General features: G+C 72.6%; 51 protein-coding genes (2 of these 51 only partly in view). 23 read left to right on the top strand and 28 right to left on the bottom strand.

The genetic code is table 11. From position 1 onward, the window contains the following. Both ACWDXC_RS04655 and ACWDXC_RS04650 read left to right on the top strand, forming a co-directional pair. Positions 1-962, top strand: the 3' portion of a protein-coding gene (locus tag ACWDXC_RS04655; protein WP_364173717.1) for a carotenoid oxygenase family protein. Its footprint begins 301 nt before the window's first position; the window shows 962 of its 1,263 coding nt (coding positions 302-1,263); its start codon lies off the left edge, out of view; its stop codon occupies positions 960-962. A 12-nt stretch (positions 963-974) separates the two neighbouring features. Beyond that, positions 975-1,847: a GntR family transcriptional regulator gene (locus tag ACWDXC_RS04650; RefSeq protein ID WP_449978044.1), complete on the top strand. Its 873-nt coding sequence runs from the start codon at positions 975-977 to the stop codon at positions 1,845-1,847. A 9-nt stretch (positions 1,848-1,856) separates the two neighbouring features. Here ACWDXC_RS04650 and ACWDXC_RS04645 read toward each other — a convergent pair whose 3' ends face one another. From ACWDXC_RS04645 to ACWDXC_RS04635, 3 genes are all read right to left on the bottom strand, one after another. Then, positions 1,857-3,509: a hypothetical protein gene (locus ACWDXC_RS04645; RefSeq protein ID WP_449978041.1), complete on the bottom strand. Its 1,653-nt coding sequence runs from the start codon at positions 3,507-3,509 to the stop codon at positions 1,857-1,859. A gap of 195 nt (positions 3,510-3,704) precedes the next feature. Then, complete coding sequence (locus ACWDXC_RS04640; protein WP_449978039.1) at positions 3,705-4,877, bottom strand: THUMP-like domain-containing protein; 1,173 nt, start codon at positions 4,875-4,877, stop codon at positions 3,705-3,707. Positions 4,878-4,910: 33 nt separating this feature from the next. Beyond that, a complete protein-coding gene (locus ACWDXC_RS04635; protein WP_357591372.1) occupies positions 4,911-5,408 on the bottom strand; it encodes a MarR family winged helix-turn-helix transcriptional regulator in 498 nt (165 codons plus the stop codon). Positions 5,409-5,511: 103 nt separating this feature from the next. On the opposite strand from ACWDXC_RS04635, the gene ACWDXC_RS04630 reads away from it, so the two are divergent. From ACWDXC_RS04630 to ACWDXC_RS04610, 5 genes are all read left to right on the top strand, one after another. Continuing rightward, complete coding sequence (locus ACWDXC_RS04630) at positions 5,512-6,363, top strand: NAD-dependent epimerase/dehydratase family protein (protein WP_449978036.1); 852 nt, start codon at positions 5,512-5,514, stop codon at positions 6,361-6,363. A 174-nt stretch (positions 6,364-6,537) separates the two neighbouring features. Beyond that, on the top strand, positions 6,538-6,849 hold the full coding sequence (groES, locus tag ACWDXC_RS04625; protein WP_043623565.1) for a co-chaperone GroES: 312 nt from the start codon (positions 6,538-6,540) through the stop codon (positions 6,847-6,849). A gap of 72 nt (positions 6,850-6,921) precedes the next feature. Further along, positions 6,922-8,541 (top strand): chaperonin GroEL, encoded by a 1,620-nt coding sequence (groL, locus tag ACWDXC_RS04620; protein ID WP_449978033.1) that lies wholly within the window; start codon positions 6,922-6,924, stop codon positions 8,539-8,541. Between the two features lie 291 nt (positions 8,542-8,832). Next, positions 8,833-9,468 (top strand): sigma-70 family RNA polymerase sigma factor, encoded by a 636-nt coding sequence (locus ACWDXC_RS04615; protein ID WP_156325505.1) that lies wholly within the window; start codon positions 8,833-8,835, stop codon positions 9,466-9,468. After that, positions 9,465-9,620: a hypothetical protein gene (locus tag ACWDXC_RS04610; RefSeq protein WP_156325503.1), complete on the top strand. Its 156-nt coding sequence runs from the start codon at positions 9,465-9,467 to the stop codon at positions 9,618-9,620. Before ACWDXC_RS04615 ends, ACWDXC_RS04610 begins: the two co-directional genes overlap by 4 nt. Here ACWDXC_RS04610 and ACWDXC_RS04605 read toward each other — a convergent pair. Both ACWDXC_RS04605 and ACWDXC_RS04600 read right to left on the bottom strand, forming a co-directional pair. Further along, entirely contained in the window at positions 9,581-9,958 is a 378-nt protein-coding gene (locus ACWDXC_RS04605; protein WP_449978029.1) for a DUF5319 domain-containing protein, read from the bottom strand. The two genes, ACWDXC_RS04610 and ACWDXC_RS04605, sit on opposite strands and share 40 nt — an antisense overlap. A gap of 168 nt (positions 9,959-10,126) precedes the next feature. Next, positions 10,127-11,053 (bottom strand): response regulator transcription factor, encoded by a 927-nt coding sequence (locus tag ACWDXC_RS04600; protein WP_308125611.1) that lies wholly within the window; start codon positions 11,051-11,053, stop codon positions 10,127-10,129. A 502-nt stretch (positions 11,054-11,555) separates the two neighbouring features. On the opposite strand from ACWDXC_RS04600, the gene guaB reads away from it, so the two are divergent. Further along, positions 11,556-13,037 (top strand): IMP dehydrogenase, encoded by a 1,482-nt coding sequence (guaB, locus tag ACWDXC_RS04595; RefSeq protein WP_449978025.1) that lies wholly within the window; start codon positions 11,556-11,558, stop codon positions 13,035-13,037. A 6-nt stretch (positions 13,038-13,043) separates the two neighbouring features. After that, the gene (locus ACWDXC_RS04590) at positions 13,044-14,165 is read left to right on the top strand and encodes a GuaB3 family IMP dehydrogenase-related protein (RefSeq protein ID WP_219500509.1); all 1,122 of its coding nucleotides are present in this window, start codon (positions 13,044-13,046) and stop codon (positions 14,163-14,165) included. A 147-nt stretch (positions 14,166-14,312) separates the two neighbouring features. Here ACWDXC_RS04590 and ACWDXC_RS04585 read toward each other — a convergent pair whose 3' ends face one another. The 3 genes from ACWDXC_RS04585 to ACWDXC_RS04575 form a co-directional block, all read right to left on the bottom strand. Next, positions 14,313-15,377 carry a methyltransferase domain-containing protein gene (locus ACWDXC_RS04585; protein WP_449978022.1) on the bottom strand — a complete coding sequence of 355 codons (1,065 nt, stop codon included), beginning with the start codon at positions 15,375-15,377 and terminating at the stop codon, positions 14,313-14,315. A gap of 172 nt (positions 15,378-15,549) precedes the next feature. Further along, a complete protein-coding gene (locus tag ACWDXC_RS04580) occupies positions 15,550-16,197 on the bottom strand; it encodes a class I SAM-dependent methyltransferase (RefSeq protein WP_449978020.1) in 648 nt (215 codons plus the stop codon). 222 nt (positions 16,198-16,419) lie between these two features. Beyond that, a complete protein-coding gene (locus tag ACWDXC_RS04575) occupies positions 16,420-16,968 on the bottom strand; it encodes a TetR/AcrR family transcriptional regulator (RefSeq protein ID WP_364173692.1) in 549 nt (182 codons plus the stop codon). Positions 16,969-17,026: 58 nt separating this feature from the next. Here ACWDXC_RS04575 and ACWDXC_RS04570 point away from each other — a divergent pair, with 58 nt between their 5' ends. Continuing rightward, positions 17,027-17,986, top strand: coding sequence for a DsbA family protein (locus tag ACWDXC_RS04570; protein ID WP_449978017.1), 960 nt, complete (start codon positions 17,027-17,029; stop codon positions 17,984-17,986). 17 nt (positions 17,987-18,003) lie between these two features. Continuing rightward, the gene (locus ACWDXC_RS04565; protein ID WP_449978015.1) at positions 18,004-18,774 is read left to right on the top strand and encodes a phosphotransferase; all 771 of its coding nucleotides are present in this window, start codon (positions 18,004-18,006) and stop codon (positions 18,772-18,774) included. Between the two features lie 6 nt (positions 18,775-18,780). Here the strand turns inward: ACWDXC_RS04565 and ACWDXC_RS04560 are convergent, their stop codons facing one another. The 4 genes from ACWDXC_RS04560 to ACWDXC_RS04545 are packed head-to-tail and all read right to left on the bottom strand — an operon-like array spanning position 18,781 to position 22,522. After that, entirely contained in the window at positions 18,781-19,605 is an 825-nt protein-coding gene (locus tag ACWDXC_RS04560) for a class II fructose-bisphosphate aldolase (protein ID WP_364173684.1), read from the bottom strand. A gap of 12 nt (positions 19,606-19,617) precedes the next feature. Beyond that, positions 19,618-20,520 (bottom strand): 1-phosphofructokinase family hexose kinase, encoded by a 903-nt coding sequence (locus tag ACWDXC_RS04555; RefSeq protein ID WP_449978013.1) that lies wholly within the window; start codon positions 20,518-20,520, stop codon positions 19,618-19,620. Continuing rightward, on the bottom strand, positions 20,517-21,653 hold the full coding sequence (nagA, locus tag ACWDXC_RS04550) for an N-acetylglucosamine-6-phosphate deacetylase (protein ID WP_449978011.1): 1,137 nt from the start codon (positions 21,651-21,653) through the stop codon (positions 20,517-20,519). The genes ACWDXC_RS04555 and nagA overlap by 4 nt, the downstream gene beginning before the upstream one ends. Beyond that, positions 21,650-22,522: an SIS domain-containing protein gene (locus ACWDXC_RS04545; RefSeq protein ID WP_449978009.1), complete on the bottom strand. Its 873-nt coding sequence runs from the start codon at positions 22,520-22,522 to the stop codon at positions 21,650-21,652. Before ACWDXC_RS04545 ends, nagA begins: the two co-directional genes overlap by 4 nt. A 129-nt stretch (positions 22,523-22,651) precedes the next feature. Between ACWDXC_RS04545 and ACWDXC_RS04540 the strand changes: the two genes are divergently transcribed. Further along, positions 22,652-23,422 carry a DeoR/GlpR family DNA-binding transcription regulator gene (locus ACWDXC_RS04540; protein WP_219500531.1) on the top strand — a complete coding sequence of 257 codons (771 nt, stop codon included), beginning with the start codon at positions 22,652-22,654 and terminating at the stop codon, positions 23,420-23,422. Positions 23,423-23,503: 81 nt separating this feature from the next. After that, positions 23,504-25,240 (top strand): glycerol-3-phosphate dehydrogenase/oxidase, encoded by a 1,737-nt coding sequence (locus ACWDXC_RS04535; protein WP_449978006.1) that lies wholly within the window; start codon positions 23,504-23,506, stop codon positions 25,238-25,240. Here ACWDXC_RS04535 and ACWDXC_RS04530 read toward each other — a convergent pair. Beyond that, positions 25,235-27,157 (bottom strand): beta-propeller domain-containing protein, encoded by a 1,923-nt coding sequence (locus ACWDXC_RS04530; RefSeq protein WP_449978004.1) that lies wholly within the window; start codon positions 27,155-27,157, stop codon positions 25,235-25,237. The two genes, ACWDXC_RS04535 and ACWDXC_RS04530, sit on opposite strands and share 6 nt — an antisense overlap. A 39-nt stretch (positions 27,158-27,196) precedes the next feature. Continuing rightward, entirely contained in the window at positions 27,197-29,263 is a 2,067-nt protein-coding gene (locus tag ACWDXC_RS04525; protein WP_449978002.1) for a protein kinase domain-containing protein, read from the bottom strand. Positions 29,264-29,335: 72 nt separating this feature from the next. Between ACWDXC_RS04525 and ACWDXC_RS04520 the strand changes: the two genes are divergently transcribed. After that, positions 29,336-30,841 carry a succinic semialdehyde dehydrogenase gene (locus ACWDXC_RS04520; protein ID WP_449977999.1) on the top strand — a complete coding sequence of 502 codons (1,506 nt, stop codon included), beginning with the start codon at positions 29,336-29,338 and terminating at the stop codon, positions 30,839-30,841. Positions 30,842-30,851: 10 nt separating this feature from the next. Here ACWDXC_RS04520 and ACWDXC_RS04515 read toward each other — a convergent pair whose 3' ends face one another. Then, positions 30,852-32,201, bottom strand: coding sequence for a pyridoxal phosphate-dependent decarboxylase family protein (locus ACWDXC_RS04515; RefSeq protein ID WP_449977996.1), 1,350 nt, complete (start codon positions 32,199-32,201; stop codon positions 30,852-30,854). A 64-nt stretch (positions 32,202-32,265) separates the two neighbouring features. Between ACWDXC_RS04515 and ACWDXC_RS04510 the strand changes: the two genes are divergently transcribed. Further along, entirely contained in the window at positions 32,266-32,739 is a 474-nt protein-coding gene (locus ACWDXC_RS04510; protein ID WP_219500543.1) for an Lrp/AsnC family transcriptional regulator, read from the top strand. 11 nt (positions 32,740-32,750) lie between these two features. Continuing rightward, a complete protein-coding gene (locus ACWDXC_RS04505; RefSeq protein ID WP_449977993.1) occupies positions 32,751-33,497 on the top strand; it encodes an N-acetyltransferase in 747 nt (248 codons plus the stop codon). Here the strand turns inward: ACWDXC_RS04505 and ACWDXC_RS04500 are convergent. Continuing rightward, the gene (locus ACWDXC_RS04500; RefSeq protein ID WP_449977991.1) at positions 33,478-34,494 is read right to left on the bottom strand and encodes a PLP-dependent cysteine synthase family protein; all 1,017 of its coding nucleotides are present in this window, start codon (positions 34,492-34,494) and stop codon (positions 33,478-33,480) included. The genes ACWDXC_RS04505 and ACWDXC_RS04500 overlap by 20 nt on opposite strands. 44 nt (positions 34,495-34,538) lie before the next feature. Between ACWDXC_RS04500 and ACWDXC_RS04495 the strand changes: the two genes are divergently transcribed. After that, positions 34,539-36,032, top strand: a complete 1,494-nt coding sequence (locus tag ACWDXC_RS04495; protein WP_449977988.1) for a DUF885 family protein — start codon at positions 34,539-34,541, stop codon at positions 36,030-36,032. A 54-nt stretch (positions 36,033-36,086) separates the two neighbouring features. Beyond that, on the top strand, positions 36,087-37,634 hold the full coding sequence (gene guaA, locus ACWDXC_RS04490) for a glutamine-hydrolyzing GMP synthase (protein WP_449977986.1): 1,548 nt from the start codon (positions 36,087-36,089) through the stop codon (positions 37,632-37,634). A 72-nt stretch (positions 37,635-37,706) separates the two neighbouring features. On the opposite strand, the gene ACWDXC_RS04485 is transcribed toward guaA, so the two are convergent. Beyond that, positions 37,707-37,982 carry a DUF1905 domain-containing protein gene (locus ACWDXC_RS04485; RefSeq protein WP_219500551.1) on the bottom strand — a complete coding sequence of 92 codons (276 nt, stop codon included), beginning with the start codon at positions 37,980-37,982 and terminating at the stop codon, positions 37,707-37,709. Next, a complete protein-coding gene (locus ACWDXC_RS04480; RefSeq protein WP_357591341.1) occupies positions 37,979-38,350 on the bottom strand; it encodes a VOC family protein in 372 nt (123 codons plus the stop codon). The genes ACWDXC_RS04485 and ACWDXC_RS04480 overlap by 4 nt, the downstream gene beginning before the upstream one ends. Positions 38,351-38,541: 191 nt before the next feature. Here ACWDXC_RS04480 and ACWDXC_RS04475 point away from each other — a divergent pair, with 191 nt between their 5' ends. Further along, a complete protein-coding gene (locus ACWDXC_RS04475) occupies positions 38,542-39,672 on the top strand; it encodes a hypothetical protein (RefSeq protein WP_449977981.1) in 1,131 nt (376 codons plus the stop codon). Then, on the top strand, positions 39,669-40,394 hold the full coding sequence (locus ACWDXC_RS04470; RefSeq protein WP_449977979.1) for a PIG-L deacetylase family protein: 726 nt from the start codon (positions 39,669-39,671) through the stop codon (positions 40,392-40,394). Before ACWDXC_RS04475 ends, ACWDXC_RS04470 begins: the two co-directional genes overlap by 4 nt. A gap of 50 nt (positions 40,395-40,444) precedes the next feature. Here ACWDXC_RS04470 and ACWDXC_RS04465 read toward each other — a convergent pair whose 3' ends face one another. Beyond that, positions 40,445-42,877, bottom strand: coding sequence for a collagenase (locus ACWDXC_RS04465; RefSeq protein WP_449977976.1), 2,433 nt, complete (start codon positions 42,875-42,877; stop codon positions 40,445-40,447). Between the two features lie 115 nt (positions 42,878-42,992). Between ACWDXC_RS04465 and ACWDXC_RS04460 the strand changes: the two genes are divergently transcribed. Further along, on the top strand, positions 42,993-43,949 hold the full coding sequence (locus ACWDXC_RS04460; protein WP_364173639.1) for a LysR family transcriptional regulator: 957 nt from the start codon (positions 42,993-42,995) through the stop codon (positions 43,947-43,949). A 107-nt stretch (positions 43,950-44,056) separates the two neighbouring features. On the opposite strand, the gene ACWDXC_RS04455 is transcribed toward ACWDXC_RS04460, so the two are convergent. The 9 genes from ACWDXC_RS04455 to ACWDXC_RS04415 form a co-directional block, all read right to left on the bottom strand. Continuing rightward, positions 44,057-44,737, bottom strand: coding sequence for a polysaccharide deacetylase family protein (locus ACWDXC_RS04455; protein WP_449977973.1), 681 nt, complete (start codon positions 44,735-44,737; stop codon positions 44,057-44,059). A 22-nt stretch (positions 44,738-44,759) separates the two neighbouring features. Beyond that, positions 44,760-45,467, bottom strand: a complete 708-nt coding sequence (locus tag ACWDXC_RS04450; protein WP_449977970.1) for a class I SAM-dependent methyltransferase — start codon at positions 45,465-45,467, stop codon at positions 44,760-44,762. 6 nt (positions 45,468-45,473) lie between these two features. Continuing rightward, entirely contained in the window at positions 45,474-46,682 is a 1,209-nt protein-coding gene (locus ACWDXC_RS04445) for a glycosyltransferase (RefSeq protein ID WP_449977968.1), read from the bottom strand. Positions 46,683-46,780: 98 nt separating this feature from the next. Then, positions 46,781-49,003, bottom strand: coding sequence for a hypothetical protein (locus ACWDXC_RS04440; protein ID WP_449977965.1), 2,223 nt, complete (start codon positions 49,001-49,003; stop codon positions 46,781-46,783). Positions 49,004-49,048: 45 nt separating this feature from the next. Then, on the bottom strand, positions 49,049-50,260 hold the full coding sequence (locus tag ACWDXC_RS04435; RefSeq protein WP_449977963.1) for an acyl-CoA reductase: 1,212 nt from the start codon (positions 50,258-50,260) through the stop codon (positions 49,049-49,051). Further along, positions 50,260-51,291 (bottom strand): LuxE/PaaK family acyltransferase, encoded by a 1,032-nt coding sequence (locus ACWDXC_RS04430; RefSeq protein WP_364173621.1) that lies wholly within the window; start codon positions 51,289-51,291, stop codon positions 50,260-50,262. Before ACWDXC_RS04430 ends, ACWDXC_RS04435 begins: the two co-directional genes overlap by 1 nt. Beyond that, the gene (locus ACWDXC_RS04425; RefSeq protein ID WP_449977961.1) at positions 51,288-52,598 is read right to left on the bottom strand and encodes an AMP-binding protein; all 1,311 of its coding nucleotides are present in this window, start codon (positions 52,596-52,598) and stop codon (positions 51,288-51,290) included. The genes ACWDXC_RS04430 and ACWDXC_RS04425 overlap by 4 nt, the downstream gene beginning before the upstream one ends. Positions 52,599-52,601: 3 nt before the next feature. Continuing rightward, positions 52,602-53,360: an SDR family NAD(P)-dependent oxidoreductase gene (locus ACWDXC_RS04420; RefSeq protein ID WP_364173618.1), complete on the bottom strand. Its 759-nt coding sequence runs from the start codon at positions 53,358-53,360 to the stop codon at positions 52,602-52,604. After that, positions 53,335-53,583 carry an acyl carrier protein gene (locus ACWDXC_RS04415; protein ID WP_219500578.1) on the bottom strand — a complete coding sequence of 83 codons (249 nt, stop codon included), beginning with the start codon at positions 53,581-53,583 and terminating at the stop codon, positions 53,335-53,337. The genes ACWDXC_RS04420 and ACWDXC_RS04415 overlap by 26 nt, the downstream gene beginning before the upstream one ends. A 345-nt stretch (positions 53,584-53,928) precedes the next feature. Here ACWDXC_RS04415 and ACWDXC_RS04410 point away from each other — a divergent pair, with 345 nt between their 5' ends. Together ACWDXC_RS04410 and ACWDXC_RS04405 are read left to right on the top strand one after the other, a co-directional pair. Continuing rightward, entirely contained in the window at positions 53,929-54,582 is a 654-nt protein-coding gene (locus tag ACWDXC_RS04410; protein ID WP_449977958.1) for a hypothetical protein, read from the top strand. Further along, a protein-coding gene (locus ACWDXC_RS04405; RefSeq protein WP_449977956.1) for a hypothetical protein crosses the window boundary here: on the top strand, positions 54,579-55,821 show its 5' portion. Its footprint extends 365 nt past the window's final position; the window shows 1,243 of its 1,608 coding nt (coding positions 1-1,243); it begins with the start codon at positions 54,579-54,581; its stop codon lies off the right edge, out of view. Before ACWDXC_RS04410 ends, ACWDXC_RS04405 begins: the two co-directional genes overlap by 4 nt.

Below are 55,821 nucleotides of genomic sequence, written 5' to 3'. Positions count from 1 at the left end.
GCGGGCTGCCGCCGGCCGAGCTGGACGCCGAGCTCGGCACGGTGGGCGTGTGCGCGCTCGGCGGCACCCCCGAGGGCTTCACGGCCGGCGCCCACTCCAAGCACGACCCGCTCACCGGCGCGCTGCACTCGCTGTCGTACCAGGTGGGCCAGAGCTTCGTGCAGTACATCGTGACCGGCCCCGACGCCGCCGTGGTGGCGAGCACGTCGATCCCGCTCACGCGGACGCCGTTCATGCACGACTTCGCGCTCACCGAGAACCACGTCGTCCTGTGGGACACGCCGCTCGGGTTCGACGGGTTCGAGTGCCGCTGGCTGCCCGGGCACCCCACCCGGGTGGGCGTCATGCCGCGCGCCGGGGGCGAGGTGCGCTGGCTGGAGATCGACCCGGTGCACGTCAGCCACACGCTCAACGCCTACGAGGACGGCGGCGCGATCGTCGTGGACCTGGTCACCGCCGACGGGCCGTTCGACCCGGCCGACCCCGGCGGCATCCGCCCCGCCCTGGACCGGTGGACGATCGAGACGGACCGGGTCGTCCAGCGGCGCCTCGACGACCGGCCGCAGGACTTCCCGCGCCTGAACGAGTCACGCACCTCCCGCCGCCACCGCTACGGCTACGCGGCGGCCACGGACCTGTACGGCATCCCGTTCACGCCCGCGGGCGCGCCTCCCGACGACGCCTTCACCAACGCCCTGGTCAAGCACGACCTGGACCGCGGCACCACCGAGGTGCACGGCTTCGGCCGGGGCGAGTCGGTAGGGGAGGCCGTGTTCGCCGCCACGGGGACCGGCGAGGACGACGGCTACCTGCTCACGTACGTGTCCGACCCGGAGCGCGGCGCGAGCGACCTGGTGATCCTGTCGGCGCAGGACTTCACCGGCGCCCCCGTCGCCAGGATCCACCTTCCCGTACGGGTGCCGCTCGGGCTGCACGGCAGCTGGCTGCCCGAGCCCGTGTGACACTGTTGGATCGTGACCGACCCCCGTCCGCCCTACCTGCGGATCGTCGCCGACATCGAGCGGCGCGTCGCCGAGGGCGAGCTGCGACCCGGTGACCCGGTCCCCACGACCAGGGCGATCATGCGGGAGTGGGGCGTGGCGATGGCGACCGCCACCAAGGCGCTGACCGCGCTCAAGCAGGCGGGCGTCATCGAGTCGGCGCCCCGGGTGGGCTCCGTGGTCGCCGCCCAGGCCGCCCCCAGGCGCTCCGCCGAGACGCTCGAACGCGACCGGATCGTCCGCGCCGCCATCGAGATCGCCGACGTCGACGGGCTGGCCTCGCTGTCCATGCGCTCGGTCGGCTCCCGGCTCGGCGTGGCGACGATGTCGCTCTACCGCCACGTCGAGTCCAAGGGCGAGCTGGCCCGGCTGATGGCCGACGCGGCGTTCGCCGAGATCGACTATCCCGAGCCGCCGCCGGGCTGGCGCTCCCACCTGCGGGTGGCCGCCCGGCTGCAGTGGGCGGCCTACCAGCGTCACCCGTGGCTGCCCCGGGTGGTGTCGGTCACCCGGCCGATCGTGCTGCCCGGCATGGTGGCCTACGCCCAGTGGTCGCTGCGGGCGCTGGACGACCTCGGCCTGCCCGCCGACACGCGGCTGCTCGTCTACGCCACCCTGGTCAACTACGTGCGCGGCACGGCGGTCAACATCGAGAGCGAGACCGATGCCGAGCGCGACACCGGGCTGACCAGCACGCAGTGGATGTCGCGGCGCCTGACGGTCGAGGGACGGCTCATCAAGCAGGTGACCGACCCGAGGGTGGCGATCGACCTGGAGACGATCTTCGCGTTCGGTCTCGAACGGGTGCTGGACGGGCTGTCGATCGTCATCACGCCGCGGCGCTGAGCGGCCGCGTCAGTCCTTGGCGCGGGTCGGCCGCAGCAGGGCCTCGGCCAGGGCCAGCATGGTCTCCTCCAGGGCTCCCAGGCGCTTGTTGAGGTCGGCTGTGGCGGGCTCGACGATGCCGGAGACCGTCTCGGCCAGCGCGTCGCGGTCGGGGCGGGAGCGGACGACCTCGGTGAGCGACGTCGCGGCCTCGGTCAGCCGCTGCAGGTGCTCGTCGCGGTGGGTGTCGAGCAGCTCGCCGATGCGCTCGTCGATGGCCAGCGCGGCGGGGAGCCTGCCGATGGTCTCGCCGACGCTCTCCAGGGCCTCGCTGGCCTGCTCGGAGCGGGTGGTGAGGCCGCTGAGGTGGGCGTCGAGGCCGTCGACCCGGGTGACCAGGTGCTCCTCGGCCGCGGCCAGGCGCTCGGCCAGCGCGTCGAACCGCTCGCCCTGGCCGCCGAGGCGCTCGGCGAGCGCGTCGAAGTGCTCGTCGTGCTCGCCGAGCCGGCTGTCGAGGCGGTCGAAGCGCTCGTCGTGGCCGCCGAGCTGCTTGGCGAGGGTGTCGAAGTGGCCGTCGTGGCCGTGGAGGCGGTCGGTGAGGGCGTCGAGGCGCTTGTCGTGGCCGGTGAGGCTCTGCGCGAGGGCGTCGAAGCGGGCGGCGTGGCCGGTGAGCTCGCCGTTCATCGAGCTGAGGCGGCCGTCGACGGAGGCCAGGCGGGTGCCGAAGCCGTCGAGGCGCGTGTCGGTGGCGGCGGCGCGGCCGTCGAGGCTCTGCAGGCGGCCCTCGATCCCGGCCAGCGTCTCGTCGGTGCTCTCGAAGCGCACGTCGACGCTCTCCAGGCGCGAGTCGATCGCGACGAGCCGCCCGTCGACCCGGTCGATCCGGCCGTCGACGCCGTCGAAGCGTCCGCCGAGCCGCTGCTCGGCGTCGTCGAGGCGGCCGAGCAGCCGCTCCTCCAGCGCGTCGACCTTGGCCGTGACCTGCTCGGTCGTGGCGGTGAGCTGCTGGGCGGCGAGGGCCAGGCGCTCGTCGAGGCTGTCGGACAGGTCGAGCATCACGCCCTCGACCCGCTCGGTGCGCGAGTGGAGCTCGGCCAGCGACTTGTCGATGCGGGTGAAGCGCCCGGCGGCGACCTCCATGCCGGCGCTGACCTGCGCCAGCTTGCTGGTGACCTCGCCCATCCGCTGGGTCACCCCGTCGGTGACCTCCAGCACCGACTGCAGCCGGCTCAGCGCCTCCTCGACGCTCTCGGACACGGTGCCGAGGTCGGCGCGCAGCTTGGGCAGCTCCAGGATCGGGTGGACCCGCTGGCTGACCGCGTCCACCCGGGTGTCGACGCCGCCGACCTGCTCGCCGACGGCGTCGACGTGGTCGCGCACCGCCTCGACGTGCTGGGCCAGCCCTTCGGCCCACATGGGCGGTTTGGCGGCGATGTCGTCGAGCCGTCCGGAGACGGTCTCCAGGGTGCCGCTCAGCCCGCCGAGCTCACGCTCGCGCACCTCGCGGAGGAGCCATTCCATGCCCTCCAGCCGCTGCCGGATCTCGTCGAGGACGGCTCCCTGCGTGCGCTGTTCGTACACGTGATCCTGGGCGGCACGCGCCAGCAGCTCCCGCATCCTGTCGGAGATGGCGGTCTGGCCGCCTGCCTGCAGAAGGGTGGTGGTGTGGTTGGAATGGTCCACCGAAAGGCTCCTTCGCTGTCGACGGTCTGCCGCGTGGCGGTGGGGTTGGGTCCGATGTGCAAGTGAAAGAAGGAGAACGCGGCTCACCGCAATAGGGGGGAGAACTCCCGCCCGGCTACCTTAGCCTTTCGATCAAGGTCCGTCATCGGCGAAGGAGAAGATCGCTCTTATGATGGAATCGTCCGGATTTGTCATTCACGCAGGTCGTGACGGGTGGCAGATCAGAACGGATGGTTTATCCATAATCCTCGTCAGAATGACGACGGCGGATTCTTCACCGGAAAGCCGGAGGTCGCCGCGCAGCCGCTCGATATCCACAGCCGATCCGCGCTTTTTAATGGTGACATTTCCGACGCGGCGTGCCCGCAGCGCCGCTCTGAGTCGTTTGAGCGAGAACGGCAGCGTCTCGACCACCTCGTACCGCGCGGCCCACGGCGTGTCGACCGGCTCGTCCCCCGAGATGTAGGCGATCATCGGGTCGGCCAGCCACCCGCCCACCAGCTCGGCCACCTCGCCCACCAGATGCGCCCGCACCGCGGCCCCGTCCGGCTCGTACACGTAGCGCCCCACCGGCCCGGTGCCGGCCTCGGCCCCGGTGGCGGTCAGCGTATGGCCGCCCGGCAGGAGCGTCGCCCGCCGCCCGGGCTCGCCGGCGCCCGTCCAGAGCGCGGCCTCCTTCACCTCGCCCTTGTACGAGACCCACTCGGCCTGCGCCTGCGCGGGGATGAACTCGTACGGGATGCCGGGGGCGACCTTGAGGCAGGCCAGGCGCGCCCGGGAGACCAGGTCGAGGACGACCGGCCAGGGCGGCGAGTAGGACATCGGGTCGAACGTGCGGCCCCGCGAGCCGCGCCTGGCCGGGTCGGCGAACAGCACGTCGTGGTCCTCGGGCCGCACGGTCGCGGCGTCGGCCACCCGCACGGTGACGCGCTCGCCCAGGCCGAGCGCGTCGGCGTTGGCGCGGGCGACGGCGGCGGTCAGCGGGTCGGCGTCGACGGCCTCGACCGTGCGGCCGGCGCGGGCCAGCGCCAGGAAGTCGCCGCCGATGCCGCAGCAGGCGTCGGCGACGCGCGGCCCGGCGCCGCACTCGGCCAGGCGGCGGGCCCGGTGCTCGGCGACCTCGGCGCGGGTGGACTGTTCGAGGCCGTGCGGGGTGAAGAACATGCGCGCCGCGTCGGCGCCGAACTTGGCGGCGGCCCGCTCGCGCAGCCCCGCCTGGGTGAGCGCCGCCGAGGTGAGGGCGGCGTCGTAGGTGCGGCGCAGCCGGGTGGCCGCCGCGACCGGGTCGGCGCCGGCGAGCTCCTCCGCCTCGGCCAGCGCCCGCAGGCCGCGCGGTGTCAGCAGCTCGGTGAAGGCGTCCAGGTCCACGACGTACGACGGTAGTGCACGCGGCGGGCCGGCTCAGAGATCGGTGTCGCGCAGGGAGACGAGCAGCTTGCGCAGCAGCCCGGCCAGGGCGGCGCGCTCGTCCTCGTCGAGCCCGGCCAGCAGGTCGCGCTCGTTGTCGAGATGCCCCTCCAGCACGTCGTCGACCAGGCGCAGCCCCTCGGGGGTGAGCGAGACCAGGATCATGCGGCGGTTTCCCGGCGCCGGCCGGCGGTCGACCAGGCCGCGCTCGACCAGGCGGTCCATGCGGTTGGTGAGCGCGCCGGGGCTGACCATGGCGGAGGAGGACAGGTCCTTCATGCACATGGTGTGGCTCTCGCCGCTGCGCAGCAGCGTGGCCAGCATGTCGAACTCCCAGGGCTCCAGGCCGCGCCCGGCCAGGAACTCCTTGACGCCGCGTTCGAGCAGGCGCGACAGGCGGGAGACCCGGCCGACGACGCCCATGGGCGAGGCGTCCAGGCCGGGGCGGGCCCGCGCCCACTGTCCGAGGATCACGTCGACGGCGTCTTCCATGCGTCCGACGATATCAAAAACTTCGACGTTGAAATTTCGGGGGAGCCGCGCTAGTTTCCTGAGTGTCGAAGTGTTCAACGTCGAAGTGTTCGAGGTGGAAGACATGAAGGTGCTGGTGCTTGGCGCGACGGGCTACATCGGCGGGGTGCTGGTCGAGCGGCTGATCGAGCGCGGCCACGAGGTCGCGGCGCTGGTGCGGCCGTCAGTCGACGGGAGCAGGCGGGTGTCCGGGGTGGCCGACGAGCGCCACGGCGACCTGGCGGACCCGGCGTCGGTCGCCGCCGCGCTGACCGCCGACGTCGACGCCGTGGTGCACGCCGCCGAGCTGACCGGTAACCGGGAGGCCGACCTGGCCTCCGTCGGCGCGCTCGCCGCCTCCGGGAAGCGGGTGACGTACGTGAGCGGGGTCTGGGTGCTCGGCGAGGTGGACGGCGGGGACGAGGAGAGCCCGGCCGACCCCGTCCCGCTGGTCGCCTACCGCGACCAGGTCGAGCGGCTGGTGCTCGACGGCGGCGGGTCGGTGGTCCGGCCGGGCGTCGTCCACGGCCGGGGCGGTGGCATCCCCGCGCTGCTGCGCGAGCAGGCGGCCCGGCGCGGCACGGGCGTGTACGTGACCGCCGGGGGAGTGCCCGCCTGGACGGCCGTGCACGTGGACGACCTGGCGGACCTGCTCGTCGCGGTCGTGGAGAAGGGGGAGGCGCGGATCTACCACGCCATCGCGGAGGAGGGCGTGCCCGTGGACGCCGTCGCCGAGGCGGCCGGTGTGGCGGCCGGCGTGGGCGCCGCCGCGGAGCCGTGGCCGCTCGCGGAGGCCGCCGGGGCGCTGGGGGAGGGATTCGCCCAGGCCCTCGCGCTCAGCCAGCGCATCGGCGCGTCGCGCACCCGGGCGGCCCTGGGCTGGAACCCCGGCCGGGCCGGGATCGTGGCCGACCTGGCGGAAGGCTCCTACGCCTGATCGCCCAGAGCTGACGCGTTCGTGTTGACTGTCAAGCCCCTCTTGCATATGTTTCCTGTTGGCACTCTCCCCTTGAGAGTGCCAACTGTGCGACGAGGCAGGTCTGGCACCCGCGACGGCAGGCCCCGCTGGTCGCCTCTTCTGATCATTCAAATCTGAAGGGGAGGTCCGATCGTGACGACCGCCACCAAGGTTCCCGTTAAGCCGCTCGGCGACCGCATCGTGGTTCAGCCGCTTGAGGCAGAGCAGACCACCGCTTCCGGCCTGGTCATCCCTGACACCGCCAAGGAGAAGCCGCAGGAGGGCAAGGTCCTCGCGGTGGGCCCGGGCAACTGGGACGAGGACGGCGACAAGCGGATTCCGCTCGACGTCTCCGAGGGCGACATCGTCCTCTACAGCAAGTACGGCGGCACCGAGGTCAAGTACGGCGGCGAGGAGTACCTCGTGCTCTCCGCCCGCGACGTTCTCGCGATCATCGAGAAGTAAGCCGGTCGTGTCGGGCCCCGGGCGCTCCCAAGGCGGCCGGGGCTTTCGACGCTAGGAGAGGACTTTCAGCAAATGGCGAAGATTCTGGAGTTCGACGAGGACGCCCGCCGCGCGCTTGAGCGCGGAGTCAACGCCCTCGCGGACGCCGTGAAGGTTACCCTCGGCCCGCGTGGCCGCAACGTCGTCATCGACAAGAAGTTCGGTGCTCCGACGATCACCAACGACGGTGTCACCATCGCTCGCGAGGTCGAGCTGGAGGACCGTTACGAGAACCTCGGCGCCCAGCTCGCCAAGGAAGTTGCCACCAAGACCAACGACATCGCGGGTGACGGCACCACCACCGCGACCGTCCTGGCCCAGGCCATGGTCCGCGAGGGCCTGCGCAACGTGGCGGCCGGCGCCTCGCCGCTGTCGCTCAAGCGCGGCATCGACAAGGCCGCCAAGGACGTCAGCGACAGGCTGCTCGCCTCGGCCATCCCGGTCGAGGACAAGAAGGCCATCGCCGACGTGGCGACGATCTCCGCCCAGGACGCCAAGATCGGCGACCTGATCGCCGAGGCGTTCGACAAGGTCGGCAAGGACGGCGTGCTGACCGTCGAAGAGTCCAACGCCATGGGCATGGAGCTCGAGTTCACCGAGGGCCTGCAGTTCGACAAGGGTTACCTGTCGGCCTACATGGTGACCGACTCCGAGCGGATGGAGTCCGTCCTGGAGGACGCCTACATCCTGCTCACCCAGGGCAAGGTCTCCTCCATCGCGGACTTCCTGCCGCTGCTGGAGCAGATCGCCCAGACGAAGAAGCCGCTGCTCGTGGTCGCCGAGGATGTCGAGGGCGAGGCCCTGGCCGTCCTGGTCACCAACAAGATCCGCGGCACCTTCACCTCCGTCGCCGTCAAGGCTCCCGGCTTCGGCGACCGCCGCAAGGCGATGCTGCAGGACATGGCCATCCTCACCGGCGGCCAGGTCGTCAGCGAGGAGGTCGGCCTCAAGCTGGAGAACGTCGGCCTGGAGGTGCTCGGCACCGCCCGCCGCATCGTCGTCACCAAGGACGCCACGACCATCGTCGACGGCGCCGGCGACCCTGCCGCGATCGAGGACCGGGTCAAGGAGATCAAGCTCGCCATCGAGCAGTCCGACTCCGACTGGGACCGCGAGAAGCTCCAGGAGCGCCTGGCCAAGCTCGCGGGCGGCGTGTGCGTGCTGCGCGTCGGCGCGGCCACCGAGGTGGAGCTCAAGGAGAAGAAGCACCGCCTCGAGGACGCGATCTCCGCGACGCGCGCCGCGATCGAGGAGGGCATCGTCTCCGGCGGCGGCTCCGCGCTGATCCACGTCTCCAAGGACCTCGACGACCTCGGCCTGACGGGCGACGAGGCGACCGGTGTCTCCATCGTGCGCCGCGCGCTGGTCGAGCCGGCCCGCTGGATCGCCGAGAACGCCGGCCTGGAGGGCTACGTCGTCACCCACAAGGTGGCGGAGCTGCCCGCGGGCCACGGCCTCAACGCGGCCACCGGCGAGTACGGCGACCTGCTCGCGCAGGGCGTCAACGACCCGGTCAAGGTCACCCGCTCGGCGGTGCAGAACGCGGCGTCGATCGCGGGCATGCTGCTGACCACCGAGGCCCTCGTGGTGGACAAGCCCGAGGAGGAGGCCCCGGCCGCCGGCCAGGGTCACGGCCACGGGCACGGCCACTAGGGTTCGCTGTAACGCGCTTCGGCCCGCACCGGGATTCCGGTGCGGGCCGTTTCGTTGTTTGTAGCGCTATGTCACATTTTTCTGTGAAATATTGTTTATCTGAGTGAACCTGGAGTGCGGGTTAAGCGTCCGTGGTCTGACGAATGTCGTGCCATTTGGCTTATAACGTGAAACAATCTGCCAGGCATAAAGGCTTAGTGTTGTCACTCGATTACTATCGGTTATCGTCGCTTCAATGTGACCAATCCGTAGCCGTTCGCCATGACGACAGGCCGGAGCGGGCCGGGCATCATGCCTAACGTGAGCGAGGGAAGCGTCGCCGACGCCAAAATTGGGGTAAGGCTCGCGTCGAGACTTCCGGCACGGACGGATGACTCCGACCTAAGAGAACTGACGAGCCTCGCGGTGCAGGGAGATCGCAGTGCGATCGAATCCTTGCTCGGCGAGTTGCGTCCGATGGTGGTGCGCTATTGCCGCGCCAGGCTGGGCCGCGTTTCGGGGCAATATCACATTGCCGATGACGTGGCCCAGGAGGTGTGCATCGCGGTCCTGTCCGCGCTGCCGCGATACCGCGACATGGGGCGGCCGTTCGCGTCGTTCGTCTTCGGGATCGCCTCGCACAAGGTGGCCGACGCGCTGCGCAGCTCCGTGCGCTCGGCCGTGCCGACCCAGGATCTCCCCGACGGGCCCGACGACGGGCCGGGGCCGGAGGAGACCGTCGTCCGCTACATCGAGGTCGAGCACGCCCGCAGGCTGCTCGCCCGGCTGCCGCCCAACCAGCGCGAGCTGCTGCTGTTGCGGGTGGTGTCGGGGCTGTCGGCCGAGGAGACCGGTAATGTACTCGGCATGTCACCAGGTGCCGTACGCGTCGCCCAGCACCGGGCGCTGGCCAGGCTGAGGCAGATGGCCGAGCTGGAGTCGGCTTGACCCCTGAGGAAGAGAGCGACGCGCTGCTCGACGCGCTCGCGGCCGGTGAGCTGCCCGACAGCGGCGACCCGGCCGCCCGGGTGCTCGCGGCCCTGGTCGGCGACGTGCTCGATCAGCGGCGTTCCTCCGTGTCGATGACGCCGTCGACGTAGCCTCGCGCGTACTCCCAGGTGACGTAGGCGGCCGGATCGGGCTGGAAGGCCGGCTCGTGCATCTGGGGCTGGCCCAGCTCGATCATCTGGCGCAGGTTGCCGCGCAGCAGGTCCCAGTCGAAGAAGTGCTGCTCGCCGCACTCCGGGCAGTCGAGCACCAGGCCCAGCACCCCCTGCCGCTCCAGCAGGGAGCGGAAGACCTCGACGTCGGCCAGGTCGGTGATGGCCTCGTCGCGCTCGGCGGCGGTCAGCGGCTCGGCCTCGCCGAGCTCGCCCATCGCAGCGGAAGGGTCGTTGGGGTCGTCCGCGAACGGGTCGCGGGGGACGTCTTCCAGCACCTTCCCACCATATGACCGATGCGGCGCGAGCGGTGGGCATTGACCGACCCGGCCGCGCCGCACACCCTCAGCCCCGCCCTCACGCCCGCCCCGGGCCCGCCCTCACACCCGCCCTTACGTCCGCCCCCTCACGCCCGCCCGCAGGCTCGCCCTGGGCCGGCCTGGGGGTCAGGTCAGCCAGCCGCGGCGGGCGGCCTCCACGCCGGCGTGGAAGCGGGACTGGGCGCCGAGCTCGGCCATCGCGTCGGCGAACCTGGCCCGTACGGTGCGGACCGACAGGCCGAGCTGCCGGGCGATGGACTCGTCGCACAGGCCCTGCGCGGCCAGCCGCAGCACCTGCGCCATGCCGCCGCCGCGCTCCCACGGCAGCGGCACGGCCCGCCCCCACCACTCCTCGAACAGCGAGCGGAGCATGCCCGCCACGATGGGGGTGCGCATCAGGTAGAAGTTGTAGGCGTGGTCGGGCAGGTTGCCGCCCCAGGTGGCGGGCAGCCCGGCGGTGTCGCTGCCGGCCGTCATGAACCAGCTCGGCACCCGGTCCAGCGTGCGCACCTGGCCGCCGGTCGCGAGCAGCCGGGTGAGCTGGTCGCGCACCCCGGGCAGGGTGAGGGTGGCGACGGGCAGCACGGCGCGCACCACGAGCAGGCCGCGGCGCTGGGCGTCGATCCACGGCTCGACGAACTTGGCGGCGAAGTCGGCCATCGTCCGCTCGTCGGGGATCGCGGTCAGCAGCGTCATCGGGGGAGCCTGCACGGCCATGCCCATGACGCTCTCGTACAGCACGTCCGCGCCGCTGGCGGACTCGACGGGGAACGGGCCGCTGCGGTGGTCGCGGCCGGCGTCGTAGTCGCGGATGAGGCCGCGGATCGAGCCGAGCACGGTGTCGATGCGGCGGCTCTCCTCGGCCAGCCGGTCGAGCCGTTCGGCCACGAGCCGGCCGAGCGCGGCCGCCGGGTGGCGGGCCAGGTACTCGCCGGACTGCTCGTCGACGACGCCGAGCCTGACGAGGTCGTCGAGCTGGTCGGCGACCTGGTCGACGGGCCCGTCGGTGGCCTCGGCCAGCTCGGTGCGGGTGGCGCGGTGCAGGCGCAGCACTGCCGTGTAAAGGGCCGTTTGCGTGGGATCGAGGCCTAGCGTTTCGAGCGAATCTGGCACAGTTTGGTGCTCGTTGCGCATGTGTCGGGCTCCGTAGGGGGGAACGCGCGGCGTGCCGCGAGGATAACCCGGCATTCCTTACTTGTCCGCTGGTTGCGCCGACTGCCCCGGCCGGGGGTGCAACTTCGTGCAATTGCACGTTTTCACATTGCGCTGTGCCGTTCCGTAACCCACGCTTAACTCAGCGTCGGCATTCCGTTACAGGGCCCGGCGCCGCCGGCCATCAGGACGCGGAGGGGGGTTCGGTGGCGTGCGCGGCGTCAGGCCCGGATGCCGGTGGCCGGGGGACGGCGCGGCTCACCGACCGCTCCGTCCCCCGGCACTTCTGCTGGATGCCGGGAGTACGACGGACCGTGGGGGTCATCGTCCTCCCGGCATCCATGCGTTTTGGAGGCAGGCCCTAGACTTGCTGCATCAGCGCAACGGCAGGAGGGGCCGCAGCATGTCCAAGTTCACACAGACGGGTCTGACGTTCGACGACGTGCTGTTGGTGCCGGCCTATTCCGACCTGCAGCCGGGCGAGGCCGAAACCGCCACCAGGCTGTCACGCCGCATCACGCTGTCGATCCCGCTCGTCTCGGCGGCGATGGACACCGTCACCGAGGCGCGCATGGCGGTCGCGATGGCCCGGCAGGGCGGCATCGGCATCCTGCACCGCAACCTGTCGGTCGAGGAGCAGGCCCAGCAGGTCGACCTGGTGAAACGGTCCGAGGCCGGCATGGTGACCAACCCGGTGACCTGCAGCCCCGACGACACCCTGGCCGACGTCGAGCGCCTGTGCGCCACCTACCGGATCTCCGGGGTGCCCGTCACCGACGCCTCCGGCATCCTCGTCGGCATCGTCACCAACCGTGACATGCGCTTCGAGACCGACCAGGCCCGGCCGGTGCGCGAGGTCATGACCAAGATGCCGCTCGTCACCGCCCCCGTGGGGGTCTCGCGTGACGACGCCTACGCGCTGCTGCGCAAGAACAAGATCGAGAAGCTGCCGCTGGTCGACCCCGACGGCAGGCTGCGCGGCCTGATCACGGTCAAGGACTTCACCAAGAGCGAGCAGTATCCGCTCGCCACCAAGGACGCCGACGGCCGCCTGGTGGTGGGCGCGGCCGTGGGCGTCGGCGGCGACGCCGAGGTGCGGGCCAAGGCGCTCATCGAGGCGGGCGTCGACGCCATCGTGGTCGACGTCGCGCACGGCCACTCCAAGGGCCTGGCCGACATGATCGCCAAGGTCAAGGCCAACAGCAAGGTCGACGTCATCGGCGGCAACATCGCCACCAGGGCCGGCGCCCAGATGCTCGTCGACGCGGGCGCCGACGCGGTCAAGGTCGGCGTCGGGCCGGGCTCGATCTGCACCACCCGGGTCGTCGCCGGTGTCGGCGCGCCGCAGGTCACCGCCATCTACGAGGCGTCGCTGGCGTGCGCCCCGGCCGGCGTCCCGGTGATCGGCGACGGCGGCCTGCAGTATTCGGGCGACATCGTCAAGGCCATCGCGGCCGGCGCCGACAGCGTCATGCTCGGCTCCCTGCTGGCCGGCTGCGAGGAGTCGCCCGGCGAGCTGATCTTCATCAACGGCAAGCAGTTCAAGTCCTACCGGGGCATGGGCTCGCTCGGCGCGGTGCGCAACCGCGAGCGGGGCGGCACCTCGTTCAGCAAGGACCGCTACGCCCAGGCCGAGGTCGGCGGCGAGGACAAGTACATCCCCGAGGGCATCGAGGGCCAGGTGCCCTACCGAGGCCCGGTCGCGGCGGTCGCCCACCAGCTCGTCGGCGGTCTGCGCCAGGGCATGTGGTATTCCGGCTGCCGCACGATCCCCCAGATGCACACCGACTGCGAGCTCATGCCGATCACGGCAGCGGGCCTCAAGGAGAGCCATCCCCACGACATCCAGATGACCGTGGAAGCTCCTAACTATCACAGAAGGTAAAACCGCATGACTCAGCAGGTGGAGATCGGCCGGGGCAAGGCAGGCCGCCGGGCTTACTCGCTCGACGAGATCGGCCTCGTCCCGTCGCGGCGCACCCGCGATCCGGAAGAGGTCTCGATCGCCTGGCAGATCGACGCGTACCGGTTCGAACTGCCCGTCGTCGTCGCGCCCATGGACAGCGTCGTCTCGCCCGCCACCGCGATCGAGATCGGCCGGCTCGGCGGGCTCGCGCCGCTCGACCTCGAAGGGCTGTGGACGCGCTACGAGGACCCGTCCCCGCTGCTGGAGGAGTGCGCCTCGCTCGACGCCGAGGCGGCCACCCGCAGGCTCCAGGAGATCTACGCGGCGCCGATCAAGGAAGAGCTGATCGGCCGCCGCATCGAGGAGATCCGCGCCTCCGGCGTGACCACGGCCGTCCGGCTGTCGCCGCAGCGCACGGTGCAGTATCACAAGGCGGTCATCGACGCCGGGGTCGACATGTTCGTCATCCGGGGCACCACGGTCTCCGCCGAGCACGTCTCGGGGCGGGCCGAGCCGCTCAACCTCAAGCAGTTCATCTACGAGCTCGACGTCCCGGTGATCGTGGGCGGCTGCGCCACCTACACGGCGGCGCTCCACCTGATGCGCACCGGCGCGGCCGGCGTGCTGGTCGGCTTCGGCGGCGGCGCCTCCCACACCACCCGCAACGTGCTGGGCGTGGCGGTGCCGATGGCGACCGCGATCTCCGACGTGGCCGCGGCCCGCCGCGACTACATGGACGAGTCCGGCGGCCGCTACGTGCACGTGATCGCCGACGGCGGCATGGGCACCTCCGGCGACATCGCCAAGGCCATCGCGTGCGGCGCCGACGCCGTCATGGTGGGCTCGCCGCTGGCCCGCGCCTCCGAGGCGCCCGGCCACGGCTTCCACTGGGGCTCCGAGGCGCACCACCCCGACCTGCCGCGCGGGCGGCGGGTCGAGTTCGGCACGGTGGGCACGCTGGAGCAGATCCTGCACGGCCCGTCCAGCGTGGCCGACGGCTCGATGAACCTGATGGGCGCGCTCAAGCGCACGATGGCGTCGACCGGCTATTCGGACATCAAGGAGTTCCAGCGCGTCGAGGTCGTCGTCGCGCCGATCCAGCGCTGATCTCAGGATGAGGATTTCTCCACCGCGTAGAAAGAATTTTGCACGCGGTGGAGAATCCTCCACCCGGTCGCCGGTCCCGCCCGCGCATGATCGTCAAGATTTTCCCTGGGCGGTCCCTGCCTGGTGGGAGCAGGCGAGGGCCGCCTCTCAGCCGATCACCCGCGTCGCCTCGTCCAGCCACACCCGCTGCTCCTCCGGGGTGACGGTCATGCCGAACCGCTCGTGGCCGGGCTCTCCCCAGCTCACCCAGGTGAAGTAGGCGTTGACCGCCTCCGCCCACACGTCCCGGTCGCCGAACCTGTAGACCTCGTAGTCGTCGCGGTGCGGCTGCCAGCTCGCGGCCGCCCACTCGTCCGGGCCGCCGATCACCCACATCCGGTAGAAGTCGTCCTCCTGGTAGACGCTGGTGCGCAGCCCGGTGAGCGCGGAGACGGCCAGGTCGGCGCCGAGCGGGGCGTAGGCCAGCGTGCGCGGGTCGACCGGGGTCCTGAACTCCAGCGCGTCCTCGCGCCGCCACGGCCCGAGCTCGGCGGGGCGCTGGGAGCGCATCATCATGTAGTGGGCGCCGCCGGAGAAGCGCCCGGCCGCCGTGCCGCCCGGCATGACCGTCAGGCGCAGCGCGTGGCCCGCCCCGAAGCCGGGGCAGTAGGGCGCGACGATCGCGCCGCCGGGCCGGGTCTGCTCGATCCACGCGTACGGCACCGTACGGACTCCGCAGGTGACGTGGACGCGGTCGTACGGGGCCCGCTCCGGGCAGCCGTAGGCGCCGTCGCCGACGATCAGGCGCAGGCCGTCGCCCAGGCGTCGCGCGGCGTCGGCGGCCACGGCGGGGTCGATCTCGATGCTCGTCACGTTCGCCGCGCCGACCAGGTGTGACAGCAGCGCGGCCGTCCACCCGGTGCCGGTGCCGATCTCCAGCACCCGGTTGCCGGGGGCGGCGTCGAGCAGGCGGAGCAGGTGCGCGACCGTCGCGGGCGCCGAGCACGACGAGGTGTAGCCGCCCTTGGCGGTCCGGAGGTCGGCGCGCCCGTCGTCGAGCTGCGTGACGATGGGGGACGCGGAGCGTACGGCCTGCCACCAGCCCTCCGGGTCGGCTTTGCGGTCGATCAGGAGGGGCGGCCCCTCCGGCTCCGGGACGTGTAAGGCCACGTCGGGCACGAACCGGTGGCGCGGCACCGCCTCCATCGCCCGCGCCACGGCGGTGGCGCTCACCTGGCGCCGCCTGCCTTCTGACGCTCGCCCACGGGACCTCCTCCGGCTCGACGGTGACGGACCGTGATCGTAGGCAGGCGGTACGGGACGGGCAAGGGATTCGCCGAAGAGCGCTGCCGGCAGGTGGAGAACTTTGTGCGTCGGTGGAGAATCGTCATCCCCCGGGAGAAAGTCAGGGGCGTACGGCGCGGACGTAGTAGAGCAGCGACGGCAGCGGCCCCTCGGCCTCGACCCGGAAGCCCGCGTCGGGGATCAGGGTGCCGAGCAGCTCCTGCGGGGTGTGGTCCATGGCGGGGCCCGAGATCATGGCCGTGAGCCGCTTGAGCAGCGGGTGCTCCGGCGGCCTGAACTCGGCGACGAGCAGCCGCCCGCCGGGCCGCAGCACCCGGAACATCTCGCGCGCCGCCGCCGGCCGGGCCTCCAACGGGATGTGATGCACGGCCAGCGTGGAGACGACCAGGTCGAACGAGCCGTCGGGGAAGGGCAGGTCCTCCCCTCCGGCGACGACGTACTCGCAGTTGGCCGGGGCGCGGTCGCGGGCGTAGCCGATCATCGCGGGGGACGGGTCGACGCCCGTGACCTGCCCGCCGGGGCCCGCGACGGGCGACAGGATGCGGCTGAGGTAGCCGGTGCCGCAGCCGACGTCGAGGATCCGGTCGCCGGGCCGCGGCTTGGCCTGGGTGGCGACGCGGGTGAAGGCGGCGCGGCGGCCGCCGGGGTAGCCGAGCGAGGCGACGACCTCGTAGGCGCGCGGGTGGTCGATGGTGCCGCCCGCGTCGGCGTGCTCGGCGTGGTCGTGCAGGAGCCTGCCCAATCCCATGACGTCCTCTTCTCGATGCGGAACAAGGTGTTCGGTATTGAATGGTGCGTTCACCAGCCTGAAGAGTCCAGGGCAGGCGGGCGCGGCGGACCCGCAGGGCCGTGCATGTCGTGCCTGCTGCCCGTTCCGGCGAGCTTCTCTCGTTCAGCCTGCCGATGTTCCGGCACGTGCAGGAGCGGCGGCGGCTGATGGTGTGCGTGGTGGGGCGTTCATGGCGCTGGTTCAGGGGCGGAAGAGCCGCCAGAACGCCAGGGCCAGCTCGCCGGCCGGGGTTTCGCGGGGCCCCGTCACCCAGTGGGCGATCACGCCGACGAGCGCGCCCGCCAGGTAGGCGGCGTGCACGTCGGGCGGCACGTCGTCGAAGCCGGCCGGCCGGGAGCCCTGCCGGAAGCGGGCCGACAGCTCGCCGGTGAGGCGTTCACGCAGGCGGGAGGTGCAGCGGGGGCTGCCGAGCAGGCACGCGTAGAGGGCGGCGCTGGCGGAGATGTGCGCGAACAGGGCGGTGAGCGGCTCGGGGGCGCGGTCGCGGGGCGCGTCGAGCGGGCAGAGCGCGGCGGCGCGGGCGACCTCGGCCACCGCGTCCTCCAGCGCGTCGGCGGCCAGCGCGTCGACGTCGGGATAGTGCAGGTAGACGGTGGCCCGGTTGACCTCGGCGCGCTTGGCGACCTCGGAGATCGTGATCGAGCCGGGCTCGCGTTCGGCCGCCAGGTCGAGGAGGGCGGCGTGCAGCCTGGCCCGGGTGCGCTGGGCGCGCGGGTCGTCGGGGTTCATGCCGCCCACTATACGACATGTGTTGCTTAATTGACAGTTGTCGCATAGTCTCGGTGTCATGCGAATCGAGATCTGGGCCGACGTGGTCTGCGGCTGGGCGTACATCGGCAAGCGGCGCCTGGAGAAGGCCCTCGAAGGGCTGGACGCCGAGGTGGTCTGGAGGCCGTTCCGGATCGACCCGACGGCCCCCGCCCAGGCGATCCCCTACGAGGAGGCGATGGCCGACCCCATGGTCGACGCCGCGGTGGAGCGTTGCGCCCCCGGCCTGACCCCGGGGGAGAACCGGGTGCGGATGTCGCTCATCGCCGCCGAGGAGGGCTTCGGCTGGCGCTGGGGCCCCGCCTGGCGCGCCAGCAGCCACGACGCCCACCGGCTGATCGCGCTGGCCGCCGAGCACGGCGCCGACCAGGACGCCGTGGCCGAGCTGGTGATGAAGGCCCACTTCATCGACGGCCTCGACATCAGCGACCGCCAGGTCCTGCACCGGATCGCCGCCGAGGCCGGCTTCCCCGCGGGCGCCGCGCTGCTCGACGACGGCGCCGGGGAGCAGCTCGTCCGCGAGCTCCTGCTCCGCGGCAAGGCCATGGGCGTCGCCACCTCGCCCACGCTGGTCGTCGGCGGCCGGGCGCTGGCCGGGGCCCAGTCGCCCGAGGTCATCAGGGACTTCGTGCTGGGCGCCGACGGCCCCGAGCGGCGGCTGCCCGAGGAGGTCGAGCGCTACCGGCACGCCGAGTCGCTGCTGGACCAGCGCGACCCGCTCGGCGCGCTGGTGCTGCTCGGGCCGCTGCTCGGCGAGCACGGCGACGACCGCAACGTGCTCATGCTCGCCGGCCGGGCCTACTACGCCTCGGCGCAGCTCGGGCGCGCCCGCGCCACGCTGGAGCGCCTGGTCGAGCTGTCGCCCGACGACGCGTACGTCCACCAGCTGCTGGGGCGCACGCTCCAGCGGCAGGGACGGCCCGACGAGGCCGCGCCGCACCTGCGGCTGGCCGGCGCGATGGTGCCGGACTACGCCTGACCACCTAGCATGCGAAGATGGCCGATCTCCAGGGGACGCACGCGGTCGAGGTGCGGGGCGACGTCGTCACCAAGCGCTACAAGGAGGAGAAGCCGGGCGCGGCCGAGCGCGAGTGGCGGGCACTGACCCTGCTGGCCCGCTACGCGCCCGGGCTCGCGCCCCGGCCCATCTCCAACGAGGGCGGCGTGATCATGTCCCGCATCGACGGCGTCCCGCTGCGCGGCCTGGCCGACGCGCCCGCGCACGCCGCCGACCTGGCCGCCGCGCTCGCCGAGCTGCACGCCGCCGTCCCGCCGCAGGCCCTCGCCGGCGTGCCCGTACGCCGCTGGGGCCCGCAGGCGCTGGCCGGTCAGGTCAGGCAGTGGTGCGAGCAGTGGCAGCCCAGGGACCCGGCGGCCGACCGCGCCGTGAGCGAGGGCTGCCGGTGGCTGGAGCGGTGGCGGCCGAGCGAGGGCGACCCGCCGGTGCTCGGCGCCGGTGACGGCAACCTGGCCAACTTCCTGTGGGACGGCGAACGGGTGCGGATCGTCGACTTCGAGGACTCCGGCCGCAGCGACCGCGTCTACGAGCTGGCGGAGCTGTCGCAGCACGTCTCCATGTGGGTCGACGGCGAGGTCGACGTCCTGCGCCACGTCGAGCTCACCGCCGCCGAGCGGGCCCGGCTGCGCGAGTGCAGCAGGCTCCACGCGCTCACCTGGCTGTTCCTGCTGTCGGGGGAGGGCCCGCGCAACCCGCCCGGCACCTTCCGCCGCCAGGTCGAGCGGGTCCTCGCCGTGCTGGAGGCGTGAGGCGGCTCAGCCCGCGAGCACCCCGAGCAGGTGGCTGACCTCGCGCGACACCGCGTCGCGACCGGCCTTGACGTACTTGCGCGGGTCGACGACCTTGCCGTCGTGGTCCAGGTAGTCGCGGATCGCGCCGGTGAACGCCTTGTTCAGGTGGGTGGCGATGTTGACCTTCTTCATGCCCTGGCGCACCGCCTCGCGCAGGATCTCGTCGGGCACGCCGGACGAGCCGTGCAGCACCAGCGGCACCGGCAGGGCCGCCCGCAGCTCGCCGATGAGGCCCAGGTCGAGCACGGCGTCCTTGGTGGTCATCGCGTGCGAGGTGCCGACGGCCACGGCCAGCGCGTCGACGCCGGTCCTGGCCACGTAGTCGGCCGCCTCGTGCGGCTTGGTGCGGGCGCCGGGGGCGTGCACGCCGTCCTTGCCGCCGACCTCGCCCAGCTCGGCCTCCACCCAGACGCCGCGCTCGTGGCACCAGGCGGTCACCTCGGCGGTGGCGGCCACGTTCGCCTCGTCGGGCAGCGCGGAGGCGTCGTACATGACCGAGCCGATCCCGAGCGTGACGGCCTCCTCGACCAGCGCGCGGTCGGTGGCGTGGTCGAGGTGCACCGCGACCGGGACCTCCGCGCGGCGGGCGACCGCGAGCGAGGCGAGCGCGATCGGCTCCAGCGCGCCGTGGTAGCGGACGCAGTTCTCGCTGATCTGGAGCACCACGGGCAGGCCGAGGGCCTCCGCGCCCGCGACGATGGCGGTGGCGTGCTCCAGCTGGATGACGTTGAACGCGCCCACCCCGGCGGGTGACTCACGGACGATGTCGCCGATTCCGGCGAGCGGCATGACGGGCTCCTTCTACACGATCTCGATGAGGGGGTGGACGTGCGCGTACACGTCGCGGTCGAAGTCGCCCGCGACGGGCGCGGCCACGGCGGCGGCGCCCAGCGCCGCCGCCCGCCGCAGCTGCTCGGGCCACGGCGACCGTTCCACCAGGCCGAGCGCGAGCCCGGCCACCAGCGCGTCGCCGGCCCCGGTGGGGTTGCCGTCGACCTTGTACGGCATGCGCGCCCGCAGGACGCCCCCGGCGGTGACCGCCAGCAGGCCCGCCTCGCCCTGGGAGACGACGACGGCCTCGGCGCCCCGCTCGCGCAGCGCCTGGGCGCCTTCCTCGGGGGTGCCGTGCGGGACGGCCCTGGCCAGCTCCTCGGCGTTGGGCTTGACGACGGCGGGCCGGCCGCCGGGCGCGTGCCTGAGCGGCTCGCCGTCGGCGTCGACGATCGCCGGCACGCCGCGGGCGGCGGCGACGGCGGCGAGCCTGGCGTAGACGTCGGCGGGGACGCCCTGCGGCAGGCTCCCGGAGATGACCACCGCCCGCGCGCCGTCGAGCAGCGACTCATAGTGAGTCAGGAAATTTCCCAGCTCGTCCTCGGAGACCCGGGGCCCGGGCTCGTTGAACAGCGTCGCGCCGGAGGGCTGCGACACCGCGAGCGTGGTGCGCGACTCCCCGGCGATCGGCGCCAGCGCGGCGGGCAGCCCCGCCGCGCCCAGGTCGGCCTCGATCGCCCGGCCGGTCGGCCCGCCCGCCAGCCCGGTGACCAGCACCTCCTGCCCGAGCGCCGCGAGCACGCGGGCCACGTTGACGCCCTTGCCGCCCGCCCGCCGGTGCACGGCGGCCACCCGGTTGACCCCGTCCCACTCGACGGCGGGCACCTGGTAGGTCACGTCGAGGGCGGCGTTGAGCGTCACGGTGAGGATCATCGAGGCTCCGTGATCCAGACGCCGCGCTTCATCACTCCGGCCACCTCCAGCTCGTCGGTCAAAACCACCAGGTCGGCCGACTTGCCGACGGCGATCGAGCCGGCCCGGTCGGCCAGGCCGAGCACCCGGGCCGGCGTCAGCGAGGCGATCTGCGCCGCGTCGGGCAGCGACAGCCCCATGTCCTGGACGGCCCGCCGGAACGCCACGTCCATGGTCAGCGTGGAACCCGCGATCGAGCCGCCCTCGACCAGGCGGGCGACGCCGTCGAGGACGCGGACGCCCATCGGCCCGAGCCCGTACTCGCCGTCGCCGAGCCCGGCCGCCATCATCGCGTCGGTCACCAGCGCCGTGCGCCCCGGCCCGGCCACCTCGCAGGCCAGCCTCAGCATGGCCGGGTGCACGTGGACGCCGTCGTTGATCAGCTCGACCGTGACCCGCTCGTCCTCCAGCAGGGCCGCGATCGGGCCCGGGTCGCGGTGGCCGAGCTGCGGCATCGCGTTGTAGAGGTGGGTGGCGACGGTGACGCCGGCCTCGATCGTCTCGCGGGTCAGGTCGTAGTCGGCGCTGGTGTGGCCGAGCGCCGCGATCACGCCCTCGGAGACGGCCAGCCTGATCGTGTCGAGCGCGCCGGGCAGCTCGGCGGCGATGGTCAGCATGCGCACGTGCCCGCGCCCGGCCTTGAGCAGCCCGGAGAACTCCTGCGGCGACGGCTCGCGCAGCAGCGCCGGGTTGTGCGCGCCGCAGCGCGATTTGGCGATGTAGGGGCCCTCGAAGTGGATGCCGGCCAGCAGGCCGTCGTCGCACAGGTCGGCCAGCGCCGAGGCCGCGGCGGACAGCCGGTCGATCGAGTCGGTGACCAGGCTGGCCACCAGGGTCGTGGTGCCGTGGCGCTCGTGCAGCGCCACCGCCTCACGTGCTTGTTCCTGCTCGCCGGTCGGGAACGACCCGCCCGCGCCGCCGTGGTTGTGCATGTCGACGAAGCCGGGCACGACGTGCCGCCCGCCCAGGCTGTGACCCGGGCGGGGGGCGCTTCCGTGACCGACGTGCGTGATGCTGCCGTCTTCGATGGTCAGCCACCCCTCGTGCACTCCCTCGGGGGTCACGATGCGGGCGTCGGCGAGAGTAAGGCTCATGGAGAAAGGATCACAGATCGCGTGAGGTGCATGGGCTCGTCGGGGTTCAGTCCGCGGGCGAACGCGCGGGCCACCGCGACCCGCTGGGCCCGGATCAGCTCGGCCATCGGGTCGAGCCCGCTCTCCACGAACGTGCCGCCGGTGGCCTCGACCTGCGCGCTCAGCCCCTCGGGGGCGGTGCCGAGCATCCAGGTGACGCGGCCGGGCCCGGCGATGCTGATGGGGCCGTGGCGGTATTCCATCGCCGGGTACGCCTCCGTCCACGAGCGGGACGCCTCGCGCATCTTCAGCGCGGCCTCCTGCGCCAGGCCGACCGACCAGCCGGAGCCCAGGAACGTGAACTGCTCGGCGGCGACCAGCTCGTCCGGCAGCGGCTCGGCCAGGGTCAGCTCCGCGTCGGCGACGGCCTGGCTCAGGTCCTCGCCGAGGCTGGCGCGCAGCAGCGCGAGCTGGGTGGTGGCGAATCGGGTCTGCACGACCGACCGCTCGTCGGCGTAGTCGAGCACGACGAGCTCGTCGGCGGCGGTCCTGATCGGCGTCTCGGGGTCGGCGGTGATGGCCGTGGCCGGGATGTCGATCCGGTTGAGCAGGTCGAGCACCTCGGTGGTGGTGCCCGACCGGGTGAGCGCGAGCACGCGGTCGTAGCGCCGCCCGGCGGGAACCTCGGACGCGGCGAACGCGTCGGTCTCGCCCTGCCCGGCGCCTTCGCGCAGCGCGGCGTAGGCCATCGCGATGAACCAGGAGGTGCCGCAGCCGACGACGGCGACCCGCTCGCCCGGCTGGGGCAGCGCGCCCGCCGGGACGGCGGCGACGGCACGGCGCCAGCACTCGGGCTGGGACGCGATCTCGGCCTCGGTATGGGTGGACAACGCTTACCTCCGGATGTTCGTTTCTGCGTTGTTTATAGCAGAATAGAGCAGTAATGGACGCCGGTGGATCGGATCCCCGCGGCTGTGCCACGCTTGCCCCCTGACGGATCTGGCGAAGGGAGGCTGATCGTGTCCCGTTACGATCGGTGGAACGCGATTCTCGAGCTGCTCAGCCAGGAAGGCCGCCTGACCGTCGAGGAGGCGGCCCAGGCGCTCGACGTCTCCACCGCGACGATCCGCCGCGACTTCGACCAGCTCGCGCAGCAGCAGATGCTCATGCGCACGCGCGGCGGCGCGGTCGCCCAGAGCGTCAGCTACGACCTGCCGCTGCGCTACAAGACGGCCAGGCACGCCGACGAGAAACAGCGCATCGCCGCTGCCGCCGCCGAGCTCGTCCGGCCCGGCGCGGTCGTCGGCATGAACGGCGGCACCACCACCTCCGAGCTGGCCCGCACCCTCGCCACGCAGGCCACGCTGGAGTCGGGCTTCACGATCGTCACCAACGCGCTCAACATCGCCGCCGAGCTGACCGTGCGCCGTCACGTCAAGATCGTCGTCACGGGCGGGGTGGCCAGGCAGCAGTCCTACGAGCTGATCGGCCCGCTCGCCTCCGGGGTGCTCGACCAGGTGACGATGGACGTGGCCTTCCTCGGCGTCGACGGCCTGGACGTGACGCTGGGCGCGTCGGCGCATCACGAGGGTGAGGCGGCGGTCAACCATCAGCTCATCAGCCGGGCCGGGCACGTCGTGGTGGTGGCGGATTCCTCAAAAATCGGTAAGAGGGCATTTTCCCGTATCTGCCCCATCGAGCAGATCGACACGCTCGTCACCGACGCCCTGCTCCCCGACGACTCCGCCGCCGCCCTCACCGAAGCCGGCGTCAAGGTGATCCGCGCCTGACCACTGACCACCCCGGGGGCAGGTGATCCGGGGTTGAACGGGTAAGTATGGGATCAATGCAGCCCATACCCAGGGGGAGTCATGGCGGCGGGAAGGGGCGTGGCCCGGCTGGGGCCCGCCGAGCGCGGCGCGGCGCTGGAGACGATGGCCGCGCGCGAGCTGGACGTGGTCGTGGTCGGCGGCGGCGTGGTCGGCGCGGGCATCGCGCTGGACGCCGCCACGCGCGGCCTGGAGGTGGGCCTGGTCGAGGCCCGCGACTTCGCCTCGGGCACCTCCTCACGCTCGTCCAAGCTCATCCACGGCGGCCTGCGCTATCTCGAACAGCTCAACTTCGAGCTGGTCAGGGAGGCCCTTCAGGAGCGCGCCCTGCTGCTCCAGCGGATCGCCCCCCACCTGGTGCGGCCGGTGCCGTTCCTGTTCCCGATGACCCACTTCGGCTGGGAGCGCCCGTACGTGGGGGCCGGGGTGGCGCTCTACGACACGCTCGGGTTCGCCACCGGGCTGACCAGGGGCGTGCCGGGGCACCGGCACCTGTCGAGGAGCCGGGCGCTGCGGCTGGCCCCGGCGCTCAAGCGCACCGCGTTCACCGGCGCCGTGCAGTACTGGGACGCGCAGGTCGACGACGCCCGGTACGTGATGACGATGCTGCGCACCGCCGCCACCTACGGCGCGCAGGTGGCGCCGCGCGCCCAGGCGGTCGGGTTCCTGCGCGAGGGCGAGCGGGTGACCGGGGTGCGGGTGCGCGACCTGGAGACCGGCGACGAGCTGGACGTGCGGGCGCAGCAGGTGGTCAACGCCACCGGCGTGTGGACCGACGACATCCAGGAGCTGGTGGGCGGGCGCGGGCAGATCCACGTGCGTGCGTCCAAGGGCATCCACCTGGTGGTGCCGCGTGACCGCATCCACTCCCTGACGGGGCTCATATTGCGTACGGAGAAGTCCGTGCTGTTCGTGATCCCGTGGGGCAGGCACTGGATCATCGGCACCACCGACACCGAGTGGACGCTCGACAAGGCGCACCCGGCGGCGTCCCGGGCCGACATCGACTATCTGCTCGACCACGTCAACGCCGTCCTGTCGGTGCCGCTGACCAGGGACGACGTGGAGGGCGTCTACGCGGGGCTGCGCCCGCTGCTGTCGGGCGAGTCGGACGAGACGTCCAAGCTGTCGCGCGAGCACGTGGTGGCGCACCCGGTGCCGGGGCTGGTGATGATCGCGGGCGGCAAGTACACGACGTACCGGGTCATGGCCAAGGACGCCGTCGACGCCGTGGCGCACGGGCTGGACCAGCGGGTGCCGCGCTCGTGCACGGACCGGATCCCGCTGGCCGGGGCGGAGGGCTACCAGGCGCTGTGGAACGCCAGGCACCGGCTCGCGCACGAGTCCGGGCTGCACGTGGCCAGGATCGAGCACCTGCTCCAGCGCTACGGCTCGCTCATCGACGAGGTGCTGGAGCTGATCGACGAGGACCCGTCGCTGGCCAGGCCGCTGGCCGGGGCCGACGACTACCTGCGCGCCGAGGTGGTGCACGCCGCCACCCACGAGGGCGCCCGGCATCTCAACGACGTGCTGACACGCCGTACGCACATCTCGATCGAGACCTTCCACCGCGGCCTGGCGGTGGCGCAGGAGGCCGCCGAGCTGCTCGCCGGGCCGCTGGGCTGGGACGGCGAGCAGGTCAAGCGGGAGGTCGAGTACTTCACCAAGCGGGTGGAGGCCGAGCGGCTGTCGCAGGAGCAGGACACCGACCACGCGGCCGACGCGATCAGACTGGGCGCGCCCGAGATCGTGCCGGTGGCCGCGCCCGAGCGGTCATGACCCGAGCGGGATCCAGCCTCGTTCGGCGAGCGTGGCGGCGTCGTTGACCTGGACTCCCGTGGCGGAGAACGTCCAGATGGCGTCACCGATGATCATCGAGCGCTGGATGCCCGGCTGGTAGGACTCGCCGCGCGGGGCCGGGTGCTCGATCAGGCCGACCTTGGCGATCTCCGTGTCGGTGATCTTCAGCACCATCGCGCCCGTCCGCTGGTCGCCCTCGGTGTAGCTGCTGAGCGGGATGACCGCGGTGCCGGTCTTGGGCCAGTAGAGGAACGCGTGCGGGTCCCATTCGGCCTCGGAGCCGGAGTTCTTCTGGAAGAACTGCGACAGCCTGGCCGGCTTGGCGGGGTCGGCCACGTCGAACAGCGAGACCTGGGTGCCGCGGGTGCGGCCCTCCTCGCTCGCCTCCTGGCCGATGCCGATCAGCCGGCCGTCGCCCGCCGGGTGCAGGTACGCCGAGTAGCCGGTGATCTTCAGCTCGCCGGTGACCCTGGGGGCGGCCGGGTCGCGCAGGTCCAGCGTGTAGAGCGGGTCCACCTGGCGGAAGGTGACGACGTAGCCGACCGGGCCGATGAACCTGACGGAGTAGATGCGCTCGCCGCCGCCCAGGCCGCCGACCTTGCCGACCTCGGCCAGGGTCGCGGCGTCGAGCACGTGCACGCTGCTGGAGCTCGTCCTGGCGTCGGCCGAGTTGAGCGTGGTGGCCACGCGCAGGCGGCCCTCGTGCTCGGAGAGCGAATACTGGTTGAGCAGCCGGCCGGGCACCTTCCCGGAGGCCACGTACGCGGGGGCGCCGGGGCCGCCGGCGTCGAAGCGGTGCACCTCGGTCTCCTCCGGCGGCAGCTTCGGCTCCGCGGGCGTCGGCTCGTCGGCGGGCGGCACCGGGGTGTCGCTGAGGGCGACGGCGATGGGCGACCACCAGCGCGGGTTGCTGGCCACGTACAGGCTGCGGCCGGTGCCGTACACGATGTCGCCGTCGGCGGCGAGGCTGATCGGGTCGGTGCCGGCGGCGGTGAGCCCCTGCGCGAGGTCGAGCGTGTGCACGGTCAGCAGCGAGGTGCCGGTGTAGTCGTCCGGGTGGCTGACCCGCTCGCACGGCACCCGCTTCTTGGTCGTGGCCCCGGCGGCGTCGGTGATCTCGATCTCGGGCAGCCAGGCGTCGGCCGGGGCCTGGCGGATCGCCTGCTGGTTGACCTTGGTCCGCTCGGCCTCCGGCATGGTGTCCTTGGGCTGCGGGAACGTGATGTCGGGCTGGCTGCGGGTGATCAGCCGGACGGTCGAGCCGACCATGCGGGCGTCGACGTGGGAGCCCTCCGGCGTGACCGAGCCGAGGACCTTCGGCTGCCCGGCCAGGTCCACGAGCACGTAGCGGGTGTCGCCGACGGGGGCGAAGCCTCGGTAGAGGGCCGGGCCGCCCTGGAACATCACCAGCGCCCGGTCGCCGGAGACGAGCAGGCTGCTGGGCGCGTAGCCGCGGTCCTCGGTGTCGGCCAGGTCGAGCGTGGCGGTGACCTTCCTGGTCGCGGTGTCGATGACGCGCAGGGTGCCGCCGTTGACGGTGAAGACGCGATCGCCGTCGGTCTTGACCAGGTCCGGCTCGTCCACGCCAGCCTCGTGCACGTTCGTGGTGGAGTGGTCGGGGGTCTGGGCGACGTCGCTCTCCTGGGTGACCGCCGCCCGGTCCTCCGCCTTGAACATGACGGGTCCGCCGCCGAAGCCCCACGGGCCGACGTTCTCGGCGGCCTTCTCGCGCAGGCCGGCGAGCAGGTCGTCGCAGCCGCTGTAGGCGACCAGGCGGACGGCTCCCAGCCGCGTCTTCTCGACGGTCGGCGGGCCGGCCGGGGTGGGGGTGGTGCAGGCGGCCAGGGCCGTCGCGAGGGCCGCGACGGCGATGACCGGGCGGATCGGGGTCTTCATGCCCTCCTTCACGGATCGGACGCCCGGCCGGTTCACGGGTCAGCGGGGATTGACCGTGTAGATCGGGCTGAAATCGACGTCTTCGGCGATGTCGAGCAGCTTGCGCACCAGCTTGCCCCGGAAGTCGACCACCTGGACCGCGTCCCTGGCCTCGTTGTCCTGCTCCCAGCAGTAGAGGTGCTTCTCGTCGTACCAGCCGAGGACCTTGTCGCAGTCGGAGGTGAAGGCGCGCGAGCGCTTGCCCGTCCTGGAGTCCCACACGCAGTGGTCGCCGTCGCCGCCGCCGGGGCAGTTGGTGACGAACAGCGCGCCCGAGGGAGAGAACATGGCCGACGTGCCCGACGCGAGCTCGCCGATGCGGGGGACGTCGCGCAGCTTCCTGCCGGCGGCGTCGTAGAAGCGCAGGCTCTTGTTCTTGCCGCCGTAGACGTTGACCGCGCCCTGCTCCTCGCCGTCCCAGCCGAAGCCGGTCTCGCGGACCTGCCTGTCACGCACCAGCGACAGCTTGGGGAACCGGCCGGCGACGTCGACGACGGCGAAGCCGATGTAGTACCACTCGTCGCCCGTCTCCTCCTCGATGTTGAGCAGGATCTTGGTGCCGTCCTGGGACCACGACCGGATCGTGCTCTCCAGCGGCGCCTTCACCGTCGTGACCGTGGTCTTCTCGCCGGTCTTCTGGTCGATGATGTCGATGTAGTCGTAGTTGTCGGAGTTGAACTCCTTGCCGCGCGCCGCCAGGTAGCGGCCGTCGGGGGAGACCATCGACTCCTTGTTGCGCGGATATTTGGCGAATTTTCCGCGTAACGACTTTCTTGCGTAGTCCGTCCACTCCTTGCCCGACTCGTTGTAGACCTCGTACGAGGTGAGCGTGATCGCGTCGGACGGGTGCTCGTAGACCGTCGCCGAGGCGCCCGGCAGCGCCCTGGCCGTGCCCCTGGCCGGGACCGCCGTGACCGCCGTGCGCTCCGGCGCCGGCGGGTCGGTGGTCCGGGCGGAGCCGGACCGGCCGGGGGAGGGCGACTGCGTGGCGGCCACCGAGGTTCGGTCGAGCCGGATGATCGTCACGATTCCGGCCAGCAGCAGCAGCGCGCAGCCCAGCGTCACCCCCATGATCAGCGCCGTCCTGGACGAGCGGCGGCGCGGCTGCGGACGGCCGCTCGGATGGGTGACCGGCTGGTAGGGGCCGGGCGGCGCCCACGGCTGCGCATGCTGAGGGGCGGGGGCGGGGGAGGGGGCGTGGACCGGGCCGGCGGCCGAGGCCGCCGAGCCCTGCGCGAGGATGCCGGACCCCGGCGCCATCGGCCGCTGGAGCAGCCGCATGATCACCTGCTCGGCGGTGGGCCGCTGCGCCGGATCCTTGCTCAGGCAGGCCAGCACGACCTCGCGCAGCGTGCCGTCGAGCTCGATGAGGTCGGGCGGCTGGTTGAGCACCCGGTTGATCACCGCGGGCATGGTGTCGCTGCCGAACGGGGCCCGCCCTGACGCGGCGTAGGCCATCGTGCCCGCCCACGAGAACATGTCGGCCGCCGGGCCCACCTGGTGTCCCAGGACCTGCTCCGGCGGCATGTAGGACGGCGTGCCGACCGGCATGTTGCTGATCGTCGAGGTCGCGTCGAGCGCCCGCGCGATGCCGAAGTCGATCACCCGCGGCCCGTCGGCGCCCAGGATGACGTTGGCCGGCTTGAAGTCGCGGTGCACGATCCCGGCCTGGTGGATCGCGGCCAGCGCGGTCGCGGTGCCGATGGCCAGCCGGTGCAGCGCCGACCCGGCGCGCGGCCCCTCCTGCTGGACGACCCGCTGGAGCGACGGGCCCTCGATGAACTCGCTGACGATGTAGGGCCTGTCGTGCTCGACGCCGGTGCCGAGGACCGCCGCGGTGCAGAACGGCGCCACCTGCCGGGCCACCTGGACCTCGCGCAGGAACCGCCCGACGCTCACCTCGTCGCCGGCGGACTCGGGGCGCAGCCACTTGACCGCGACCTGGGTGCCCGAGGGGTCCCTGGCCAGGAAGACCTCGCCCTGCCCGCCCTCGCCCAGACGGCCCAGCAGCTCCAGTCCGCCGATGCTGGGCGGGTCTCCGGCTCTGAGCGGCGCTATGTCTGGCATGAACGAATTCTGTCCCAGGTCAGGAGAGGGCAAAAACTACCCGCCGGTAGGTTCACGGAATATCCTTTCGCCATGCACCTGACGACCAGCGGCGGCACCCAGCGGATCACTGCCCCCTTCACCGGTGAGGCCCTCGCCGAGCTGAGCCTGTCCGGCGCCGACGACGTGCGCGAGGCGTACCGGCGGGCCAGGGAGGCGCAGGCGGAGTGGGCCGCGCGGCCGGTCGCCGAGCGGGCGCGGCCGTTCCTGCTGCTGCACGACGCCCTGCTGGACCGGCGCGACGAGATCCTCGACCTGCTCCAGGACGAGACCGGCAAGGCCCGCAAGCACGCGTTCGAGGAGGTGCTCGACGTCGCCGGCTGCACGCTCTACTACGCGCGCCGCGCCGCCGGGCTGCTCGCGCCGCAGCGGCGCAAAGGCATCTTCCCCGTCGCGACGAGGGTCGCCGAGCTGCGCCGGCCCAAGGGCGTGGTCGCGCTGATCACCCCGTGGAACTACCCGCTGGCCCTCGGCGTCACCGACGCGGTGCCCGCGCTGCTGGCCGGCAACGCGCTGGTGCACAAGCCCGACACGCAGACCGCGCTGTCCACCCGGTGGGCCGTCGACCTGCTCGTGGAGCTCGGCATGCCGCGCGAGATCTGGCAGATCGTGCTCGGCGAGCCCGACGTCATCGGTGACGCGCTGTTCGACGGCGCCGACTACGTGGCCTTCACCGGCTCCACACGCGGCGGAAGGAAGGTCGCCGAGGAGGCGGCCAAGCGGCTCATCGGCTGCTCGCTGGAGCTGGGCGGCAAGAACCCGATGGTGGTCCTCGACGACGCCGACCTGGACCAGGCCGTGCTCGGCGCGGTGCGGGCGAGCTTCGCCAACGCCGGGCAGTTCTGCATGTCGATCGAGCGGATCTATGTGCCCTCGTCCATGTTCGAGGCGTTCGCCTCCCGGTTCGCCCGGCAGGTCGGCAACCTGAAGGTGGGGCCGGGGCGCGACTGGTCGGTCCAGATGGGCTCGCTCACCTTCCAGCGGCAGCTCGACGCGGTCGCCGCGCACGTCGACGACGCGGTGGCGCGCGGCGCGACCGTGCTGGCCGGCGGCCGGGCCAGGCCCGACCTGGGGCCGCTGTTCTACGAGCCGACCGTGCTGACCGGCGTCACCGAGGACATGGAGCTGTGCCGCAACGAGACGTTCGGCCCGGTGGTCGCGCTCTACCCGTACGACACCGAGGACCAGGCGGTCGAGCTGGCCAACGACACCGTCTACGGGCTGAACGCCGCCGTGTGGACCGGCGACCCGGCGCGCGGCCGCGCGTTCGCCGCCCGCCTCGACGCGGGCACGGTCAACGTCAACGAGGGGTACGGGGCCGCGTACGCCTCCTATGACGCGCCGATGGGCGGGATGAAGGCGTCCGGCCTGGGGCGCAGGCACGGGGCCGAGGGGCTGCTGCGCTACACCGAGGCGCAGACCGTGGCCTCGCAGGCGAGCTGGCTGGGGTTCGAGCCGCCGTTCGACCTGACGTACGAGAAGTGGTCCGAGGTGCTGGTGACGACGCTCAAGACGATGAAGCGGCTGCGGCTGAAGTGAGCCGCCCGAGTCACAGGGACTCGATCTCGTCCAGCAGCGCCACGAGCGCGCGGTCGTCCGTCGCCGGGGACATCACGGTGATCCTCAGGTGGCGGACGCCGTCCAGCTCGGTGGAGCTCAGGTGGAAGGAGCCGTCGCGCATCAGCCGCTCCCGGATCGCCGCCTGGTCGCCGTCGCCGTGGCGGAAGCAGACGATGTTGCTCTGCGGCTCGTACGGCGCCGTGAAGCCGGGCCGGTCGCGGGCGAGCTCCCAGAACCGGTGCGCGGTGTCGTACCGCCCGGCCACGTACTCGCCCAGGCCGCGCTCGCCGCGCCAGGCCAGGTTCAGGAAGATCTTCAGCCCGAGCTCGGCCTTGGTGCACTCGACCGTGCGGGTGATGAGGTCGAAGCCCTGGTCGCCGTAGAAGAGGTAGCTGGCCTCCTGCTTGAAGGCGGCGTCCAGGTCGGCCTCGCGCCGCACGAGCACGGCGGCGGCCAGTGACGAGGTGCGCAGCATCTTGTGCGCGTCCCAGACGACCGAGTCGGCCAGCTCGATCCCGTCGAGCAGGTGCGCGTGGCGGTCCGACAGCAGGGCCGAGGCGCCGTGCGCGGCGTCCACGTGGAACCAGACGCCGTGCTCGCGGCACCAGGCGCCGATGGCGCGCAGGTCGTCGTACAGGCCGGTGCCGGTGGCGCAGGCCGACGCGACCAGGGCCATCACCCTCTTCCCGGAGACGTCGGGCAGCTTGGCGGGGTCGATCCGCCCCAGCGCGTCCGTCTCCAGCGGGACCAGCGCCCGCTGTCCGAGCCCGAGGATCGACGCCGCCCGCGCGATCGAGTAGTGCGCCGCCGGCGGGGCCAGGATCACCAGGTCGCCCGGCACGCCGTCGTCCCAGGCGTCCGGCACCGCCCGCGCCCGCGCCGCAAGCAGCGCGGTCAGGTTCGCCAGCGAGCCGCCGTGCGTCAGCACGCCGCCGCCCGCCGGGAAGCCCACCTTGCCCAGCATCCAGCGCAGCACCTCGAACTCCACCGTGGCCGCCGCCGCGCCCATCTCGTAGACGGCCATCGGGTTGTTCGTGGCGCCGTGCACGAAGTCGGCGAGCGCGGCCGGGAAGTCCGGCGAGGCGACCTGATGGGCGAGAAAGCCGGGGTGGTGAAGCCTGGTGCCCTCCTCCAGGAACGTCCGCAGGAAGCCCCGGTAGGCGTCGGGCGTCAGGCCGCCCTTCACGATCAGGTCCCGCAGGCCCAGCCGCTCGGCCAGCTCGCGTGGCGGCGTGCGCCGCAGCACCGGGGCCTCGCCCCGCTGGCTCACGTCGACGTACGCGGCCAGCTCGCCGACCGTGATGCCGGCCGCTTCGGTGAACTCCTCAATGTTCCACATATTTCGGGATATTGATGACTTCGTCGGTCTGCGGCTAGCCTGACCGAATCGAAGGGCGACATTCATGCAGAACGCCGAACTGGATACGGTCGATCTGGCGATCCTCGCCGAACTGCAGAGGGACGCGCGGCTGCCCAACAAGGATCTGGCCGCGCGGCTCGGCGTCGCGCCCTCCACCGCGCTCGAACGGGTCCGCTCGCTGCGCCGCCGGGGCATCATCACCGGGTTCCGCGCCTCGGTAGACACCGCCAGGCTCGGCCGCCCGCTCCAGGCGCTGCTCGCGCTGCGGGTGCGCCCGCACACCAGCCAGCTCGTGGACCCGTTGCGCTCGTTCGTGCTCGGCCTGCCGGAGACGATCACGCTCTTCCACGTGGCGGGCGCGGAGGACTTCCTGGTGCACGTGGCCGTGGCCGACGCCGATCACTTGCACCGGCTCTGCCTGGAACGGTTCCTGATCCGGCCGGAGATCGTCCACCTGCACACCACGCTGATCTTCAAGGCCGAGCATCAGCCGATCCAGCGGCCGTCCGATATGTAACATTCATCCCCATGACCCTCCGGATCACGACGCTGGCCGAGCGTCCCGAGTTCGCCGAGTCGCTGTGGAACATGGACAGCTCCTGGCAGGAGTTCGTGCTGAACGACCCCATCGCGGACCTCTACTACGGGATCTGCGTGCGCGCCTACCCGGACTACGTCCTGGTGGCCGACAGCGACGAGGAGCCGGGCCGGCTGGCGGCGCGGGGCTGCATGGTGCCGTTCGCGCTCGGCGAGTCCGACGAGCTGCCCGACGACGGCTGGGACGGCGTGATCCGGCGCGCCTGGCTGGGCCGCGAGCGCGGCACGACGCCCACCCGGATCTCCGCCCTGGAGATCACCGTCCGCAGCGACCTGCTCGGCACCGGCCTGTCCCCGCGCATGGTCGCCGCCATGCGCAGGCACGCCGCCGAACGCGGCTTCACCGAGCTCGTCGCCCCCGTCCGGCCCAACCGGAAGCACCTCGAACCGCACACCCCCATGTCCGAGTACGCCTTCCGCACCCGCCCCGACGGCCTCCCGTACGACGCCTGGCTGCGCGTCCACGTACGCGCCGGCGGGAAGATCGTCAAGGTGGCGCCGCGCTCGATGGTCGTCCCGGGCACGCTCGCCGAGTGGCGCGGCTGGACCGGCCTGCCGTTCGACCGCACCGGCGCGATCGAGGTCCCCGGCGCGCTGAGCCCGGTCCACTGCGTCGTGGAGCAGGACTACGCCGTCTACGTCGAGCCGAACGTCTGGGTCAGCCACCCATTGGGGTGAGTCCCGTACGGTCGCGCAGGCGCTCCTCGAAGCCCCGGACGTCCAGGCCCTTGGCGGCGGCCCACCCGTCGTCATGAAAAGTCGCCAGATGCCGCTTCTGGGCGTCGCCGAGCACCGACACCACCGTCCCGCTCTCACCCCGGCCGCGCATCCGCTCCGCCAGCTCCAGCGCCGCCCACAGCGCCGTGCCCGACGAACCGCCCACCGGCAGCCCGGTCACCTCGCGGATGAGCCGCGCCGCCGCCACGCTCGCCGCGTCGGGCACCGGGATGACCAGGTCGACGAGGTCGGGCCGGAACCCCGGCTCGATCCTGGGCCGCCCGATCCCCTCGATCCGCGACGGCATCCCGGTGGCGTAGTCGGGCACGTCCAGCGTCCATCCAGGGAAATAGGCGGAGTTCTCCGGATCCGCCACGGCCACCCGGGGCCCCTCGCCCCCGGCGCTCTCCCGGCGCACGCGGCCCAGCGTCGCCGACGTGGCTCCCGTCCCGGCCCCCACCACCACCCAGTCCGGACGTACCTGGGCGCACAGCTCGGTGGCGAGGTCATGCTCGGCGGCCCGCCCGAACTGGTCGAGGAAGTGCCCCGGCACCTCCCGCGCCACGTCGTAGATCGCCGCGGGCGGCGACACGAACCGGCACTCCCCGCCGAGCTCCTCCACCGGCCGTGCCCGCTCCTCCGACCGCTTCCCCGGCATGATCACCACGTACGGCAGCGCGAGCCGCCGGGCGAACCACGCCTGCGCCACGGCGGCGTTCCCGCCCGTGGCCTCCACCACGGTCGTCCCCCGGGTGATCAGCCCGTCGAGCACCCCCTGCCGGAACAGCGCCCGGGCATGCCGGTGCCGCAGGCTCCCGGTCGGCTGCGCGGACTCGTCCTTGAGCAGCAGGCGGACCCCCGGCGCCCCGGCGGGGAACTCGATCAGCGGTGTGGGCGGCCCCGCCTGCAACAGGTCGAGCGCCCGGACATCCCAGCTCACGTCCACCATGTGCCCCATCGGCGGATGTTCATCCGGCTTGTCCTCCCTTATCCTCCCGAGTCATGACCGAACTCCAGCCCAGACTCCGCGCGATCACCGATCTGATCATGGCCGAGGCCCGGGAGGCCGGCGGCAGGCACGAGTACGACGGCGCCGTCCAGGACCTGTCGCCCGAGGGCGTCCGCACCGGGCTGGCCCGCCTCGGCCAGGGCGACGCCCCCGCCGACCCGTACGACGCGCGGCACCTGGGCGTGTTCGAGGAGAGCCTGCGCGTCCAGCTCGGCGAGCTGGAGCTGCACCGCAAGAACCCGCTCGTCCACCTGTCCAACCTCGACCTGGCCTGCTACGACCGCGACTACGCCCCCGAGGCCGAACGCGCCGCCGCCAGGGCCGCCCACCTCGCGCTGTGGCCCGAGGCCGTCTCCCACGCGATCGCCTCCCTCGACCAGGTCAGCGCTCCCGTCGCCCGCTCCCTGCTCGGCGCCGTCAAGGGCCTGGCCGCCGGCGTCACCCACGAGGCCGCCCTGAAGGCCCACGCCGACCTGGTCGCGCACGTCGAGCGCGCCGCCGGGACCGGCGACCCCGACGCCGCGCTCGGCGGCCCCGCTCTGGCCCGCCTGATGGGCGCCGCCGAGGGCCTGGACGTGGACCTGGGCAAGCTCGCCGAGCGCGCCGACGCCGAACGCGACAGGCTGCTCGCCCGGCTCGCCGACGCCTGCGCCCGCCTCGGCCAGGCCGGCCGCCCGCCGCTCGACGTCGTACGCGAGCTCGTCAAGCAGCACCCCGACGCCGACGGCGTGATCGAGGCGGCCAGGATCGGCACCGAGAAGGCGATCGCGTTCACCCGCGAGAAGGACCTCGTGCCCTACCACGACGGCGAGTGCCTGGTCGGCCTCGCGCCCGAGTCGCGCCGGTGGGCGATGGCGATGATGTCGTGGAACGCCCCCGGCGAGCCCGCGGGCCCCTCCTGGTACCACATCACCCCGCCCGACCCGTCCTGGCCGGCCCGGGACGCGGAGGAGTGGCTGGAGGTCTTCAGCGACACCACGCTGCCCGCCATCAACGTGCACGAGGTCGCGCCCGGCCACTTCTCCCACGGCCTGGCCCTGCGCGCCGCCGGCTCCGACGTCAGGCGGCTGCTGCAGTCGCTGTCGTTCATCGAGGGCTGGGCCCACTACGCCGAGGAGCTCTGCGTCGAGGAGGGCTTCGAGGCCGAGGACCCGCGCTTCGAGATCGGCGTCTGGGTGGAGGCGCTCATCCGCGTCACCCGGCTCGCCTGCGCGATCGGCGTGCACACCGGCGCCATGACCGTGGAGGACGCCGCCGCGCGCTTCGAGGCCGACACCCACCTCGCCGGGCCCGCCGCGCTGTCGGAGGCCCGCCGCGCCTCGTTCGACCCGACCTACGGCCGCTATACCTGGGGCAAGCTGGTCATCCTCGACCTGCGCGAGCGGGCGCGGCAGGAGTGGGGCGCCGCCTTCACGCTGCAGCGCTTCCACAAGGCGATGTTCGATCTCGGCTCGCCGCCGCTGGGCCTCCTCGACGCCATTCTCTGAGGCCGGGGCCGATACACTGGGATTACCGCATTCGCCTTTGGGGGGTCTCTTTCGGTGTCTGAATTCGACACGGTACTGGTCGTCGACTTCGGCGCGCAGTACGCGCAGCTCATCGCGAGGCGGGTGCGCGAGTGCCACGTCTACTCCGAGGTCGTCCCGTCGACGATGCCGGTCGAGGAGATGCTGGCCAAGAAGCCCAAGGCCATCATCCTGTCCGGCGGCCCCTCCTCGGTCTACGCCGAGAACGCCCCGGCCGTCCCCCACGGCCTGTTCGACACCGGGGTGCCGACGTTCGGCATCTGCTACGGGTTCCAGGCCATGGCCCAGGCGCTCGGCGGCGAGGTCGCGCGCACCGGCGTGGCCGAGTACGGCGGCACCGCCCTCGACGTCCTCGACGAAGGCGTCATCTTCGCGGGCCTGCCGGCCACCCAGCAGGTGTGGATGTCCCACGGCGACAGCGTCGCGGCGGCCCCCGACGGCTTCGCCGTGACCGCCTCGACCGGCCAGACCCCGGTGGCCGCGTTCGAGAACCCCGAGCGCGGCCTCTACGGCGTCCAGTTCCACCCCGAGGTGCTCCACTCCGAGCACGGCCAGGCCGTGCTCAAGCACTTCCTCGACGCGGCGGGCTGCCGCCCCACCTGGACGATGCTGAACATCGTCGAAGACTCCGTCGAAGCCGTGCGACGGCAGGTGGGCGACGGCCGCGCCATCTGCGCCCTGTCCGGCGGCGTCGACTCCGCCGTGGCCGCCGCGCTCGTCCAGCGCGCCATCGGCGACCGCCTCACCTGCGTCTTCGTCGACCACGGCCTGCTGCGCAAGGGCGAGGCCGAGCAGGTCGAGCGCGACTTCGTCGCCGCCACCGGCGTCAACCTGCGCGTCGTCGACGCCGCCGACCGCTTCCTCAAGGCCCTTGAGGGCGTCAGCGACCCCGAGGAGAAGCGCAAGATCATCGGCCGCGAGTTCATCCGCGTCTTCGAGGACGAGCAGCGCGCCATCATGGCCGACGGCCCCGTCGAGTTCCTCGTCCAGGGCACCCTCTACCCCGACGTCGTCGAGTCCGGCGGCGGCACCGGCACCGCCAACATCAAGTCCCACCACAACGTCGGCGGACTGCCGGAAGACCTCCAGTTCACGCTCGTCGAGCCGCTGCGCACCCTGTTCAAGGACGAGGTCCGCCGCGCCGGCGAAGAGCTCGGCCTGCCGGCCGCGATGGTCTGGCGCCAGCCGTTCCCCGGCCCCGGCCTCGCCATCCGCATCGTCGGCGAAGTCACCCGCGACCGCCTCGACCTGCTGCGCGAGGCCGACGCCATCGCCCGCGAGGAGCTGTCGCGCGCCGGGCTCGACCGGGAGATCTGGCAGTGCCCGGTCGTCCTGCTCGCCGACGTCCGCTCGGTCGGCGTCCAGGGCGACGGCCGCACCTACGGCCACCCGGTCGTCCTGCGACCGGTCACCTCCGAGGACGCGATGACCGCCGACTGGGCCCGGGTCCCGTACGACGTGCTGTCGCGCATCTCGACGCGCATCACCAACGAGGTCCGCGAGGTCAACCGGGTCGTCGTCGACGTGACGAGCAAGCCCCCGGGCACCATCGAGTGGGAGTAGCCACCTCCCCCTGAAAGCCCCGTCCCCCGGGAGCCGGCAGGGCTCCCGGGGCTCGTCAGGTCGCCGGGGTGTTCACCGGAGTCGTTCCTCCAGGTGGACGGTGATGGTGTCGCCGGGCCCCTTGCCGAGCAGTTCGCGGAGGGCGGCCTTCACGGGCAGCTTGTGGGTGCCGTCGCCGAGGGCCATGAACGAGCTGCGGAACGGCTGCCCGTCGATGGTCCCGCGCACCTTGACGAGCCCGCGGGTGCCGAAGAACTCCGCTGACCCGGGCATCACGACGTACGTCCAGCCGCCCTCGTTCGGGCTCTTGAGCAGGGTGGCGGTGAATTCCTTGTCCAGGGTGGTCATCGGCCGGCCTCCTGTTCGACGATCTCGAGGCCGTTGCCGTCGGGGTCGCGCAGCGTGAACATGGCCGGGACGCCGGGCCAGCGCAGCAGCTCGCCCACGTCGGCGCCGTGCCCGGTCAGCTCCTGGTGCAGGGCGGCGGCGTCGGGGGTGGTGAGCCGGATGCCGGTCTCGACGCCGGGGGCGCCGCCGGGCAGGAGCGCGATGGTGGTCGCGGAGCCGGGCGGGGCCACTTCGATCCATCGGCCGCCGAGCTGCTCGACCGGCGCGTCCAGGCGCTTGTCCAGGCCGAGGGTGCCGACGTAGAAGTCCAGTGCTCGGTCCTGGTCGCTGACGGGGACGCCTACGGTGTGTATGCCGGTGATGCTCATGCGGGGCCTCCTGGCGTTGGGTTCGTCGGGTATGACTCGCGTGCCGGAGAAAACTCATCGTTCGCCGCTTCCTTCACAGCGAGATCATCCCCACATAAGAGGATCTTTCGCTCAGCCCCCGTGACCCTTATGCTGCAACTGACAAGAATCTTTACAATAACGTCACCTCACCGGATCACGGGGGACCCGCCATGACACCGGTCGTCGCAGTGCTGCACTCCGAAGACGTCGCCCTGGATTTCCTGTCCGTCCTGACCCGTCACGCCGCCGACGACGTCCACGTGCTGATCGGCACGCAGGCCGAGCACGTCGTCCTGCCGGGCGGAACCCCGCTCGCCGAACGGCTGGCGCTGCTCGCGCCGTACGTGGACCCGGGCCGCAACACCGCCCCGCTCCCCACCCCGGACATGGTCGCGGACCGGCTGCGCGAGCTGCCGGAGCCGCAGGTGTGGACGCACTCGCCCGCCGACCACCGGGCCCGCCGGGCCCGCTACGGCAGGAGCGTCGTCCAGGCCGCCGGGACCGCCGCCTGCGCGGTCGGCGACAACCCGCACCTCCAGCTCGTCGCCGAGCGCGCCGAGGCGCTGGCCGGGGCCGAGGTCGCGGCCAAGGTCGGCTTCGTCGTCGCGCACGCCGGGGCGCTGCTCAACAGCCGGGTGCCCGACCGGCTCGTCACCACCGAACGGGTGCCCGCCGTCGAGCGGTTCGCCCGCCTGGAGCGGGAGCCGGCCGACCGGCTGTACGCGCTGACCGCCAGCCTGAGCGACGACGCCGCCCAGGTGACCGACCCGTGGGAGTTCGAGACGTCCGCGTACGAGGTCGCCCGGCTGGACGCGACCGCCGCGTGGGTCGCCCGCTGGTGGTTCCCTGGCGACGGCCCCCTGGTTGAAGTCGGGCCCTGCGAGGGAGCGCTCTCCCGGCGGCTGGCGGACCAGGGCTACACCGTGCACGCCGCCGAGCCGAACCCCGTCTTCCGCGCCCGTCTGGAGACCGTGCCGGGCGTCCTGGCCACGCCCGACGGCCTGGAGGAGCTGGCCAAGGCCGGCCCGCCCGGCGCGTACCTGCTGAGCGAGATGCTCTACTACGGCCAGGACTTCGACCTGCTGCACCGGCTGCCCACGGACCTGCTGCTGATCTCGCTGGCCGCCGAGCGGCTCAACGACACCGTGTGGCCGTGGGTGCGCGAGCAGTCGGAGTGGACCGTCGCCGAACGCTGCGAGCTGGCCGCGCCCGCGCTGGAGTTCGTCTGCGACGGCCGCGCCTACCTGCGCAAACGCGGCAGCCGCGGGCTGGTCCTGACGCGGGGTGGGAGGCGGGCATGAGCTTCCGGACGCTGGTGGTCTCCCCGCACTTCGACGACGCCGCGCTGTCCGTCGCGGGCGTGCTGGCCACGCTGCCGCGACCGGCCGCGATCGTCACCGTCTTCGGCGGACCGGCCGCCGAGGAGGGCGACGACAAGGGCCCGTCGGCGTGGGACCGGCTGTGCGGGTTCACCTCGACGGGCGAGGCCGTACGCGAGCGGCGCGCGGAGGACGCCCGCGCCTGCGCGGCGCTCGGCGTGGAGCAGATCGCGCTCGACCACCCCGACGCGCCCGCCACGGGGACGTGGCTGGACGGCCTGGAAGACTGCCTGGCCGCGCACGCCGGGCCCGCCACCCAGGTCCTGCTGCCGATGGGGATCGGCAACAGCGCCCACCTCCAGGTCCGCGACCAGGCGCTGAAGACGCTGGCGAGCACCGGCGGCCCGGCCCCGTGGATCTACGCCGACCTGCCGTACGCGTCGATCGTGCGCGAGTGGGGCACCGGGGCGGCGTCGCGGGCGCTCACCGAGCACCCGCGCGCCGGCGCGCCGCTGCGCGCGCTGGAGTCGATCAGCCCGCACCGGGCCGAGCGGCTGGACGCGCAGGCGTGGGGCGCCAAACGGCGGGCCGTGCTCTGCTACGCCTCCCAGCTCGCGCCCCTGGCCAGCGAGTTCGGCGACATCCTGGCGGTGCCGGGCCCGCTCAACCACGAGCTGGTCTGGACCCTCAGCCCGACCGGCTGAACACGGCGACTCCCGGGACCGGACGGCCCCGGGAGTCAAGGTGAGACCGGTCAGAAGTCCGTCGTCACCGCCGCGCCCGAGAACGCCTTGGCCCCGTACAGGCTGACGTAGTGGTAGCCGGGCGCCGGGTTGACGACCGTCAGCGTGTGCGCGTTGCCCGCGCCCGTCGCCCGCTGCGTGTAGGACGACGTGGTGGCCCAGGAGCTGCCGCTGTAGTACAGGTCGGCGTCACCGGTGCCGCCCGACGAGGTGAGGGTCAGCCTCGCCGTGCCCGCCGGCACGTACAGGTACAGGTAGGCGTAGTTCCCCGCGGACGCCGACAGGCCGCTGCGCCGGCAGTCCTGGCCGAGCTGCCTCGGGTCGGCGCCGGTGCACTCCGCCGCCGCCGTGACCGTGACCTGCTTGCTCGTGGTGTCGGTGCGGCCGCCCTCGCCGGTGACGGTCAGGCTGACCGTGTACGTGCCCGCCGAGGCGTACGTGTGGGACGGGTTGGCCGACGTGGCCGAGCCGCCGTCGCCGAAGTCCCAGCGCCGGGCGGTGATCGTCCCGGTCGAGGTGTCGGTGAACGACGCCGTCAGCCCGCTCGCCGCGTACGTGAACCCCGCCGACGGCGTCGAGCCGCCGTTGCCGAGCGAGCCCAGCCAGGTGTTCCAGTCGGCGTCGTACCGGCTGCCGATCGTGCTGGTCAGGAACGTCCGCGCGGTGCTCCACGCGCCCGTCCGGTACGAGCCCAGCACGGTCGCCACGTCGGCCGGATGCCGCTCGAACATGTAGCGGACGGCCAGGTAGCCCCACCGGTACACGCGGGTCGAATCGTGCGAATAGGTGGTGTTCCACAGCGTCGACAGCCCGTACGTACGCTTGGCCGCCTCCGCGATCGCCGCGTCGTAGGCCAGGTTCCGGTACGAGTACGACACGTACTCGGCGAAGCCCTCGATCCACCAGATCGTCGGCGTGCTGACCCCGGCCGAGAAGTCGCCGTGCATGTTGAAGCGGCCGTCGAGGTAGTGGGTGTACTCGTGGTTGAGGTTCCAGATCTGGAAGTCGGGGCGCAGCCACTCGGCCTCGTAGGCGATGAACCTCGGCTGGTTGCCCGTCGCCGACGGGTCGCCCTCCAGGTACATGCCGCCGTTGTCGGTGTCGATGCCGAACATCGCGCCCGCGTACGTCTGGTAGTCGGCGCTGGAGTCGAACACCACGACCTCCAGCGTGGTGTTGCGGTCACCGGCGACCGGGCCGTTGTCACGCGCCACGTCGTGGAAGAACGCGTCCTGCCCGGCCAGGCTGGAGCAGCTGCCGTCGAGCTGCGCGGCCGTCATCTGCTGGGCGCGGATCCTGATGCTGGGGCTGCAGGCGTGGGTGACGGGCAGCACCTCGGCCGCCAGCCGCTCCTGCAGGTTGCAGACGCCGTAGTAGGAGCAGTTCGACCCGTCGTAGAAGTCGGCCATCTCGGCGACGCCGACCCACAGGGGAGCGGTGGCGCCGGTGATGGAGCTGCGCGTGAGCAGGTCGCGCGCCAGCGGCCGGACCGTGGCCCGCAGGTCGGCGTGCTGGAGGAACCGGGCCAGCTCGCGGCCCGCGTTCGAGGTCAGGTAGCCGTTGTCGGTGCCGAGCAGCGCCAGGTGGCGCGTCGCGAACGAGGTCAGCGTGTCGAGCACCCCGCGATCCGCCCGCACCGCCGCGACGAACGCCGGGAGCTGGTGCCCACGGAACAGCACGGTGTAGACGCTGTTGACCGCGTTCAGCATCGACCACGACCCGTCGTACGAGCTGTCGTAGTCGTTGAGCAGGCGCTCGACCACGTACAGGTAGCGGTCGTTCTCGGCGGCGCTGTCGATCAGCGTGACCGCCTCCGACAGCACGTCGCCGTTGGCGTCGCTGACCGTGCCCGATCGGGGGTTGCCGAAGAACGCGTCCAGACCGGCCTGGATGGCGGTCTTCAGCGTCTGGCCGTACGCGCCGACGTCGCCGGGGTAGTACCACTGGACGTAGTAGCCGGCCCGCAGGTAGAGCACGAGCTGGGCGGTGGCGGTGCTGTTGTCGCCGGGGTAGCTCGCGCCGCTGTCGCGCAGCGCGTACGCGACGCTGACCATCTGCGACTCGCGGAAGGCCAGGTTCGCGTCCCGGCCCGTCAGGCTGAACAGGGTGCCGACGCACTCGGTGGTGGACGCCTTGATCTGCTGGACGAGCGCGCTGCCGGTACGGCTGGTGAAGTCGCTCACCGAGCAGGCGGCGGCCTTGGCGGTCCTGGCGTCGGGGGCGGCGGGTTCGTCGTAGTCGCGCCGCAGCGCGTCCTTGGAGGCGGGGAGCGGGGCCCGGTCCTTGAGGGCCAGAGGCTCCTTGCGTACGTGGTCGTCGATCGTGGCCGCGGCAGCGGTCGCGGCGGGTGGCGGCTCGGCCGCGGCGGGTGGCGGCTCGGCCACGGCCGGAGCCGCGACCGCGAAGGGCACGAGCAGGGCGGTTAACAGGAGCAGCTTGCGCACACGAACCTCCGGGGGGTATCCGCATGGATGCGAGGTCGGTCCGAGTGTGAAAGTCATCGGTCGAAGTGGGTCATACACCCGGGCATAAGTGTTGCGTATGCCCTAATTTCTGGTCATGGACCTCGACCTCAGGCACCTCCGGATGGTCTGTGCGATCGCCGAGACGGGCAGCGTGACCCGAGCCGCCGCCCGCCTCGGCCTGTCGCAGCCCGCCATGACCAATCAGCTCAGGAAGGTCGAGGAGAGCGTCGGGGGAGAGCTCTTCGTCCGCAGCCACGCCGGTGTCGAGCCGACGCCGCTGGGCCGCCAGGTCATCGCGCGGGCCAGAATCGTACTGTCCGAAATCGACGCGCTCTTCGGCGACCTGCGCGACACCGGCGCCGCCACCGCCGGGCTCCAGCTCGGCTGCGTCCACCTGGCCTGCGTGGGCAGCGTCGTGGACCGGGTCACCGAGGCCCTGCCCGGCCGGCCCATCTCGCTGCGGATCGAGCCGTCCGCCGTCCTGCTCGCCGACGCCCTGGCCCACGGCAAGCTCGACGCCGCGCTCATGGGCATGATCGAGGGCTTCGACGTGCCGCTGACCGCGCCCGTCGTCACCCGGACGCTCGTCCCGCGCTACCCGATCTTCGTCGCGCTGTCGGCGGAGCACCCGCTGGCCTCGCAGCCCGAGATCGACCTCGCCGACCTCAGGAACGAGCGCTGGATCAGCCCGCCCGGCGCCGACGACGGCTCGCTGGCCGCGCTGCGCGCCTCCTGCCGCGCCGCCGGGTTCGAGCCCGACGTCCGCTACGACGCCCCCAGCGGCGCGGGCCGCCCCCTGGTCGCGGCCGGGCACGGCATCCGCCTGGTCGACCCCACCTGGCCCGAGCCCGAAGGCACGGTCGTCCGCCCGCTGGCCGGTGAGCCCCAGGTTGCCCGCCTCATCCTGGCCTGGCGCCGCGACCGGCTCAGCGCCACCGCCGCGGCCGCCGTCTACCGGGGCCTGGCCCGCGCCTTCGAGGATCACGTGGAGGACAACCCGGCCTTCACCCGCTGGTGGCGGTCCCACCCGGAGGTCCATCCCCTCCTCTGACCGATCTCGCCAAGAAGAGACGTATCGTCTCACCTGGGTGGGCGAGAGCCTGGCGCTGGCCGACCCCGTGCCCTCGTCGAGGCCACGCTGCGCGCCTTCGCCCCGGGTCAGGACGGGTAGCTGGCGCCCGGCTCCGGCTTCTTGCCGCGCAGCAGCGTCGGCACCGTGACCAGGTGGTAGCCGCGCTTCTTCAGCTCCTTGACGATCCCCGGCATGGCCTTGACCGTCGCCGGGACCGTGTCGTGCATGAGGATCACGCCGTCGCGCTTGGCCAGCCGGAGCACCGCGGCCTTGATCTTCCTGGCGTCGCGCAGGTCCCAGTCGAGGGTGGTGCCGGTCCACATCACCTGCGCCAGGTCGTGCTGGGAGGCCAGGTGGAGCACCCGGTCGTCGGTGTGCCCGTAGGGCGGCCGGAACATCGACGGCGCCCGGCCGGTGGCCTTCTCGATGGCCTCCTGGGTGGCGCCGAGCTCGTCGAGGACGTCGTCGTCGAACAGCGTCGGCAGCGACGGGTGCGAGTAGGTGTGGTTGCCGATCGCGTGACCCTCTCGGGCGGTGCGCCTGGCGATGGCCGGACGCTCCTCCACCTTGTTGCCGACCAGGAAGAACGTGGCCTTGACCCGTTCCTTCTTGAGCAGGTCGAGCAGGGCCGGCGTGGTCTTGCCCGGCCCGTCGTCGAACGTGAGCGCCAGGCACTTGACCCTGGCACAGTCGATCTTCGCCTGTGAGGCGCCGGCGGGGACGCCGGAGACCAGCAAGGAGACGGAGAGCAAGCCCTGGATCAGCACATGCTCCACTGTATCGCCGGGATCATCCGCCCAGCCGGGCCCGTAGGAACAGTGTTACGCCTTTGCATGATTTGACCGGAAGGTACCGTTCTGCGATCACGACCGCCGACAGCCCCGCGTTCACCAGGAACGGCAGCTTGCGCAGGTCGCTGCCCGTCGAGCCGCGCCGGTGCCGGGCGACCAGCGGGCGCAGCAGCACGTTCCAGCTCCACACCCGCTCCACCCTCAGCCCCGCCTTCTCCACGACGGTGGTCAGCGAGGCGCGGTCGTAGCGGCGCAGGTGCCCGACGGCGTCGTCGTGCTCCGACCACAGCGACATGTCGCACGGCACCGCGATCAGCGCGTGCCCGCCCGGCCGCAGCACCCGCGCCATCTGCTCGGTGACCAGGTAGTCCTCCTCGACGTGTTCGAGCACGTCGAACGCCGTCACCAGGTCGACGCTGGCCGACTCCACCGGAGGCCACCGGGCGTCGGCGACCATCGCCCGCAGCCCGCGCTGCCTGGCGACCTCCACCGCCTCCTCCGAGCAGTCGGTCGCGGTCGCGTCCCAGCCCTGCTCCACGAGCACGCGCGTGTTGCCGCCGCCCGCCGCGCCCAGGTCGAGCGCCCGCCCGGGACGGCCGTGGAGGGCCAGCCGCCGCAGCTCGGCGCGCAGGATCGCCCGCCGCTCCCGATACCACCAGTGGGTCTGCTCCAGCGCGACGAGCTGCCGGATCTCGGTGACGTCCACAATGCATCAACTCCGTGTGCGGGCGAAAACCCAGCGGTCGAGGGCGATGAAACGCAACAGGGTGAGCACGCCGTAGGTGGCGACGACCGCGGCGACCTCGAACAGCCGCCCCGCCGCCGGGGCCAGCCCGACCACCACCGCGGTGGTGACGGCGTAGTTCGACAGGAACACCGCCGCCGCCCGCAGATGCATCCCGGTACGCTTGCCGCCCCGCCTGCCGAACGTCCAGCGGCGATTGGCCTCGGTGTTGACCACCCCGGTGAGCACGAGCGCCGCCAGGTTGCACAGCGCGGGCTCCAGCACCTCCCTGAGCGGCAGGTAGAGCAGCGCGTACAGGACCGAGGTGAACGCCCCGACGGCGGCGAACTTGACCAGCTTGGCCACCTTCGGCTCGGCCACCACGGCGTCCGGGTGGACGGGCGCGAGCTCGGCGGGCCTGGCCACGTCGACGGTGGCCCGCCCGGTGGACATCGACCAGGTCAGCCGGGCCAGCCCCTTCAGGTCGGCCACGGCCGTGCGGACCACCCGGACCCGCGAGTCCAGGTCCTCCACCCAGTCGACCGGCACCTCGTGCACGCGCAGCCCGTTGTGCTCGGCGAGCAGGAGCAGCTCGGTGTCGAAGAACCAGGCGTCGTCCTCGACCCGGTCCATCAGCGGCCTGATCACGTCGGCCCGCGCCGCCTTGAACCCGCACTGCGCGTCGCTGAACCGGGCCCCGAAGCCCACCCGCAGCAGCGCGTTGTAGCCGCGCGAGATCACCTCCCGCTTGACCGAGCGGCGGGTGCGGGCGGTGTGCGCGAGCCGGGTGCCGATGGCGATCTCGGAGTGGCCGCTGGCCAGCGACGCCACCATCGGGAACAGTGCGCCGAGCCCGGTGGACAGGTCCACGTCCATGTACGCGACGATGTCGGCCGGACTGTCACGCCAGGCCGCCTTCAGCGCCGCGCCCCGCCCGGCGATCTCCAGCCGCCTGGCGTGCACCCGGCTGTGCCCCGAGGCGAGCGCCTGGGCGATCTGCCAGGTGGCGTCGGTGCTGCCGTTGTCCACGATCGTGATGCGCCACGGCATCGGGAAGGAGTCGTCCAGGAACGCGGTGAGCGTGCGCACGCAGCCGGGCAGCGCGCGTTCCTCGTTGTAGACGGGAATGACGATGTCGACGGTCGCGAGCCGGGCGGGCGCGTCGACGACGGTGCCTGCGCGCAAGCGCGTGTCCATGGGTTCCCCTCGTCGCTGGTCCTGGGGAAAATGGTGGGCGGGCGGAACGGGCCGGGCCGGTTGATTTCCGCGCACCGGGCACGGACCAGGCCAGGTCTTTACCCGCCGATCACCTCATAGACCGCGCAGTCCCCCTTGTGGAAACGCAACCGGGCGAACCTCCCGACATCCGGCGACTCCCGGACCCCCTCCACGAACAGCCACCTGACCCCGTATTTCTGGGCCAACCGCCCGATGGTGCGTTCCGACGGCGTCTGGAAGGCCGCGTCGTTCACCGCCAGCCGCAACGGATCGGCGAACCCGATCCGCAGATAGGACTCCCTCGTCTCGGGCGCCCGCCGGAGCGTGCTCATCGCGTACGCCCACCCCTCGACCAGCACCCGCCGCTCGCTGTAGCCCGACACCCAGTAGTGCCGGGCGTCGCAGTGCCGCCGCACGGTCGGCCGGCAGTGCAGGTTGGTGGCCACCACGTCGCCCGGCCCGGAGTGGTCGCGCAGCCACCGCGCCGCCTCCATGCCCCCTTCGGGCATCATCTGCCGGAACTGCCCGCCCGGCCCGACCTGCCGCACCGCCTTGACCGCCGCCGCCGGCACCGTGTAGCCGCACGCCAGCGCCGCCACCACCACCGCCGCGACCGGCCTGCGCCACAACGCCACCGCCGCCCCGGCGACGACCAGCACACCCCCCAGCACCACGTACGGCAGCGCGACGTCGGCGAGCCGCAGCTCCCGCGCCGGAATCTCGACGCCGAGCGTCTCCGCCACCAGCACCGCCAGCCCCGCCCCGGCGGCCAGCGCGCCCGCCGCGACCCGCCAGGCGCCGGGGAAGGCCCGCAGAAGCGCCCCGGCTCCCGCGACCGCCAGGATCGCCAGGTAGGGCTTCGCGCTGGTCAGGAAGTAGAGCTGGGAGGCGGCCGGATGCCCGAACACCAGCACGGCCCCCACCCCGGCGGCCCCGATGCCGCCGAGCAGCAACACCCCCGGGTCCCACCCCCGCCACAGCGCGAGCCCCGCGATGCCCGACCACACGCACGCCAGCGCGCCCACGTGGAGTCCCGCGAGCGCCAGCGCCTGCCCCAGGGGGAGCTGCGCCATCTCCGGGTCGCTCAGCTCGGCCGCCGCCCGCCACAGCCGCAGCATCGTGTCGAACGGCGTCACCGTCATGCCCTGGGTCCCGTGCGCGAACAGCACGAACTGCGCCACCAGCAGCCCGCCCACGGCCAGCCCCGAGGCGGCCAGCGCGGGCCGGTGCACCCGCCGGTCCACCAGCAGCCGCACCCCCAGCACCACCACCAGCCCGGCCACCAGCAGCGGCAGGTAGGTCGCCTTGGCCCCGGTGAGCGCGAGCAGCAGCACCCCCACGACCAGCCACCGCCCGCGCCCGTCGCGCAGGTAGGCGATCAGCGCGAGCACCACCGGCGCGAACAGCAACGCCCCGAACGTCTGCGTGGGGCTCAGCCAGGCGCTGAACGGCGACATCGCCGGGAACAGCTCCACGCTCCCGGCCGGCAGCGCCGGCGAGCAGGCCAGACAGGCGGCCACCACGGACGCCACCCCCGCCCAGGCCCGCCCGGCCAGCCGCCACCCGGTCACCCCGAGCAGCACCATCGTCGCCGCCAGCATGGGCAGCACGCTCAGCCGGTAGAGCAGCGTCTGCGGCTCGATCCCGGTCAGCCAGCTCGTCGCGGCCATCTCCGCGTAGACGAACCAGTGGTAGGACAGCGGCTCACCCAGCACCGACGGGAACTGCGGCGGCACGTGATGCCGGACCTCGCCGAGAAGCGCCAGGTGGTAGTGCATGTCGACGTAGGGGCCGGCGTTGCCCGGCCAGGTCAGCCCGTGCACCGCGTAGAACTGCCGGGCACTCCAGGCGAGCAGGTAGCCGACGACGCCCGACATGGCCCACGCCCACCACAGCGGCACCCGTACGCCCGAGCCGCGCCAGTGACGCCGCAGCTTCGGCACGGCCAGGAACGCCACGACGGTCAGCACCGGCCAGGCGGCCACCGCGAGCGGCGCCCCGAGCGCCCGCGCCGGCAGGTAGACCAGCACCTCGATCGCGTAGCCGAGCGCCAGCCCGGCGGCCAGGTCGGCGGGCAGCGACCCGCCCCCGGGACCCAGCGCCCGCCAGAGCAGCATCCCGGGCAGCATCACCCCGAGCCCGACGTAGCCGGCGAACGCGCCGAGGTCCTGCGGCGGCACGCCGTGGCGCCACAGCACCACCACGGCGGCCACGGCCACCAGCACCGCCGGCACCCACCCGTAGCCACGCCGCGCCCGCGCGGCAGGCAGCACCGGCACCCTGGACAGCGCGACCGTCATGGCGCCCTCAGTCCCCTCAGCCTCCTCAGCCCTTGAACCCGCTGGTCAGGCCGACACCATGACCAGCCGGGTGAACTCGGCGGCCAGATCGACGCCGTCCCACACCCGGTGGAAGCTCAGCGCGTCACCGAACGGCACCATCCGGTCGACCCCGCGCCCGGCCAGCACCTGGGCCAGCTCCATCAGCTCGTCCCTGGCGAACCCGAAGTGCGTCATCGTCTGGTCGCGCCGCCCCACCAGCGGCACCAGCTCGGTCAGCGTGCCGAGCCTGGCGTGGGCGAACGTGCCGGTGCCGAGCCAGCGGCGGGGGGCGGCCACGGCGGTCGACAGCGTGACGTTGGCCAGCGCGTTGCCGTGGAAGTCGATGGTCCCGGCCGACCCGTCGGCGGCCATGCCGTAGGTGGCGACCCGCTTCTCCACGGCCATCGCCGCGTCGACCGCCCAGCCCCGCTGGGAGACGGCCTGCGACAGGTGGGCGGTGAAGTCGGCGCGGGCGGCGTCGGACTCGTCGCGCGGCCCCACCCAGAAGACGGTCCGCGGCGAGGAGCAGGCGGCCTGGTCGAACCAGTAGGAGTCGTTGACGAACCCCTCGGCCATCGCCACCCGGGTGGCGGGCGGCGCGGCCAGCCAGGCCGACGAGCGCACGGCCGCGAACGACGAGCGGTCGGGGAAGGTCAGGTCGCGCGCGTGCGGGGCCAGCGGATGCTTGCGGATCTCGTCGACGGTCCGGTCGCCGCCCCAGATGACCCGAAGGTCGCAGCCCGAGGAGAGTGCGGCGGTGATGGAGTCGGAGCGGTCGTAGCAGACGATCCGCTGGGTCGCGGCCACCACGGGGTCGGCCCCCTCGAGCGACTCCAGCAGCGTTTCGACGATGGTCGAGGCGACCGTGCCGGCCCGGGGCGACAGGCGCACCACGTTGCGGTTGCCCATCAGCGCCGACAGCGCCCAGGAGTAGACGAACACGGTGTCGACGTTGGCGGGCGGGATGTGGAACACCAGGCCGCGCGGCACCCGTACGTGATCGCCGCGCAGGCCCTCGACGGTGCGCAGCAGCTCGCTGCGGCGCAGGAAGAAGCCGAGCGAGCCCAGCTCGGGATGGCGGCGCGACAGCGTGGGCCGCAGCAGGCGGCGGCCGAACCCGGTGAGGAAGTCGCGCACCCGCTCGTCGCCCACGGCCAGGCCGCCGCCCGCGGTGATCTGGTCGAGCAGGGTGCCGACCGGGACCGGCGGGCCGTCGGGGAACCTCACGTCGAGCATTACGCGGCCGCCTGCCCGTAGGTGTCGCTGCACCCGCGCGCCTCGGCCCGGGGCAGCCGGCCCAGCACCGAGAAGCGCTTGCCGGGCCACACGCCGTCGTCGACGCCGTGGACCACGCCCAGGTCCTCGGTCAGCAGCACGTGGCCGGGATAGGAGGTCGGCAGCGTGCTCACCACCTCGATCAGCCCCGGCACCCCCGGCGGCGCCTCCTGCCAGGTGTCGGGGTCGCGGATCACCACGTCGGCGAAGTCGGGGCAGTAGAGGCCGCCGCCGTCGGGGCCTTCGAGGAAGACCGTGCCGATCTGCTCGACCATGCCGTAGAAGTTGTGGACACGGCGCAGCCCGCACTCCTCGGCCAGGCGCCTGCGGAACTCCTGGTTGTCGACCGACTGCTCGGCCAGCTTCTTCCAGCCGCCGGAGTGGACGAGCACGCCCTGCGACAGGTCCATGCCGAGCTCGCGCAGGTGGAGCCAGGCCAGGTAGGTGAAGCCGAAGATCAGGTAGGGCTCGGCGCCGTGCCTGGCCAGGAAGCCCTTGACCGCCTCGGCGTCGAGCTCGCCCCGCTCGTCGAGGGCGAAGGTGTGGTCCCGGCCGAAGTTCATCATGCCGAGGACGCCCGCGCCCCGGGCGCTCAGCGCCGGGTCGCGCACCACCGCGCGGCTGTCGACGATCAGCATGGGCAGCCGCCGCTCGCCCAGCACCGCCCGCAGCGTCGCCGCGAGCATGCGCGGCTGGGCCGCGGCGGCCTCCCGGTCGAGGTAGACGCGGCTGGGCCGCTGCCCGGTCGTGCCGCTGGAGGTCAGCACCCGGAACACCTGGTCCTCGGGAACGCTGCGCAGCTCGTGGGTCTTGAACAGCCGCACCGGCAGCCACGGCAGCGCCGCCACCCGGTCGTAGGGCGGCCTGGCGCCGATCGCGTCGAGGATGCGCCGGTAAGGAGGGCAGGCCAGGCGGTGCCGCTCGGTGAGCGCGGTCAGCTCGGGCAGCAGCGCGGCCTCACGCTCGGCTGCCGACAGGGTGAAGACGGTCACGTCCGGGCCTCCAGGGCGCGGTAGTCGATCTTGCCGGTGGTGAGCAGCGGCAGCCGGTCGACGCCGCGCACGTCGAAGCCGCTCCAGTGCAGCCGCAGCTCGGTGCCGAGCCGCCGGGCCAGCGTCGAGCAGCCCTTGGCGTCGACGCCCTCGGCCCACACCGTGACCCGGTCGTCGCCGCCGGTGGCCGCGATCGGGCCGCAGTCGCGCAGCAGCCGCTCCACGTCGTCGAGGTTGACCCGCACGCCGAAAATCTTGGCGATGCGCTTGACCCGGCCGGTGAGGTGCAGGAACCCCTCCTCGTCGAGGTGGCCCAGGTCGCCGGTGCGCAGCACGCCGCCCAGCTCGTCGCCCTTGGCCAGGTCGGCGGCCTCGTCGGCGTAGCCCATCATCACGTTGGGGCCGTGGTAGACGACCTCGCCGTCGACGATCTCCAGCCGGCCGCCGGGCACCGCGACCCCCGCCGAGCCCGGCTTGCCGGCCAGCCGGTCGGGCGGCAGCACCGCGATCCGGGCCGTCGCCTCGGTCTGGCCGTACATGACGTAGAGGGTCGTGGGCAGGGCGGCGAACTCGGTGACCAGGTCGGGACGGAGCCGGCCGCCCGCCTGGGTGAGCGTGGTGAGCGACGGGTGGTCGGCGGGGTCGAAGCGGAGCCTGCGCAGCATCTCGTACTGGTAGGGCACCGCGGCCAGCGAGGTGCAGCGGTGCTCGTCGAGCGAGGCCCAGAAGGAGCGTTCGAGCAGCCCGGCGTCGGTCAGCAGGACGCTTGCGCCGGCCACCAGGTGGCTGTTGAGCACCGACAGGCCGTAGCTGTAGTGCAGCGGCAGGCTGGTGGGCGCGATCTCGGCGGGCCCGATGGCCAGCGCCTCGGCGATGGCCCGCGCGTTGGCGAGCACGGCGGCGCGCGAGAGCCGCACCAGCTTGGGGCTGCCGGTCGAGCCGGAGGTCGCCAGCAGCACGGCCAGGTCGGGATGGGTCGGGCTGCCCGCGCTGCGTGCCGTCGCGCCGTGCGGCGCGTGGGCGAAGCCGAGCAGGGCCGCGGGCTTGAACCGGCCCGCGAGCTCGGCCAGCGCGGCGGCGGGCAGGTCGGGGTCGAGCAGCGCCACCGCCCGCCGGGCCCGCCAGGCGGCCAGGTAGCGCACCACCGAGGGCAGGTCGTTGCGCATGCCGCAGAAGATCGGACCGGCCGGCAGCCCGTCCAGGGTGGCGGCGGCGCGCTCGACGCGGGAGGCGAGGGCGTCGCCGCCGAGACCGCCCGGCTCCTCGTCGGAGACGAGCCGCGCGCCCGGGTGCGGGAGATCAACCATGACTTACGGCACCAGCCCGCCGTCGACGCCGATGACCTGCCCGGTGATGAAGCAGGCGTCGCTGGAGAGCAGGAAGGCGGCCAGCGCGGCCACGTCGTCGGCGGTGCCCAGGCGGCCGAGCGGCGTGGCGGCCACGGTGGCGGCGCTCGCCTCGGCGTCGAGCGTGGACAGCATCGCGGTCTGGATGTAGCCGGGAGTGACGGCGTTGACCCGGATGCCCGCCGGGCCGAGCTCCTTGGCCGCGGCCTTGGCCAGGCCCAGCAGGGACGCCTTGGTGGCGGAGTAGACCGCCTGGCCGGGGCCGCCGTCGCGGCCCATGACCGAGGAGACCAGCACGACCGACGGGCTGATCCCCCGGCGCAGCAGCCGGACCGCGCCCTGAAGGGTGTGGACCGCGCCCACCGCGTTGACCGCGAACAGGTCGCGGACCCCGGCGCTGGGCAGCATGCCGAGCAGGGCCGCGGCGTGGACGCCCGCGTTGATCACCAATCCGTCGAGGCGGCCGTGACGCTGGTGGATCTCGCGCATCATCGCGGAGATCGCGGTGGGGTCGGACACGTCGCCGTGGACGCCGCCGACCCGGCCGCCGGTGAGCGCGGCCAGCTCGCCCGCCGCCTTGGCGGTGCGGGCCTGGTCGCGGCCGTGGACGACGACCTCGCGGTGGGTGGTGGCCAGCCGCGTGGCGATGGCCCGGCCGATGCCCGAGGTGGAGCCGGTGACCAGGACGACGCGGGGGTCAGCGGGCCGCTGCGCCGATGCCATGCTTCTCCAGGAGCGCCGCCGCCTTGGCGAACGAGCTCATGTCGATCATCTCGTCGGTGTCGATCGTGACGGCGAACTCGTCCTCCATCGCCGCGATCAGCGACATGTGGGCCAGGGAGTCCCACTGGGGGATGGCGCGGTATTCGAGGCCGTCGACGTCGGCGGCGGCCGGGAGGTTAAGCGAGCTGCGGAAGACCTCACGCAGCCGGTCGAGATGACTCATGCTTCACTCACTCTCTGTCTTCAAGCCAGAACTGAGTGTAGCGGTGATCCCCGTTCTACAGAAACCAAGCACCCGTCGCGAGTAATGGAAGCGTATAACTCCGAGTGGCCCGCGCCTGGGGCTGGGAATGTCGGATGGGGCCTGCCAACCGCGCGAGGGGAAACAATGGACGAATCCAACCACTGGTACGGTCATTCCCGCATACTCGGACGATATTGCGGAATGGCGGACGAAGCGCCCAGGCGTATCCAGGGGTTCCTCCAGCACGGATGGAATTATCTGCACGGATTTCCACCTAATGATCACTGGTGCAGCCCCGGTTACCCCCGTTTCGTATGGTCTGACGTGCTGCGTCGCCGGGGCTGGTCGATGGGGAGGCGCGGCCACTACCTCATCGGCGCGCCCTGGATCTACCTGCTCGACCTCGAACCGGACCTCGGCGTCAAGCCCAAACGCACGGGCACGATCTGGTACCCCTTTCACGGCTGGGAGAAAGCCTCCGTAACCGGCGACCACGCCCGGCTGGCCGATGAGATCCGGGACACGGAAACCGAACCAGTCACCATATGCCTTTATTGGCTGGAATTTGCGAATCCCAGCATCCGGCAGGCGTACGAATCGCGCGGTTTCCGGGTGATATGCCACGGCGAGCGCGGATCGCGCTGGGACCCGAGCGGGCGTGACTTCCTGCGCAAGCAGCTCGTCGAGCTCCGGCGGCACCGCCGCGTGGCCTCCAACCGGCTCGGCAGCGCCCTGTTCTACGGCGCGTCCGTCGGCTGCGAGATCGGCGTGTACGGCGACCCGATGCAGTTCGACGACGAGCGGCCCGAGTACGGCGGCACCGCGCGCCGGATGCGGCTGTGGCCCGAGCTGCACGGCGTCCGCGTCGACCCGGAGGTGGCCGGCGAGGCCGCGCGGAGCGAGCTGGGATTCGAGTATCAGGCGACACCTGAGGAGCTACGGCGAATGTTCGGCTGGAAGCGGGTGCGATGCGCATGACCGAGGCGCCCGAGAACGTCCGGTTGATCGGCGGCGAGATGCTGCTGTGGTCAGACATGTCCGACGGGTCGAGCATCACGGACTGGCGCGGCGTGGCACGGGAGCTGATCGGCCGGCTGCTCCCGGCCGCCGGCTCCGTCCTGCTGGTCGGGCCGCACCCCAGAGAGCTGATCGACGAGGTGGCCGGGCGCGCCTCCTCGGTGGCGGTGCTCGTGCGGTCCTACCCCGACGCGTGCGCGCTCGGCGACCGCCACCCCGGCCTCGACGTGCACTGCGGGCGGCTGGCCGCGTTCTGCTGCGACAGGCCGTACGACCTGGTCCTGGCGCTGGACGGGCTCCAGCGGACCCACTCGGCCGAGGCCCCGGCGGCGGCCTGGCGCGAGTCGATGGCCGCGCTGTCCGCGCTCGTCGCGCCCGGCGGCCGGCTCGTCCTCGGCGTGCGCAACGACCTCGGCGTGGACCGGTTCCTCGAGGCGCGCCCGGCCGACCGCGACGGGGGCGACGGGCAGTGGGAGCCGCACGGCTTCGACCCCACCTACCCCAACGGCCCGGCCGCGCTCGACTTCGACCTGGAGGCCACCGGCCTGGCCGTGGAGCGCTGCTACGCCGCCTACCCCGACAGCCGGGCGCCGCGCGCGATCCTGTCGCGCGAGGCGCTGGCGCGCGAGCTGCCGGAGGCGCTCACGTTCCCGCTGAGCGCGCGCGCCGACGACCGCATGCTGGTCGCCGACCCGCTGCGGCTGACCCGGCTGGCCTTCCGCCACGGCCTCGGCGAGCACCTGGCGCCGATCTGGCTCGCGGTCGCCTCCCGCGACAGGCCCGAACCCGTCGGGCTGCCGCTCGGGCTGGTCGAGGACGGCCCGGCCGTCGACGAGCTGCGCGAGGAGGGCGGCGAGGTCACGCTGCGGCGGCTGCCCGACGGCGAGTCGCGCGAGGTCCCGCCGGGCCGCGTCGTCGAGGAGATCCTCGTCGAGGCGTGCGCCCGCGAGGACGTGCGCGCCGTGCGCGAGCTGCTGGCCGCACTCGCCCGATGGGTGGAGACCAGCGGAGACGCCACGGCGGCCACCGACAGCCTGGTGTGGGACGGGGAGCGCTTCTCCGCCATCAGCCCCGGCCCGTCGCCGGAGCCCGAGCCCGCCCCCGTGATCGTGCTGTGCCGGATGCTGTGGCGCTTCGCGGTGCGGCTGCTGGCCGCCGGGCACCACCATCCGTGGCCGTGGCCGCTGGAGGCCGACCAGC

The organism is Nonomuraea sp. NPDC003214 (genome assembly GCF_053590035.1).
Note: the sequence above shows the minus strand (reverse complement) of the source record. Positions and strands in the feature narration are given on the sequence as shown.

Excerpts from the sequence above, each read along its gene's own strand:
- ACWDXC_RS04635 (WP_357591372.1), bottom strand. The coding sequence starts at position 5,408 with ATGGAAGACGCCGTCGACGTGATCCTCGGACAGTGGGCGCGGGCCCGC.
- ACWDXC_RS04630 (WP_449978036.1), top strand. The coding sequence starts at position 5,512 with ATGAAGGTGCTGGTGCTTGGCGCGACGGGCTACATCGGCGGGGTGCTG.
- groL (WP_449978033.1), top strand. The coding sequence starts at position 6,922 with ATGGCGAAGATTCTGGAGTTCGACGAGGACGCCCGCCGCGCGCTTGAG.
- ACWDXC_RS04615 (WP_156325505.1), top strand. The coding sequence starts at position 8,833 with ATGCCTAACGTGAGCGAGGGAAGCGTCGCCGACGCCAAAATTGGGGTA.
- guaB (WP_449978025.1), top strand. The coding sequence starts at position 11,556 with ATGTCCAAGTTCACACAGACGGGTCTGACGTTCGACGACGTGCTGTTG.
- ACWDXC_RS04590 (WP_219500509.1), top strand. The coding sequence starts at position 13,044 with ATGACTCAGCAGGTGGAGATCGGCCGGGGCAAGGCAGGCCGCCGGGCT.
- ACWDXC_RS04580 (WP_449978020.1), bottom strand. The coding sequence starts at position 16,197 with ATGGGATTGGGCAGGCTCCTGCACGACCACGCCGAGCACGCCGACGCG.
- ACWDXC_RS04575 (WP_364173692.1), bottom strand. The coding sequence starts at position 16,968 with ATGAACCCCGACGACCCGCGCGCCCAGCGCACCCGGGCCAGGCTGCAC.
- ACWDXC_RS04570 (WP_449978017.1), top strand. The coding sequence starts at position 17,027 with ATGCGAATCGAGATCTGGGCCGACGTGGTCTGCGGCTGGGCGTACATC.
- ACWDXC_RS04565 (WP_449978015.1), top strand. The coding sequence starts at position 18,004 with ATGGCCGATCTCCAGGGGACGCACGCGGTCGAGGTGCGGGGCGACGTC.
- ACWDXC_RS04560 (WP_364173684.1), bottom strand. The coding sequence starts at position 19,605 with ATGCCGCTCGCCGGAATCGGCGACATCGTCCGTGAGTCACCCGCCGGG.
- ACWDXC_RS04555 (WP_449978013.1), bottom strand. The coding sequence starts at position 20,520 with ATGATCCTCACCGTGACGCTCAACGCCGCCCTCGACGTGACCTACCAG.
- nagA (WP_449978011.1), bottom strand. The coding sequence starts at position 21,653 with ATGAGCCTTACTCTCGCCGACGCCCGCATCGTGACCCCCGAGGGAGTG.
- ACWDXC_RS04535 (WP_449978006.1), top strand. The coding sequence starts at position 23,504 with ATGGCGGCGGGAAGGGGCGTGGCCCGGCTGGGGCCCGCCGAGCGCGGC.
- ACWDXC_RS04530 (WP_449978004.1), bottom strand. The coding sequence starts at position 27,157 with ATGAAGACCCCGATCCGCCCGGTCATCGCCGTCGCGGCCCTCGCGACG.
- ACWDXC_RS04525 (WP_449978002.1), bottom strand. The coding sequence starts at position 29,263 with ATGCCAGACATAGCGCCGCTCAGAGCCGGAGACCCGCCCAGCATCGGC.
- ACWDXC_RS04520 (WP_449977999.1), top strand. The coding sequence starts at position 29,336 with ATGCACCTGACGACCAGCGGCGGCACCCAGCGGATCACTGCCCCCTTC.
- ACWDXC_RS04515 (WP_449977996.1), bottom strand. The coding sequence starts at position 32,201 with ATGTGGAACATTGAGGAGTTCACCGAAGCGGCCGGCATCACGGTCGGC.
- ACWDXC_RS04510 (WP_219500543.1), top strand. The coding sequence starts at position 32,266 with ATGCAGAACGCCGAACTGGATACGGTCGATCTGGCGATCCTCGCCGAA.
- ACWDXC_RS04505 (WP_449977993.1), top strand. The coding sequence starts at position 32,751 with ATGACCCTCCGGATCACGACGCTGGCCGAGCGTCCCGAGTTCGCCGAG.
- ACWDXC_RS04500 (WP_449977991.1), bottom strand. The coding sequence starts at position 34,494 with ATGGGGCACATGGTGGACGTGAGCTGGGATGTCCGGGCGCTCGACCTG.
- ACWDXC_RS04495 (WP_449977988.1), top strand. The coding sequence starts at position 34,539 with ATGACCGAACTCCAGCCCAGACTCCGCGCGATCACCGATCTGATCATG.
- ACWDXC_RS04485 (WP_219500551.1), bottom strand. The coding sequence starts at position 37,982 with ATGACCACCCTGGACAAGGAATTCACCGCCACCCTGCTCAAGAGCCCG.
- ACWDXC_RS04480 (WP_357591341.1), bottom strand. The coding sequence starts at position 38,350 with ATGAGCATCACCGGCATACACACCGTAGGCGTCCCCGTCAGCGACCAG.
- ACWDXC_RS04475 (WP_449977981.1), top strand. The coding sequence starts at position 38,542 with ATGACACCGGTCGTCGCAGTGCTGCACTCCGAAGACGTCGCCCTGGAT.
- ACWDXC_RS04470 (WP_449977979.1), top strand. The coding sequence starts at position 39,669 with ATGAGCTTCCGGACGCTGGTGGTCTCCCCGCACTTCGACGACGCCGCG.
- ACWDXC_RS04460 (WP_364173639.1), top strand. The coding sequence starts at position 42,993 with ATGGACCTCGACCTCAGGCACCTCCGGATGGTCTGTGCGATCGCCGAG.
- ACWDXC_RS04445 (WP_449977968.1), bottom strand. The coding sequence starts at position 46,682 with ATGGACACGCGCTTGCGCGCAGGCACCGTCGTCGACGCGCCCGCCCGG.
- ACWDXC_RS04440 (WP_449977965.1), bottom strand. The coding sequence starts at position 49,003 with ATGACGGTCGCGCTGTCCAGGGTGCCGGTGCTGCCTGCCGCGCGGGCG.
- ACWDXC_RS04435 (WP_449977963.1), bottom strand. The coding sequence starts at position 50,260 with ATGCTCGACGTGAGGTTCCCCGACGGCCCGCCGGTCCCGGTCGGCACC.
- ACWDXC_RS04425 (WP_449977961.1), bottom strand. The coding sequence starts at position 52,598 with ATGGTTGATCTCCCGCACCCGGGCGCGCGGCTCGTCTCCGACGAGGAG.
- ACWDXC_RS04420 (WP_364173618.1), bottom strand. The coding sequence starts at position 53,360 with ATGGCATCGGCGCAGCGGCCCGCTGACCCCCGCGTCGTCCTGGTCACC.
- ACWDXC_RS04415 (WP_219500578.1), bottom strand. The coding sequence starts at position 53,583 with ATGAGTCATCTCGACCGGCTGCGTGAGGTCTTCCGCAGCTCGCTTAAC.